Below are 57671 nucleotides of genomic sequence, written 5' to 3'. Positions count from 1 at the left end.
GACGCCGCGGGTCGGTTCATCGAGAATGATAAGCTTGGGATTCGTCTGAAGCAGGCGCGCCAGCAGGACTTTCTGCTGATTCCCGCCGGATAGAGCACCGACGTTGATCTCTGGCCCTGACAGCGCGATCTTCATGTCTTTGATCGCAGCCGCGGTTCGGACTTTCGCCTTGGCCTTGTTGAGAACCCCGTACCCCCTGCTGTCCCCCGAGATCGCGGCAATATTCACGTTTGCCGCGACACTCATATCCAGGAACAGACCGTCGTGCTTGCGATCCTCAGTAAGATAGACGATGCCGTTCTCGATCGCGTCGAGCGGACTGGAAATTCCGGTGTCTCGTCCTTCGAGCGAGACAGTGCCGCCGGTCATTTTGGCCGCGCCGTAGATGAGGCGGGCGAACTCGGTCCGGCCCGCCCCGACAATGCCGGCTAGACCTAATACTTCGCCCCGCCGCAGATCGAAGGTCACCCCGCGGACCTTGCCGTTGTCCCGGACGTCCTGAACGCTGAGCAGGACTGAACCACAGCTGTATTCAGCGTTTCGGTCCTTCTGATAGAAACTGGACAGATCGCGGCCGACCATCATCTGGACCAGCCGCTCTTCAGAAAGCTCGTCACGAACTATCGACCCGACGTAGCGTCCGTCCCGTAGGACTGTGACCCGATCAGCGAGCGCGTATACCTCATCCATGCGGTGGCTGATGTAGATGATCGCCAGGCCTTGCGCCCGCAGCTTGTTCACGATGGCGAACAGCCGCTCGCATTCTTTCGACGAAAGCGAGGTCGTAGGCTCGTCCATTACCAAGATGCGGCAATCGGCCAAGAGGGCCCGGGCAATTTCGACCTGCTGACGTTGAGCGAGCGACAGGATCGCAACCTTGTCAGTCGGAGAGAAGTCCGCACCGAGGTCGACCAAGACTTTCTCGCAGGCGCGCACCATTTGCTTTCGATCGAGAAAGCCAAATTTCGCGACTTCCCGACCAAGGAGCATGTTCTCGGCCACCGTTAGGTTAGGCGCGAGAGCAAGCTCCTGGTAAATAATCGAAACACCGAGCCTTTTCGCATCGCCAGGACCATTGATGGTGACGGAGCGCCCCTCGACTTCGATCTGCCCCGAGGTGCACGTGTGGGCACCGGACAGAACCTTCATGAGTGTCGACTTCCCTGCCCCGTTCTCACCCATCAGGGCATGCACTTCACCGGGATAGATATCGAGATCGACACCGTTCAGAGCGAAAATCGATCCAAACTGCTTTTTGATTTCCCGCATCCGCAGTAGCGGGACCGGGCGTGTTCGAACGGGAGGTTCGAGCAACTCTGACATTCTTCAATCCTTATTCTACAACCGTCACCGATCGGCGGAACGCCAGACCTGCAAGTGCAGGCTTCAGTCACGTCATCACAGGAGAGCCCAGTTGTTGGAGCGAGGTCCGACCATCAGGTTGATCCTCCCGTTAGTTCACCACGTTTCTTATTTTTCGCGAAAGTTTCACAGAAGAAATCTTTAGTCAAGTTTGAAAACGCGAACGAACATTTCTCGACGGCATGACTCGATCGAAGCTTCTGACATATCAGTGCATTTTTCTTGCGCTATGAGTTATCGGATAGTGTTTCAGAAGACCGAAATTTGGCGCGAGAACCCACACTTCCCTATTGGGAAATATGAAATAAATTATTTTATTTCAATCAGATATAATGGAATTTCGTTACCCGTAGCCCCGTTTATAGAGCCGACTTTCTGAATAAATGCATCAAGCACATGCCCGCCGGCGTCCAGCGAGCTTTTGAGCTCCCAACGAACCAATATGTTGACAATCGAAGTTTCATATAGGAAACATTCGGAAAACATGCGCTGGCACATCAGGTGCAGGGAGTGCGCTTTCCAGGAGGCGGGGATGAAACTAATCCGGTACGGGAACAAAGGCTTCGAGAAGCCCGGCATCATCGATGAGAACGGCGACGTCCGAGACTTGAGTGACTTCATCGCTGACATCGATGGATCGACAATTACCGCGGACACGCTGGACCGTATCCGGGCACTCGATCCGCAAAGCCTCCCCAAAATCGAAGGCAGCTTCCGAGTCGGCCCTTGCGTGGGACAAGTAGGCAAGTTCGTCTGTGTGGGCCTGAACTATGCGGACCACGCCGCGGAAAGCAATCTGCCGATCCCAGTTGAGCCGATCGTGTTTCAGAAGGCCACGAGTTCGATCTGCGGCCCGAACGACGACGTCACCATTCCGCCTGGCTCCGAGAAGACCGATTGGGAGGTCGAGCTCGGCATCGTCATCGGCAAGAGTGGCAGCCATATCAAAGAAGCTGACGCGTTCGACCACATTGCTGGATATTGCGTCGTCCACGACGTCTCCGAGCGCTCCTATCAAAACGAGCGAGGCGGACAGTGGACCAAGGGAAAGTCGTACGACACCTTTGGGCCGATCGGGCCATGGCTTGTCACGGCCGACGAAGTGCCTGACGTCCACAATCTGAGACTCTGGCTGACCGTGGACGGTGCAGAACGACAGGCAGGCAGCACGGAGACCATGATCTTCAGCGTGCCGTTCCTGGTTGATTACATTTCGCAGTTCATGAGCCTACAGCCCGGCGACATCATTTCGACTGGGACCCCTCCGGGCGTCGGCATGGGCATGAAGCCACCGACATTCCTGCGCGCAGGGCAAACGGTGCGCCTCGGCATTCAGGGCTTGGGTGAGCAGGAACAACGAACCGTGATGGCGGGCTAACCGATAAACGCGGTCCACGACAAGGGAGATCAGAGTGAACGAGAGCTTGCGAGCTGCTGCACTAGCATTTCATGAACATCCGCGCCCAGGCAAGATTGCCCTCGCGCCCTCGAAGGCACTCACAGATGCTGGCGATTTATCGCTCGCGTACTCTCCAGGCGTCGCAGCGCCTTGCGAGGAGATCGCGCGTGACCCCGCCCTCGCCTATCGATACACGTCAAAGGGCAACCTCGTAGCCGTCGTTTCAAACGGTACGGCAGTGCTCGGCCTGGGGAATATCGGCGCACTCGCAAGCAAGCCGGTCATGGAAGGGAAGTCCGTACTCTTCAAGCATTTTGGTGGCGTTGACAGCATCGATCTTGAGGTCAACGAGACAGACCCGATGAAGTTCGTCGATATTGTTGCCGCGCTTGAACCGACATTTGGCGGGATTAACCTGGAGGACATCAAAGCTCCCGACTGCTTCGTAATCGAAGCGGAACTCAAGGCCAGGATGCAGATTCCGGTATTCCATGACGATCAGCACGGAACGGCGATAATCGTCGCCGCGGCAGCGCTGAACGGTCTCGAATTGGCTGGCAAGGATATCGCCCAAGCAAAAATCTGCTGCTCGGGTGCGGGCGCGGCCGCCATCGCCTGCATGAACATGCTCATTTCCGTCGGCGCGCGCCGGGAAAACATCTTTATCGCCGATCGACAAGGGATCGTGACCAAAGCGCGCCAGCAGTCCGTCGACCCATGGCGCGGAGCTTTTGCTCAAGAGACAGAGCTACAGTCCCTTGACGACGTCATGATCAATGCGGACGTTTACGTGGGCCTTTCATCTGCCGGCGCGCTGAAGCCGCACGCCCTGGTTCAGATGGCCGCGTCGCCATTGATCCTGGCTCTTTCGAATCCCGTGCCGGAAATCATGCCAGAGCTCGCCCTTGCCGTCCGTCCAGATGCTCTGATTTGCACAGGGCGGTCGGACTTCCCAAATCAGGTCAACAATGTCCTGTGCTTCCCGTTCCTGTTTAGGGGGGCGTTGGATTGCGCCGCTACGGAAATCAACGAGGAAATGAAGCTTGCCGCTGTGCGTGCGATCTGCGCGCTGACCAAGGAGACAGGCATCTCGAAGGATTACCTCATCCCGTCGCCGTTCGATCCCCGCCTCGTCGGCGAGATCGCGCCGGCTGTTGCGGAAGCCGCAACACGGTCGGGAGCAGCCCGTCTTCCGATCGAGGACAGCGCCGTCTACAAGGCGAGACTCACAGACCAAGTCGTCCGGCTGGTGGGTTAGGCGGCGATTGCCGGTTAATGTTGGAGGGAGCGCGGGAAATCGTGCGATCTAAACCCATGAGCACAGGGCACGAAGAACGTTCGGGCCTTGGCGTTTTTCCATTTTCGTTTATGAAACGATTACGCCATGATGTGACAATCGTGGAATTCGGCGTTCCTATCGACCGCCGTCCAATCGACATGCTTGAACGGAAGATGGTGAAATGGACAATAGCTCACGAAAAGCGCCTGCTTTGATCGGCGAGGTGCTCCGAGAGCGGCGCGGGCATCACGGATGGACTCTGGCCGACGTCGCCGAGAAAACCGGGATTTCCAAATCGACGCTCTCGAAGATCGAGAACGACCTGATTTCCCCGTCGTACCAAACGATCATCCAGCTTTGCTCGGGCCTCGACATCGAAATTGGCGACTTGCTAGCACCTTCCCCTTCGGGCCAGGAGCCGAAGCAGTTGATGGGCCGAAGAAGTGTCAGCCGCCAGCACGAAGGCCTGGTGATGGAGGACGACAACTACAAATATGTCTACCTTTGCACCGACATCGCCCACAAGCGCATCGTCCCGATGGTAATTGACGTCAAGGCAGACTCACTGAACCGCGTTGACGGTCTTTGGACGCACGTGGGCGAAGAGTACCTCTATGTGCTCAAGGGCTCCGTCACCCTCCACACCTCGTTGTACGAAGAAACCGTTCTTAACACCGGTGACAGCGTTTACTTCGATAGCACCATGGGACACGCCTACATTGCCGCAGGCGGCGAGCCAGCTCAGTTGCTCGTGATGTGCTCGAGTGCGACGCCAAACCTGGCGCAGACCCTACGTGAACTTCTCAAGCAGAGATTGACTGCAAAGTCCAAATGAGCTCACCGCTGGGGCCAGAAATCCGGAAACCCAGCCCATCCCATCTTCGCTGGAGGTTGGCTTGGAAGTAGATCACTACTTCGAGACAGTCGGCATAATGGCCGACCGAAGCCGGTTGTTGAATATTGCTCCACACGAACTTGTGGAAAAACCGGGTGACCACACCTCTATCGTCCAGGCCCTTGTCTCCTTTCGTGAATCCATGTTGACGAGCGAGGATGAAGACTGGCTCACTGGATATCTATCGATCGGGTTATTCTCCGATCGCGGTTACCGCGAGCGACTAGCGTCGTTTGCCCTGGCTTTCGAGATCGACCGCGAGCTCAAGCGACGGGAAATCAGGCGACTTTGCAGGCCCTACACCAAGGACCAGCGTCTTTTCGATCGCGTGCCACCCCTTTTCGACAGTATCAGGGAAAGAGCTAGCGGCCAGTCGGATCGAGAACTGATTGATCTTGAAGCCGTCGTATCAGTCGGCGGTAGTGAGGTGTATCGAGCGGGCAGCGGGTTCACGACACTCTGTCCCTACTTGAGCCCGAAGATCGTCAACTGGGTAATCAGAGAGTGGCCCGGCGCTTCGACGTTTATACGGCTCGACGCGGACCAGTACTTCGAAGAAAGACCACCGCAAGCGCTTATGGAGTCGGCAATCGTACCTGCAAGTCCGCGTTGGTTGAAAGACTTCAGCCTCCGGAAAGGGATGAAGGATTTCGGCTCGTATCAACTGCTGGGAAGGCCACTGTCTGACGGGCATGCGGAGTTTTGGGATTACCATGTAAAAATGGTGCGACGCCTGGAGGTTCACGTCGAGCGCCGGAAGGATGATTATCTCTCGGTCATGATCGAAGAGCTGCCACGCCCAGATGATCCTGACGGCCTTATGATAGGCAGGTGTATCCATCTTGATACCCGCGATCCGGCTGGCACGTCGATTGGCGACGTAAAGATGCAGCATCTGGATTTAGCGATCAATGTCTACGAGGGCGACGATCGTAGAAAGCGGTACGATGAAAGCCTTCAACAAGGCAAGGTCATCGATGCGACCTTCCGCACGCATTTGCTTCGAATTGAAGACGTCCCTTTCACATCACTGTTCACGTTCGCCGGCACGTTCTTGCAGTCAAAAGTATTGCTAAGTGAATGGGTCAGTGACCTGATAGCGTAGTCGTGGCGGCATTCAGACGACGATAGCGAACGATACACAGGGGGGAGATCGAGTTGGCGGCGACGACTAGCAAGGCAAAGAAGACGGGCAAAAAGGCCAAACCGGCGGCCAAAGTCGAGACACAGAAGGCATGGTCTGGCCGACATAACTACAGTCTAAACTCCGACACGGTATTGCGCGACGTCTATCGGCTCCTGAACGTCGTCATGGCCGATGAGGCGATTGCCCGCTTGGCAACCGCTCGTGGTGACGTTCTTGTGGACCTCCGCGATCAATTTGTTGAGGACGAGCTGGTCCATCTCCTTATTTCCACCGCGATCATGAACAGGTCCCACGACGACCACATGGATGGCCCGAGAAATGATGCGGCGGAATTGAGCTTCGCCCCGGTGGCACTTGCCTGTGGGAGGCTCGTCACAGACGTCGGGGGGACAAAAGAGGATGATATCGAGCTGACGTTCCGCGAAGCGTGCAACAAAATCATTCACGCGGAGCATATTACGGTCGAAACGCAAAAGGCGAAGAACGCTGCGTTTCAGTTTCTCCCAACCACAGTCCAACTGCGCGGCACGTTACGAAAGAAGCCGTGGGTGGCGTTCGTCGATGTTCCCAACTATGTGCGAGCCACCCTAATGAATTTTCGGGACCTTCGATGAGCGAGCGCTTCTCCCCTTTCGTAATCAAGGCGCTCGTTGACGTGATTACCGGAGGGATTAATCAAGGATCGGATAGCGCGCCGCCAATAGGAATTTATCGATCCGGCCCGAAGATCGAACAGTTCTTTCTCGATTGTGGCATCGATATGCGCATAGGCATGAGCTCGCGCGTTCCCGCCACGACAAACTGCCTACGTGAGGCAGCTGCACACTGGGATGGCGATGAGAAGATCAAGCGGATCATCCTCAAAGTCAGCGATCCCCGTGAATATCTCGCAGAACCGGATAGAGCGGGGGCGGTAAGAGACCATCTAAACCTGGCGCTGAAAGCCGATGGCTTGGCGATAACGGTCGTTTCGGGCAAAGCTCACCTAGTCGAGCGGCAGTCGACCGGAATGATCGTCGAACCATTCATCAGCAAGCTTAAAACGTTGGATTTTGATACCGTCCAGATTGAAATTGCCCGCGCCCTTCCAAACGTTTCCGACGATCCGGAGGATGCTGTTACCGCAGCCTGCTCGCTTGTCGAGGCTGTATGCCGCTCAATACTCCTTGAACTAGCGCTTCCACTTCCCGCTAAACGCGACGTTGACGGACTCATCAAGGCTGTTCAGGAGCCACTGAACTTGTCCCCCGGACGTACCGACCTCCCGCCAGAGATAGAACAGGACGTCCGACAAATATTGAGCGGACTGACGTCAGTTGTGAAGGGGATCGGCGCTCTCCGAACCCATGGCGGTGACGCACATGGCAGAAGCAAAGGAGCCGCGCGGCTCGATCCTCGTGTTGCTCGCCTCGCCATCAATGCAGCGGGCTCGCTAAGCCTTTTTCTAATTGAGACGTGGGAAAAACAACAGCATCGTGCCCTGCCTCAACACGCACTTCCTGACCGGGAACCACTGGAAGAGTGACAGTCGGTTCTATCGATGTCCGACAATAGACGACCACCCAGAAGCGGGTGAGTCCCGTCGCATCAGTGCTCAGGGAAAAGTCCGGGCAGGAACCGAGTAGCCAATCCCACAGGAAAGGCCATCTGGAGCGGCGAACGGGATGTTTGGGACTGGACCACCCCGGTATCAATCAGGGCGGCGGTCAGGCGGCGGGCGGACCTATCACTTGCTGCCATCAAGGTCGGAACCTCAACTCGGTCCAACTCTCCGCGATAGAGCATGACTGTAAGAACCGTCTCGGACTTTGGCGGAAGTCTCCCTGCGCGAATTTCCTCCTGTGCCCATGTCAGCACTCGGGCACGCAGGTTGTGCGGCTGCATTCGATCGCTCATGAAATCTACCTGATCAATACAGGTCTCCAGAAAGAACTCCGCGAAGCTGGCGAGCGAGCCTTCAGCAAGTGCTCGTCTACCGCCGCAAGCCTCGTCGCATGACTGGAGATGCTTCTTGTATTCCTGCTCTCGTCGAGCAAGGCCGCGAGCTGCCGACCAGAGACCACTCGTCCTGAGGGCCGACCTCAGAGTGGCATGCGACACAAACCTGGCGATACGGCCGTTACCATCCGGAAATGGGTGGACCCAAAGAAGACGATGATGGCCGCAGGCCGCGCTGAGGATCGTGTCTATCCGACCGCCCGACCCGTAGCCCTCTTCGAGCCGGGCAAGAAATCGCGGCACTGCGCCGGGGCTGATTGCCACGTGTCGGCCGACCCGGACGTCTATCGACCTTAAAGCTCCGGGCACCATCGTTATTTTTTCGCCATCGCTACCGGTGTCCATGAGCAGGCGTTGCGAGGGCTCGAGTCCATAGAACCGCCGGTGAATGTCGCGGATCGCTTGGGTGGAAAAAGGTCCCTTATCGATCCCGCCGTCGTCAATCCATTTCTGAACGGAGATGTGCGCACGCGCTTCCAGCTGAAGAGCGCGTTTCTCCGGATCGTCGCTGTAGTCTTCAAGGATCGCCCGCGCAACGTCGCGAGGATGAGCATCGTGACCTTCGATCAGATTGCTGTAATGGCAATTCACAATCCTGATGAGATCGGCAAGGGAAATGGCGATCGCCGGAGGCAGTGACGACGAGAAAGCCGCTGATTTCTCAGCCAACACCAGTGCCAAGTCGTTTAGCTTGGACCTCCGCCCAGCTTCTTCGGGAACGAGGAGAGGTTCGATGAGACCGATGTTTTCGCCGTCATCATGGATTGTCATTCCTGGCCACCATTTTGGCCGCTACAACGGCTACATCACAACTCGAGAGATATTGTTTTATAACAGAATGTAAGAGAACTTTTTAGAGATTTTACCTCTTCTCTTTTGGCCGCTTGATTGGCCGATTGGTTTCCGGTTCAGGCGACAGTTTATTGCTCAAACCTCCGATGCCTTAAACGTCCGCTCCTTTCCATCGGCTATGTCCGACATCGCTTCGCCGATCTCCACCTCGCCCAACACCTTGAGTGCCACGCTGGCATTGCGAATATCCCGGACCTCCTTGTTCTGGCTAAGTTTTGACTTGCCTTGCAATTTGGTGATCTCGATCTCGACGCCAACGATCGCCTTGAGTATGGTGTCGATGAATTCCTTTGGGCTGTCGGTCATTTTCCAGGGCGTTGACTGCGTCGCTTCATGCGTTCGGGTCAGCCGAGCGACCATTCCACGGACGTAGCGCTCGTCGTCATGGATGACTACGCGTCCATACGCGTGCGCAACGACGTAGTTCCACGTCGGCACCTGCTTGTGAAGCTCGTGTTTGCTGGGATACCAACTGGGAGAGATGTAGGCGTGTGCCTTCCGGAAAACCACGAGCACTTCATCGCCTGTTTTGATGTCCTCCCAGACGGGGTTATTCCGGGCGACATGAGCATGAAGGTGGCCAAACTGTCCCTGTGAGGGATTGAGCTCGAACGGAATGTGGTTGGCATCGAGCCCGCTCGACCCGTTGGTGATGAGGATACCCAGCGGACTGCCCGTCATCAACTCATGGAGAGTTTGAGCATCGTTTTGTTCGAAGTGCTTGGGAACGTACATGTTTTAAGCCTGGCTAGATGAGTTGGGGGAAGTCAAATCTCGACCATCTGGAATTCGCACTTCGTTGCCCCGCAGTCTGGGCATATCCAATCTTCGGGAACGTCTGCCCATCGCGTTCCGGGGGCTATCCCGTCAGATGGCCAGCCCAGTTCCTCGTCGAAAATTACGCCGCAGAGCACGCAGCGCCACCGTCTGTATTGTTCGTTCATCTGACCTCCGGTCTGGATTCCACGATGCTGGTTCTAAACTCGGGATAACCCATTAACTGGACCTTTTTACAGGGCCAGATCGGTGATATTTGTGTGGTCCAGTTCATGGTGACTTTTATCCACCAGAGCATCCGCCAGGAGAGCCCATGACCAACCAAATCGGAAACAATTCTCGCCGTGAAAAAGGCCCAGGTGCTCGGAAAATCTACCAGCAACTAAAACGGCAGATCATTGACGGCGTGTATGGGAACGGCGGCAAGCTTCCGTCGTCTCGCGCGCTCGCCGTCGAATTCGGCGTTTCTCGGAATACCGTGACCGTGGCATACGACCAATTGCTCGCCGAGGGATTCATCACTGTTAGCCAAGGCTCGCGACCACTGGCCGTGCCGGCCATCCAACCAAAACCGTTTGAGAGCAGAACGACAGAAATTGCAGCCGACCAGCGCCTGTCTGAGTATGCGAAGAGAGTACTCGAGGTTCGACTTCCTTCTCGATCATCGTTCTCAAACACAGTGATCGACTTCCGGTATGGCGACATTTCTGCTGACGACTTTCCAACGATTCAATGGCGCAAGGCCCTGAACCAAGCCACCGGCCGCCAAACGTCACGACTTTCATACGGCGATCCGAAAGGTTCTCCACGGTTGAGAGCCGCACTGCAGGCGTATCTTTGGCGGGCAAGATCGATTGAATGCTCCAGCGACCAGATCGTCATCGTCAACGGCTCACAGCAAGGCCTAGAGCTGTGCGCGAGAATCCTTCTCGACCCGGGAGACACCTACGCGATAGAAGAACCGTGCTACCCCATGGCCCGCCACGTCTTCACATCGGTCGGCACGAGAGCAATCGGGATTACAGTCGACGCTGATGGCGTGGATGCAGGTCAACTCGCAGGATTGGACGCCCGATTGGCATATGTGACGCCTTCACATCAGTTCCCGCTCGGTAGCGTTCTTTCGATCAATAGAAGACAGCAGTTACTGCAGTGGGCCGAGGTCTGTGGCAGCTACATTGTTGAGGACGATTACGATGGCGAGTATCGCTACGACATCAAGCCGATCCCACCATTGCGAGCGCTGTCGGCAAACTCGAACGTCGTCTATGTCGGGACAGTGTCCAAGACTTTGTCGCCCACGCTCAGGATCGGATACATGGTCCTGCCATCATCCTTAGTTGACGTTTTCACGCGCGTGAAACTGCTTTCGGACCGTCATGCGCCGGCGCTGGAGCAAGAGGCTCTTGCCGCCTTTATCGAGAGCGGCGCATACGAGGGGCATATCAGGCGCATTCGGAGATTGAACGGCAAGCGACGGGCGAGTCTGCTCGACGCCCTCTCCTCGGAGTTCGGCGAGGACGTATCGATAGTCGGGGCCGATGCGGGTTTGCACTTGGTCGTCTGGTTCCATCGACTAACGTTCAGCGACGAAGATGACTTTGCGACCGAAGCCCTATCTTGCGGGGTTGCCATTTACTCGATGCGGCCTCATTTCAGAGAACTAGACAACTCCAAGAAGCTCGCCGTTGTGATGGGGTATGCGGCACTAACCGACGCCCAGATTTCCAAGGGCGTGACGCAACTGCGCAAAGCTTATGATCGGCTCCTCTCGAGATAAGTGAAGCCGGTGCCTCCTCCACTCAGGCGCTTTTCTCTCGAAGAGCATCCGCGACCACTGAAAACGCGGGGAGATTCTGACGGCGGCTCGGATAGTAGAGATAGTACCCCGCGAATTTCGGTGTCCAGTCGTCAAGGACAAGCTTGAGCCGGCCTTCCGCGACATGGCGTGCGACATAGCTCTCCGGGACGAAAGCGAGGCCGTAACCAAGAAGTGCCGCCTCCACCATTTCTCGATCGGTATTGAAGGTAAGCTGGCCCTCCACGCGAACTCGCACCTCTTCGTCATTCTTCTCGAATTCCCAACCATAGAGCCCGCCCACCCGGTCAAGCCGTCGGTTGATGCAATTGTGCCGAACCAACTCCTGCGGGGTCAACGGTGCCAGATGGGTTTCGAAATAGTCCGGCGTGCCGACCACAACCAACCGCCAGTCCGGCCCGATCCTGACAGCGACCATGTCCTTTTCGAGGCTCTCCCCGAGGCGTACGCCGGCATCAAAGCCGTCCTTTACGATGTCGCGGAAGGCATTGTCGACGCTCAGCTCCAGCTTGATATCCGGGTAGTCACCGAGGATCGGCGCGAGCTTGGGCCAGACCACGCTCTCCATCGCGTGGTTCGACAGCGTGATCTTCACGGTGCCGGCTGGCTTGTCCCGGTAGGCCATCAAGGCCTCGATGTCAGCCTCGATCTCGGAAATGCGCGGAGCCAGCGATAGCCTCAGCCGCTCCCCGGCTTCGGTTGTAGCAACGCTACGCGTCGTCCGCGTCAGGAGTCGCAAACCCATTCGGGCCTCGAGCTCCTTAACGGCGTAGCTCAGCGTCGACTGCGCGACACCCAGCTTGGCGGCAGCCTTCGTGAAACTGCGCTCCTCGGCCACCGCGAGAAAAAGCAGAAGTTCGTTGAAGTTCGCTCGGGCCACGTCGCATATCTCCAGTTCATCGGCGCTCGCGATTTATAGCCAAAATCGATAAGTCCATGCAAATTGCGACGGCTAATCCTCACTATCGATCGGTGCTAACTACCGCGCAAGACGGCGACGCGTCCCCTATTCCAGAGACCTGACCACGTGGAGCTTCCAACTCTACCATGAAGACAGTGGCTCTCCGACAAGCTGGACCGCCCGACCGACAACACGCCGCCGTCGCCGGACTTTATGAACAGCCCCTTCTGAAGCGAGCCACTAATATGGACACGACGTACAACTTCAACATCGAAACCCGGGCGACGCCTTGGAACGCCGTCATCTGCATGATGCTGACCTCCTTCACCCTCGTCGCTATGGAGTTCATGCCGGTCAGCCTTCTCACCCCGATCGCCACCGAACTCGCGATCACCCCGGGCCAAGCTGGCCAGGCGATCTCGATCTCGGGTTTCTTCGCAGTCTTCACCGCTCTGTTTAGCAACCTCGTTCTCGCCAACTTCGACCGCCGTCTTGTCGTCCTCGGCTACACAATCGTCTTGGTCGCCTCCGGGTTGGCGGTGACCTTCGCCCCCAACTATCTCGTCTTCATGTTTGGCCGCGCGCTGATCGGCATCTCGATCGGAGGCTATTGGTCACTGTCGACAGCGATCATCGCCCGCATAGCCTCCCGGCCAGACGTGCCGAAGGCCCTCGCCATGCTTCAGGGTGGCAGCGCCCTGGCTGCCGTCATCGCGGCCCCGCTCGGCAGTTTCCTCGGGGGCCTCATTGGCTGGCGAGGCGCATTCTTTATTGTGGTTCCGATCGGTGCCGCGGCCTTCATCTGGCAGTTGATCGTTCTGCCCCGCATGCCCGGCTCTCCTCATGGCTCTCTCGGCCGGACATTCAGCCTCATGGCCAACCCCACCTTCGCGCTCGGCATGACCGCGATGGTGCTGTTCTTCATGGGACAGTTCGCACTGTCGACCTACCTGCGGCCGTTCCTAGAAGACATCACCCACCTCGGCATCAATCCACTCTCGCTAGTCCTCCTCGGGATCGGCTTGACAGGCCTCGGCGGCACGTGGCTGATCCCCGGTATCCTGCGTTCCCACATGGCGCATGTCCTGATCGGCTTCCCGGCGCTCTTGGTCGTCATCGCGTTGGTGCTCGTGGGCCTCGGCTCCCACGCCTATGTGACCGCAGGCCTGCTGCTTCTCTGGGGCCTGTTCACCACCCCTGTTCCGGCGGCTTGGATGACGTGGATGACCCGCACGATCCCTGAGCACCTGGAGGAAGGCGGAGCCTGGTTCGTCGCCCTCATTCAGTTTGCGATCACGTCGGGCGCATTCGGGGGTGGTGTTCTCTTCGACCATGTCGGCTGGTGGAGTCCGTTCGTCCTCAGCGCCATCGTGTTCCTCGCTTCGTCGATTCTCGCGGTGCCATTGATGCTGCAGCGGACGACCAATGCGTGAGGTGTAGTCCCGGTGAAGTCAGTGTCGAGCGACAAGGCCTGAAGCCGAATCACCTGTCCACTTGGAGAACGATGGCGCGGCAGGCAAAGCTGGCTTTGCCTGCGCCCGACGACGCGAGAGAGTTCACATCGACGATGGTCGAGCCACCCAGGCCAATAGTTTAAGCGGTGTTTTCCTCGCACATTGACCACCAAGGGCGGCATGCCGTTCCACAAGCCTACGTTGCGACAGATGGCAAGAATGCGCCAACGGCGGTCATTGTGCCTTGTCGGAAATCTCCTTCGTAAAGCGGATAATCAGGAATCTGGGCGTGCTGGATGTTGTTGAAGGTGGCCTACGGTTGGTCGAACTTGCAGATGGGGTCTCCAAAGAAGAGCTTCATGCCGCGACCGACGCCACCATCATCGGTAGATAGTCACGAGGTCGGGTGGACCGGTTACGGTCTGCCCGTCCCCGGTCCGTCGAGTATTTCTGTCAAAACTTTCGGATAGCTACTTTTGAGAGTAGTAAAGCGAGACGTTAGCTGTGTATTTTCGCTGGGAAGTGGTAACTCAAGACTCCGTCATTTGGATTCGCTCCTATCCAGCTGCAGCATGAACCACGATTCGAAGTTCAAAATAGCCATCCCGCTAGACAAGAGCCGCTCCGACTTCCGGGAAGTCAAAGGCCGTCTTCTTGAATCGCTTGTCGGGCGTTTCCTCACCTATCAGAGCTACGTTGTCAAAGAGCGTGTTCGTGATGCGGGTAGCGAAATAGACCTCAAATGCCTCAATCGGCTTTCTGGCGACAGCGCGATTGTCGAATGCAAGGCGCGCACGGAAACTGTCCAAACCGACGCGGTTAACAAGCTCCACAGTGATGTCAGTCTTGAAGAGGCCGACCATGGCTGGATTTTTTCGATATCCGAGATCGGGAAGGAAGCTCAGGCGAGACTGGACAGATTCAACGCAAAAGCTGGGAAGAGCGTTTTCAAATTCTTCCCGCCGCATGAATTGGTGACACTTCTAGTCGACGCCAAGGGTTTCGAACTTCCGGCGTTGCCGGGCAGCAACGGGGCTACCGAGGTTTTCCTTTGCTTGTTGGAGGGACGAGAGATTTGGGCCGTCCCGATGTGGACACCTAACAGGGAACTCAAGGGTCTTCTGGCTTGGGGCGCTAGTGACGGGTCTCCGATGAAACCAAGAGACTTGCCGGAACTGGCCAACACGGATTTTCCGTATCCCGAGGCGAGCTGGCTAGACCACAAGCACGTGGAAGGTCCTCCAAGCAAAGATGTACAGCCCGTCGTCGAAGTTATCCCCGGCGAAGAATGGAGCGATTATCGCCCATCGCGACCTGTAGACTTCGTGGGGCGTGAGGGACTGATTTACGAGATACGGGATTTCTTTGATCGCATCCGGGAAGGTAAGACCTTGTCGAGGCTTTTCGGCATCAAGGGGCAGTCTGGTTGGGGAAAGAGCAGCCTCGCGCTGAAGCTTGCCGACGAACTACGGAAGGATAAGATTTTTATTCTCCCGGTCGATTGCCGAGCTGCGAAGACTTCGTACTACGCCGATCTGGCAATGTTGCGGGCATTGCAGGCCGCCGAGCAGTATATATCGCCCGGGCCGCTGTTCCGCAGCACTCCGAAGATCGAGACGAACCCGTTCAACGATCCGGCAGTGCATGAACTTCTGGCGCAGGCCCAGTCGCAGAACGCGGTAGTCTGCCTGATTTTCGATCAGTTCGAGGAAATCATCCATCGCTCCGAGCTCAGCGCGGCATTCAGCCGTATGCGAGACTTGGCACTGGCGGCGGATGAAGCGCGAGCGCCTTTCGCTATCGGCTTTTCCTGGAAAACGGATGGTACCGTCGGCTCCGATTATCCCGGATATCACCTGTGGCACTCGCTTTCGGATCGTCGAAAGGATTTCGTGGTCGACAGGTTCGCACGCGAGGATGCGGATGACTTTATCGTACTTGCACAACGCGAGTCGAAGCAGGCCCTGAAATACAACATTTCGAAGTTCATCGTCGAAAACTACGCGGGCTACCCGTGGCTCCTAAAAAAGTTGGTGCGCCATTATATCGAAGATGCCAAGGCCGGCCGTGATCCGGGACCGTTGGGATCGCTCCCGAGCCTTGAGACGCTCTTCAACAACGATCTCCAGGAACTGTCGCAGGCCCAGACCCGGGCTATCCGGTTCATTGCCCAGAACTCTCCTGTCGAATACGGAGCTACGGCGGACAAGTACGGTGCTGACAACGTCGCGTCGCTTGTGAACCAGCGGCTCGTCATCAATACAGGTGGCAAGCTAAACCTCTACTGGGACATTTTCCGGGACTACATCCTCTATAACGAGGTGCCTCAGCTTCCGAATACATACATCCCGACGATCTCGGTCCGTCGAATTAGGGGCATCCTCAAAACTGTGCTCGGAGCGGATCGGCTCGACTACGAGCACTTCGCTGCGAGCTTGAATCTCAGTCTCACGACGACCGACAACGCCGTCCGCGACCTGGTCAACATGGGTATCGTCAGGTCGAACCGTCTGGAGCAATATTTCGAAAGAGCTTTCGAGAACTCGGCGGCGGCGACGGCCAAGATCATCGAATTCCTGCAGAGCAATTGCATCTTCATCAAGGCCCGAGAGCTCATTGCCGCGCAGGGCGGGGCGACCTTCGCGGAAATCTGCACGGCGTCCGCACCGGAGTACGCCTTCCTTTCCATCGATGAGCAGACGTTGCAGCAGTACAATCGCCGTATCCTGGCGTATTGCTGGCACTTCGGTCTCCTGTCGAAAAACGGGATGCATTTCGTCCTCGGCGACCCCGTTTTCGACATCATGGAATCCGCCGAGCGAGTGGCGAACATCAGCGAAGTCGATATTTTCCGGGCGGCCGCACCGCCGGAGCGCGTGATCGAACTCGTTGATCAGGTCAGGGGCGGTGTCTGCAAAACCAAGAAGGAAGCGGAGAGCCAAGGTCTTCGCAACGCGGTCTTCGCTGCAAGCACCCTTGGACTGATCGTTCAGCAGAATGGCGAGATAAGCATCGCAGATCATGTGAAGGACGACATGCCGACGTCAATGCTTGTGCGGCAGGCCCTCGTGCAAATCGAGCCCTTTAAGAGCAGTCTGGCCGAAATAGAATATCCCGGCCTTCCAGCCAGCGAGCTCGGTGCCATCATTGCCGATCTCTACGGCCTGAACTGGTCTACGGGGTCGTGCGAGCGTCACGGCTCGGCAATCAAGCGCTGGACGTCCTGGATGGCTCAGTAAGGGATTAGTCGCAATCTAGTAGTACACGTGCGGAGCGCGTGACGCCCTACCGCCCGCACGGGTACTCTCCCAGCCCCGGCTTACGCCCCGGCCAGTTTCTCGAACTCCGGCAGCACGTCGAAGAGATCGGCCACGAGGCCGTAGTCGGCGACCTGGAAGATCGGTGCCTCCTCGTCCTTGTTGATGGTTCTCGTGGCCGCAATGGGCCGACAGCAGACTTTAAGTGGCTGTTCGCCCCGAGTAATTCACGGCATTAGCTCGCCAATCTGGCTCTGCTTGTGGCCGTTCACGATGGAAGCGTGCCATTTCCTGCTTCGGTTAGACAGACAGCCGCTTCCGCTCGATCATCGCTTCTACGCGACTTGTCATTTCTGCCGTGGAAATCATCGGGCCGTTTAGCCGATGCTGGAGCAATTCAGAAAACGCTTGCGTTTCAGAAAGCGCTTTCGTTGTGATTTCAGCGTCCGTCGTTTGATGCTGGAATTCCAGGGCCTGCTGAAGGACCGCACTTGTGCTGGAATATTGTCCACTTTCGACGAGGAAGCGCACAAACGCGAACTGCTGGTCTGTCAGCGAAAGCAACAATCGGACACTCATCGGCTGATCTCCATTGAACCGAGGTTACCGCTCAGTCTCTTAGCTATCATAAGAAGGTGCTCTACCACGAGAGTTCAAAGTCATGCCGTTCGCTTCACGCCGGCGAAAGCAACGGCGCAAATCGAAGGGTTGTGCTCTTTGGCTGCAACTTGTGTTCAAGAGCCTTGATGTTCAGTTTGAGAGGCATTTGGCCTGCCATACCGCTGAATATGCAAGTTCCCGTCGGAAGGGTTGGGATCGACTCCTCGGTCAGTTTGTCGATGTAGGAAACGGCGCTGGCGATTGACTGCAGGTCTTTCTGATTGATCAGCCTATGGATGAAATAGTTGTGTGCCTGGGATGTGATCGTTGGCGAAATGTCGTTCGGTCGCTGACTGGCGATCGTCACGAAGACCCCGAATTTTCGGCCCTCCTTGATGATCTCCTCGAACGTCTCGAGACGATAGTCCTTCCAGCTCTCCGTCTCCCGAGATGACTCGGTAGATAAAATATTGTGGGCCTCATCGACGACGATGTTCAGGGTTTTGCCCTGGAACAATGTCTTATGCTCCTGATAAATACGGCGGCACAGCAGTAGCGGTATTGTCTTCTTCATCTCCAGATTGACGTCGTTCAGATTGATGATCACCACGTTGCTGGCGAAAATGTCGCCTTGGACTGCCGGATTGAACACCTTTCGGATGTCATTCTGCTTGCTCCTGAGCTTGTTTATGACCGGCGCGATATGTTCGTTCTGAGCCCGGTTTGCGAGGACGTCGTAGATCAGTTGGACATAAGAGAAGGTCACGAAGTCCGCGATGATGTCGTCCTCGAACTGGAGATTTACGACATGTCCGTATACGACTGTGTTTTGAATCGCCTGGGGATTGTTGCGCAGGAAATCCTGGCCGCGTTTGTACTGGGCAGTCACGTTGTGCCACTCAAGGTCGGAAGCGATCTCCACCGGCTGACCGTTGTGATCCTGCTCCGGAAGAACCTGCCGAAGGTAGTCAAACAGCAAGTCTGCCCGCACCTTATCCGACATGCCAAGAATCTGTGTGATCTGCTGCCGAACGATGTTCCTAAGATGTCCAATTGGGTCATTTCCGCCCATAACGGCGTCATACCTAGAGAGGACGCGGCGTAGGAATGGCTTCTGCGTTTTCTCGGTGGCATCCGAGATAATCGAAAGCATCTCTAGGTCCAGCAGGCCCGCGTTTCCGAGCGGTACCTTGTCGCCGTCGACGACGCGGGTCGAAAGGTTATAGACGGTCTTGTCATTGGCGATGCAGTCGGCGTGTGCGTACTCGCCATTGAAGTCAAAAAGTATGATCCGACAGTTATCGTTGAACCTCTGGTGATTTATGGCACGTAGCTCGCTGACAAAATGCTGATAGAGCGTCGCGAGCGTGTTCGACTTGCCACTCCCGGTGTTGCCGAAAATGGCAATATGGCTGTTCATCAGCCCGTCCACGGGAAGGGCAATGTCATAGCCCTCGTACTCCGAAGTCGCGATATGTAGGGCTATTCCGTCCTCCGCGATCAGATTGTGAACCTGGAGCACGCGCTCGCGCGTAAGCAGGAATGCCTCGTTACCCACCAACGGGAGTTCCTTGGTCCCTCCATAGAAACGGCCTCGCCGATCAATGAAACCGACGAGCGCCACGGAAAGCACGCGGCGGCCTCGAACGATCGGATCGCCATCGTCAAATCGTGTGTCAGGGTTGGCATTCTCGCCCTCGACCTTACCGATAAGGCTCACGAATCCCTTCCGGATGTCTATGTAGCTGCCAACCGCGATGTTCCTGAGAAGATCACCGTCGTAGAATAGCTCCGACAGGTTCTTATCCTTGTCGACCGTGACGAGAATTCGCCGCCCGGTAACGCCCGAGACTTCGCCGACCCGGAGTACAGCCTCCTTTTGGAGACGAGCGTCGCTCATTTCGGTGCACCGCTATCGGGGATGATGGCGCGCAAAATGGCATTGAAGGATTTGAAGTCAATCGAGGGCCCCTCGCCCGGCCCGACAATCGTCACATTTCGATTCTCAGCGAACTTGGTTGAGAAGCCCGGTACGTTCGCGTCGGAATACGCAAAGATCAGCAACTGGGACGTCGGATTGCGGAGGGCACGTTGAATGATGTCGAGAATATGCTCGTCGGCAAACGAAAAGCCGAACGCGACGAGGAGTGAGTTGTCTTTATCCATGCAGTTGGACAAGAGGCGGAGCAAGTCGAAGTAAACACGCTCCATCAACGCGGATTCAAATTTCCTGAGGTTCGGAAGGATTAAAGCTCGCGTTGCCAACGCGGCGCTCACGGCGGCAGGATCGATCTTGCTCACAGCACCGGAGAGCATCACGCCATCAGACGCGAAACGAATGTTCCTATCGGCTTCTCGAACCCAGCTCAGCGATCCATGTACCTTGATCAGGTTCAATACCGGTAGTTCGGCTATCCGATCAGTCACGTTGCCGGATCGAAAGGTCCTGTCGAAGTACCTTGCCGGAGAGAACAGATACCTATTGCCTACTGCCGATGTTCGATCGAACCCGTCGTTCAAGGTGACGTTGGGAAGCTTCGAAGCCGCCTTCTCGATGAAGAGATCGTAGTTTGTGGTGAAAATGTTTGCCTGTCTGGGAAGGAGGATATTCTTCCGTTCAAACAGGATGGCATCGATGATCGAAAGGAAGTTGACGTAGTTGGAAAGCGTCTCGACGAGAGCCTCCTCGTCGATATCGGCTAGCAGGTCAACATTCGCTTCTGCAAGTTCCTCTATGAAATCGAGCGCCACCAGATTGGCCTGTTCGGTATCGCCGCCGATCAGAAAGCCATTGATCTGCGCCTCGATATCGCCCGCGACCTGGATCGCGGGCATTGACGCCCCCGATCCGATGAGGAAATTCAGGTTTCCGGACTGAATATAGGATTCAACCAGCTTCCTTACATCGTCAGCTTGGTCCGAGAGAATCAGTGTGCGCGCCATAGCAGAAATAAAGCTCATTCCCGTTTAGCGAGCAACAGCGCCCACGGGAGTCGGGAGTTCAGTTCAATTCTAGCAAACGGAGCTCAATGTAGCGCAAAACCTACGATCGCCCCTCTAGCGTGGCGATCAGTTCGGCTTCCACCGACGGATCAAATCCAATCGCACGCAACCTTTCGACGGTCTTGTCTTTTGGATATTCATACGACCGGAGTTCGAACCCCGTCTCATCCCAGACTGCGTATCGAGCTGCCGTTCCTCCGCCCCGTGGCTGACCAATGCTTCCAGGGTTGAGGAGGATTTTTCTACCGATCCGTCGGATGAACTGCTGATGAGTGTGCCCAACGAGTAAGACGTCTGCGTCCAGGTCGCCAACCTCTTCGATCCATTCGTCAGCATCCTGCGAAAGCCGACCATAGAGCGGGTTAGACGGCCGCGCATGGACCAGCTGGAAACGCAGGCCATCGCGTTCCGCGGCAACGGTCAGAGGCAGCCCCTGCAAGTAGCTTTTTTGATCGGCCGTGATTGAAGCATTGGTGAACCGTCGGGTCGCTTGGGCCGTCGACCGATAACGCTCGCTCCATTTAGAGTCGTCCTCGTACCCAACCGCATGATCATGGTTCCCACGAACGATCAACGTCGCCTTTGGCCGAAGGGCGTCGATGACTTCTGCGGGGTTCGGACCGTAGTTCACCAGGTCACCGAGGACCCACAGTTCGTCCCACTCCTTCTCAGGAAAACTATTCCAAGCTTCCAAATTGCCGTGCAGGTCAGAAATTATTACGATTTTCATCCTGTGCCCAAAATCCCTGCCAGCTTCCCCGAATCTGCGAGTGCCTGAAGGTCGTCTGCTCCACCAATGTGGCTACCGGCGATGAAGATTTGGGGCGTGGTGCGCCGCCCCCCGCTCACTACCACCATCTGGTCGTCCGCACCCTCTGTTTCCACGATGTCGATCTCCTGGTAGTCGATCTTTAGCGCGTTCAGGAGCTCCTTCGCGGCTTTGCAGTACTGACAGCTTGACCTGCTGTAGATAACGGCCGGTCGCGACGCCAAATCCGGGCGCGTTTCCAGTCCTCGAGACCTCAGCCGCAACCACGATAAAACAGTGGCAGCAGCGGTCGTCGGTGGAAACACTGGGTAGAACACATCCTCGATAACCCCGTCCCGCGCGATAAGGGTTAGCCTCTTGAGCAATCTCATGCCGGCGACATCCATCGTCGGCAAATGCAAGGCAGTGGCAAATTTCAAATCGCTGTCGCTAAGGACCGGGAAAGACAAATCCAGTCGCTCCGCCATCTCCATCTGATAGTCGGTGTCCTGCGAACTAAGTCCGAAAAGTTGAGCACCCAGGCTATCGATTTCCGAATAGACGTCGTTGAACATCAGCGACTGCGGGGTGCATCCACGAGCACCAGGGATTTTGTCCCACCCGTCAGGCAGCGGCGTTTCCGGATTACCGGTCATCGGATAGATGTAAATGACGGCTAGGCCCCCAATCTTGCCGAGATTGACACTTCCACCGGCGGTGGAACGCAACTCTATTTCGGGGACACGCATTCCCGGGAGGTGCCGTGCCGCACCATCATCTTCAGGGCGCGGAAGATCATCCGGGAGCTTCCTCAGGTCGACGGGATTGGACATCTCAAAGCCTTTTATAGCGGATTGGAAGGACCGATACCGCGCTAGGCGGTCGCCTCGAACAACTGGATGACAATCACGACGTCATCCATCTTGTGAAGCAACATGCCATCAAAGTGGCATGGAGAAAACGTCCAGTTCTCAGAAATTAATGTGGTCCAGTTTGCGCCACCACTCGAAGCGCCTTTGCGATCCAGTGGATCGTGAGGCAAAGCGCTCTCGTATCGTAATTTGTATTGCAGCAACGCGTTTGAGGGGCGTCTGCATCTGTCGACAGACGCCCCAGATACGCTACTGCATGCTTTTGGCATGAGCCCGGTCGAGTCCGGCCATCAAGTGCAGGAGTTCGGTTTCGGTCGTCTCCGAAGCACGGACCTCAGCGCCGATCTTGCCGTGACGCAAGACATAGATACGGTCAGCAGTGCTCAGGATGTCACTGAGACGATGGCTGACCAGCATCACCGCAACGCCCTGGCTTGGCAGACGCCGGATCAACTCCAGCAATGGCTCGCCAGTAGTTACGGAAAGTGCCGCTGTCGGCTCGTCCATGATGACAAGCTGCGGCTGGAAGGCCACGGACCTCGCAATCGCAACCATTTGCCTCTGGCCGCCCGAAAGCGCGGTCACGGGTTCAAGCAGGCTAGGTAGCTTGACCTCGAGCATACCCATCAATTTGTGAGCCCGCGACAGCATTTCATCGTGATCAAGGCAGTTAACGCCAAGGAGGTTTCTTCTCCTGAGTTCTCGACCGAGAAAGATGTTTGAGCAAATGTCTATGTTGTCGCAGAGTGCGAGGTCCTGATAGACCATTTCAACACCATGATCGCGCGCCCAGGAGGCGGAAGCGTTCTCCACTACCTGCCCGTTGATTGCGATCTCCCCGCTAGATGGCGCTACGTCACCGGCGACCATTTTCATGAGCGTGGACTTTCCGGCACCATTATCACCCACAAAGCCGACGATCTCGCCCTTGTTGATGTTGAAGTCGACGCCTCTTGTCGCCTCGACGGCTCCATAGTTTTTGCGAAGGTCCCTGACACGGACCGCGGGCGTGCCTTCCGTCGCTGTTGCATTTGCAGTCGCAATCATCTCGATTTCCTCCGGGTCGTCATATCAATCCCGACAGCCACCAGAAGCAGCATTCCGGTGATAATCATCTGGTAGAACGTGTTAACCCCTGCCAGACCCAAACCATTGGTAATACTTGCCATCATCAGAGCGCCAATCAGCGCACCAGGCACCGTTCCCGAGCCACCGAACAGGCTCGTACCGCCGATGATGGAAGCGCTGATTGCATCCATGACGATAAACAAGCCGAGATTAGGTGGAGCGGAATCCAGACGCGAACTCTGAATGATCGCAGAAACCGCCGTGAGTGTGCCCATCAGGACGAACAGGATCAAAACGACAGCATTGACGTTGATACCTGCGCGCCGGGCCGATTCAGGATTACCGCCGACCGCGTAGACATAGCGGCCAAAAGAAAGGTTCTTGGCTGCATAGTTCATGGAAAAGGCGACGAGCGCGACCACGAGAAGCGGATATGGTAGCCCGCCGGAGCCGAAAACCCATGTCGCGAGAACAGCCGCACCCAATCCGAGTACAAGCAGTACGTAATTCAGCAATCTCGGGACACGGTTTCGCGGGCCAAGGAACGCTGTGTAGCGGCGCAGCCAATTGAAAACGCCGATGACTGTAACTGCTGCTATGATTGCCAGGCTGATGGGAGCCGGCAATGTACCGTTGCCGATCTCATAGAAGGTATCCCCAGCGCCCGCGACTGTCTCGGAGCCAGAGAGCACATATCCTACGCCGCGCAACCACGAGAAACCAGCCAGGGTCACGATGAACGACGGAATGCCGAGATAAACACGAAGGGCTCCTTGAAAGAGGCCGACGAGCATGCCTGCGATGACGACAACGGCAATCGACTCCCACACACCCCAGTTATAGGTCACCATGAGCTGGAAAGTGGTAACGGCGGCTGCCGCCTGAAGAGAGCCGACAGACAAGTCGATCTCGCGTGCGACGAGCAGCCATGTGAGGCCACTCGTCAGGAGCGCGGTAATGCTCATTTGTACCGCGAGATTGCTCAGGTTCCGGGGTGAGATAAACACCCCGGTCCAGAATTGAAATGCTATCCATATAGCTGCGGTTACGAGTACCAGTATAAGAATTCTCCAACCGCTGGCCTCGACGGCACGCGAGAAGAGAACCGGTGCATCGACGTTGGTTCTCTTCAATTCTTCAGAATTCATCGAAACCTCGGTCACTTGAGAAGCTCCGCCGCGCCCTGGGGCAGCTTGTCTTGTGGCACGTCTTTGAAAACAGCCTTCGCATCTACATAGAAGGGGCTATATCCCTTCAGGTAGGGAACCATGTTGTCCTTGACGACATTGATTGAATCGATCGGATACCAGGGCAAAACGATCCCGTCGCCGGCATCATAGGTTTTCGTAATGCCGAGCGATTCACCCTTGGCGAGTTTGACACACATTTCACCGCCGATACGCCCCATCTCGTCGGCCTTCGTGAAGGCGGAAAGGGTCATCTCACCCTTTTCAATGGCGCGGCAAGCTTCAGTGGTCGCGTCCAGACCATTCAGGAACACCTTGCCGGCGACGCCTGCCTTTTGAAGCGCAACGAGGCAGCCGATTGCCATCTGATCGTTGTTGCACAACACACCTTGGATGTCGTTGTTCGTCGCGGTCAAAGCGTTCTCGACTTGCGACCGTGCGCCCTCTGCACTCCAACCCGTATGGTATTGGTGGCTCACGAGCTTGACGCTACCATTCTTGATCAGCGGATCGAGCCCGTCCAAGTAGGCTTTGGTCTGTTCCTCTGCGATGGACGTGCCGGGCTCGCCAGAAACAATAACCCAGTTGCCCTTCAGCACGCCGGCCGACGCAGCAGCTTCCATGGCCATCTGGCCAACCCGGTAGGTGTCTCGCGAGAGGAAGGCGGCGACATCAGCGGAGGGGATCGCAGTGTTGTAGGCAATCACCGGAACACCCGCTTTCTTGCACGCGCGAACCATGGCGACGCCAGCCTTTCCGACCACCGCGGCGATTGCAATCGCCTTGCATCCGCTTGTGATCAAGTCTTGGACCTGTGCAAGCTGCTTGGCCGCATCTGAGTCGGGCTGAACGGCGATGAGCTCCATGCCCGCGCCCTCAACCGCCTTCTTGAAGTTCGCGTAGTCAAGATACTTCCAGCGAGGAATCTGGAAGGTTTCCAATGCGAAACCGATCTTCGGTACATCAGCCCGGGATGAGCTCGCCGAGCTGAATAGTGCTGCCGCGGTTGCCCCTGCTCCCAGTTCAAGAAACGTACGGCGTCGAATTTCGAACGAATGCTTTTTGTCGACCATTGTAGTCCCCTTTTGTTGTTTCCAGACAACAGGTTATCGCTCTGGAAAACCAGTCAAAGCTAACTTCGATGTCTTGATGCGTATGCCGACTTGCCGAAAGGCCTCCCAGCAATTCGGTTCCACCAGCTTGGTACTTGCGCGTTGTTTGCCAAGTCCAAGTTTGAGTAATGTTTCACTAAGGAAACATCTTGTCAACACAAGAAAACTCGGGCGACGTTTGATATATCAATGGCGTTCAAAGCGGCACTCGGAAGGGCAGATCGCGAACACAGACCCGGCAATATACCGTTATATTTCAGACACTTATGAACTAAATTTACTAATCGCCTAAAACGATTAAGTAGCTAAATTTTAAATAGCCGACGAATGAATTCGAGGAATCTCGTTCGCCATTTATGCATCAAAAGCAGATAAATTTTTCACTTGTGAAAGTCGGAAAACCTTTCCGATCAGAATCGACGCCATTCGAGCTTTTGCCCGACGTTAAGCGGTTCGGTTCCCGGTCGTATCACGGCAAGGCCATCTGCCTTTGCAAGGGGGACGAGGCTACCCGGCCCAAGGTGAGAAACTCGTCGGAGGACCGGGCGATCCTGATCATCGTACGAGTCTATGACGACGGGAACGAACTCCATCCGCATCGGGTGGCGCGAGCTGTCGAATCCTGAGATCGCCCTAGTTGCCAGGGGCAGCTTATTGATGCGTCCTTGGAGCCGCTGGGAAATAGGCTCGCCGAACAGCTTGTATCCAACGAATGCCGCCATTGGATTGCCAGGCAAGCCTAGAAATCTCGTTTTCCCGAAATGCCCAAAGAGCAGAGGCTTCCCAGGCTTCATCGCCACCTGCCACGCATCGATGGTGCCACCGATGCCGTTCAGCACAGAACGGACGAGATCGAACTCCCCGACTGACGCCCCCGCGCTCGTGACAAGGACGTCCAAGCCATGCGCGGCGGCGAAGAGACCGCGAAGGCTCTCTTCGTCGTCTCGAAACACACCGAAGTCTTGAATTTCTGATGAAGGGGAATGCGCCAGAGCCTTCAAGAGCGGTCTGTTGCTGTCGAAGATCGATCCGTGCGCGAGCTCTCCCTGGCTCGTGCTAAGTTCGTCACCAATTGATGCGATCCCAACCCTGATCTTTCGACGCACCAGTACGCGATCGAAACCGATCGACGCCAACAATCCGATGTGATGTGGCTTGAGTTCCGTTTCCGCGAAGAGAAGGACCTCGCCCTGATCCGCATACTCTCCAATCGCTCGAACGTTCAGACCGACCCGTGGGCGCTCGTTGACCCGAACGCTGTCCCCAACGCGAACACAGTCTTCCTGCCTTAGAACGGTATCAAACCCAGCAGGCACAGCAGCTCCGGTCAAGATTCGGATCGCTCCGCCGGCCGGATAGGCTCGAGCCGTAGTCGGCCCCGCCTTTACGGTCGCGATAACCGGGAGGGTCCACGGCCCCTCACCTGTCAGATCGCCTTTTCGAACGGCGTAGCCGTCCATTGCCGAATTGGCGAAGCTAGGGATAGGTGCCGGCGCGGTACACCCCCGCGCCAACACCCGACCACAACAATCATCTAGTGCGACTTCTTCCACGTCCGAGACGGGCACCAGGTCCCTCGTGGCGAGAAGCGCAGCTTCATCAACCGATAAAAACGGGGAGCTGAAACAACTCTCGTGGCGATGCTCCATCTGAGACCTCTGATTGAGCAGCGCGAGCCGCCTTATGGTAGTCCTGGCGCGGCTCGCGCTGTACATCAGGTAACAGCGCCGATCTGCCACGGGACAAATTCGTTGTCACCGTAGTTGTAGTCCTCGCTCAGCGTGTGCTCGCCAGAGGCGACGGCGATGATCCGCTCGAAAATGCGCTCGCCGGCCTCCTTGATCGAATCCGTACCGTCGATAATCCCGCCGCAGTTGATGTCCATGTCTTCGCTCATGCGGGTGTACATCTCGCTGTTCGTTGCGACCTTGATGCACGGTGCGGGCTTGAATCCGGAAACCGATCCGCGGCCGGTCGTGAACACGATAAGATTGCAGCCGCCGGCGACCTGTCCCGTTACGGCAACAGGATCGTAGCCGGGCGTATCCATAAAGACGAAACCCGGTTCGGTGATGATTTCGCCGTATTCGTAAACTTCCTGCAGCGGCATCGAGCCGCCCTTGGCTACCGCGCCGAGCGACTTCTCGAGGATGGTCGTCAATCCGCCTTCCTTGTTTCCATGGGACGGATTGTTGTTGAGCTCGGCTCCGTTCTTGTCCGTGTAGTTACGCCACCAGTCGATGCGAGCCATGAGCTTCTCGGCGATGGCAGGCGTTGCGGCCCTGCGCGTCAAGAGGTGCTCGGCCCCGTAGATTTCCGGGGTCTCGCTGAGGACCGCGGTGCCACCGTTGCGTACCAAGAGGTCCGCAGCATAGCCCAACGCCGGATTTGCTGTGATGCCGGAATAGCCGTCCGAACCGCCACACTGGAGCGCAAGCTTGATCCCGGACAGCGAAACCGTTGTCCGCTGGATGTCGTTCACCTCTGGCGAAATCTCATCGATGATGCGGACGGCTTCCTCGATCGTCTTTCGAGTGCCGCCGAGCTGCTGGATCGTCATCGTATGAAGACGCGTGCCCTCGTCGAGTTCGAACGCCTTAACTAGATGACTGATCTGATTGGTTTCGCATCCGAGGCCAATCATCAGGATCGCACCGAAGTTCGGGTTGCGGGCGTAACCGTTCATCACCCGCCGAAGATAAATGTATCCCTCAGTATCCATAGGGATCGCGCACCCGGTTCCGTGGGTCAGCGCCACAACGCCGTCGATGTTTTTGTACTGGCCGAAACCCTTCACCTTGTAGTGTTCCGCGACGGCCTTCGAAACCGTTGCTGAACAGTTCACCGAGGTGATGATGCCGATGTAGTTGCGCGTCCCGACCAAACCGTTCGGCCGCACGTAACCTTGGAAAGTCCGACGTTCCGCTTCAGGAAGAAGCGGCGTGGGTCCGCCGTCCTTTGCGAACTCGTGCGAGACGTGGCTTTCCAGCATGGCGAGGTTTTGGAGATGGACATGCTGGCCCGGATGAATGTCATTCTTGGCCGTGCCGATCACCTGCCCATACTTGATTACCGGCTCCCCGCTCGCGATCTCCCGGACTGCGATCTTGTGACCGCTTGGGACGGCCTCGGTCACCTCGACTTCGGAGAGGTCTTCCCCAACGTCGATTGCGCGAGTGGCAACGATCACGTTGTCGGCGTCGTTCAGTCGGATTGTTGAGAGATGCGAGTTGTGATGACGCCCCAGGTTCGTTTCATCGCTTTGCACGGCCATTGTCTAGCTCCAGAATTTCGCTTGCAGAACTCCGCTGATCAAGGTGGTCAGCGTCCAAACGGGGCCCGCGGCTAAACCCGGGCCCCGTAAACTCGAAAGTGCGTACCGCTCAGGCGACCGCATGGATGTCCGTCGTCGGTCCGGGTGCCGGCGCAGCACCCGTCATGATCGCCACGGCATCCGACATGGTGTAGTCGCTAGGCTTGATGACGCATGCGCGCTGTCCGAGCCGATGAATGTGAATGCGATCGGCGACCTCGAACACGTGGGGCATGTTGTGCGAGATCAAGACGACCGGAAGGCCCCTACTCCGGACCTCGAGGATCAGCTCGAGGACCTTTCTGGACTCCTTGACGCCGAGTGCCGCCGTCGGCTCGTCCATGATGACGACGCTCTTTGCGAACGCCGCCGCACGAGCGACCGCGATTGCCTGCCGCTGTCCGCCAGACAGGGTCTCGACCGCCTGACCGATATTCTGGATGGTGGCCAAACCGAGTGATGACAGAGCTTCGCGTGCCTCGGCCTTCATGGAGCGCTCGTCAAGTTTCCGGAAAAACTTGCCAAGGAAGCCTTGGCTTCGGCGTTCGCGGCCCAAGAACAGATTGTCTGCGATGCTCAGGGCCGGCGACAGAGCCAGTGACTGGTATACTGTCTCGATCCCGGCCTTGCGCGCGTCGATCGGAGACTTGAATTTCACCGGGCTGCCGTTGATCAGGATTTCGCCCTGGTCAGGAATGACAGCGCCGTTCAGCGCCTTGATGAGCGACGACTTCCCAGCTCCGTTGTCACCGATAACAGCGAGGATTTCGCCAGGCATCAGATCAAAATCGGCGTGGTTGAGAGCGGTGACCGTACCGTAACGCTTCACTAGACCGCGTGCTTGAATGACGGGAGTTTGCATCACTTTGCCACCTTTCTAATCCACTGGTCGATTGCGACGGCAATGAGGATCAGGAAACCGACTGACAGTTCCTGCCAGACAACGTCCACCCCCCCCAGGGCCAAGCCGTTTCTGAAAACGCCTACAATGAGCGCGCCGAGCAAGGTGCCGATGATTGAGCCACGGCCACCGAAGAGACTGGTGCCGCCGATGACAACCGCAGTCACGGAATCCATGTTGAGTGTTCCGCCGGCCAGCGGGCTGGCTGCTCCGATGCGTCCGATCAGGACGAGACCACCGACGGCGGCGACGAAACCGCCAAGGGTATAGACTGCAAGAAGCGTCCCCCTCGTGTTGATCCCCGCGAAACGCGCCGCTTCCTCGTTGTCACCGGTCGAGTACACATGCCGACCGAAGGCCGTCTTCGCGAGCACGTACCAGATGGCCGCGGCAACGAGCAGGACCAACAGAAACCCGTAGCTGAACCGGGCTCCGGCAATTCCGAAGCTGGTGCCGAGAAACTGCAGGAAGGGTGCGGTCTGTGCGATCTGGCTGGCACCGATCGTTTCACCCTGGGAGTACCAGATGTTCAACGAACCGAAAATCGACCAAGTCCCAAGGGTCGCAATGAAGGGTGGAAGCCGGAACACGGTGACCAGACAGCCATTGAAGAAACCGCAGGCCGTACCAACCAGCAGTCCAACACCGATGGCGAGATAGGGAGGCACACCGTAGGTCATCGCGACGCGGGCCATGACGATGTGACTGATCACCAGGATAGCCCCGATCGAGATGTCGATACCTGCGGTGAGAATGATCAAGGTCTGCGCAATGCCCACGATCGCGATGATCGACACCTGCTGCATGATCAAAGAGAAATTGAACATAGACATGAACCGCGTGCCGTTCAGTACGCTGAAGGCAATCAGGCTCAAAATCAGGATGATGAACGGAACCACCGTGGGGTTATGGTGGATAAACACCTGCACCCTGCGGAGGAACGGCTTTCGCTCTTCCTCAAACCTGGCGGTCTCGGTTTTGGCACCAGCGAGGACGCGTTCGTACTCGGCCATCCCCTGGCGTTGATTGTTGGTTGGTGTCTCAACAGTGCTCATGAATGCCTCTCAGCGGACAACGATGTTGCCGCTCTTCGTTTGATCGAATTTTCAGATGCAAACGCCCCTATCGGCGTTTCTTCATGCGGGACATTGTCCCGATAGCTACTGCGTAAAAGCTGCAGAGGTTCGCATTGCTATAATCCAGTTCCCTGTTTTTACTCTTGGCGCTTTTTAACGCTTCGGTATTTATGCGGCTCGCAAACGCTTGTTGTCAAGAGTTTCATAAAGGAAATTTTCGATAGCGAACCGGAAACAAGCGGCGGATATCAGCAAAAAAGGCCACGCCGGACCGACAGACGGAGGATGTCTGATCGACCCGGCGCGGGAGGAGGCAATCAGGTTGGGCCGATTGCCTGGACTAAGCGAGCGTGTAGGCTGTTTTGACTGTGGTGAAGAATTCCGCGGCATACTTGCCTTGCTCGCGTGAACCGAACGACGACCCTTTTCGACCGCCGAACGGCACGTGGAAGTCGACACCGGCAGTGGGGAGATTGACCATTACCATTCCGGCTTCCGAGTTCCTTTTAAAATGAGTTGCATGCTTGAGGCTCGTCGTGGCGATACCCGCGGATAGGCCAAACGGCGTGTCGTTGGCGACCGTGAGTGCCTCTTCGTAGTCCTTGACCCGAATGACCGACGCGACCGGACCGAAAATTTCCTCCCGCGCGATGCGCATTGAGTTCGTCGCATTCACGAAAAGGGTCGGCTGCAGATAGAAGCCGGGCGTGTCGCGCTTCAACACCTCGCCACCGAAGGCCAGCGTGGCCCCTTCCTGCTTGCCGATCTCGATGTAGTCGGTGTCTGTCTTGAGCTGCTTGTCGTCGACGACAGGGCCAATATGGGTGCCCTGCTTCAAGGCGTCGTCGACATTGAGCGTCTTGAGCTTCTCGGTTAGAGCGGAAACGAACCGGTCGTGGATGCCCTCGGTCACGATAAGACGCGACGACGCCGTGCAACGCTGACCGGTCGAGAAGAATCCCGAATTGGCGGCCGCCTCGACGGCAACGTTCAGGTCGGCGTCATCGAGGATAACCATCGGGTTTTTCCCGCCCATCTCGAGCTGGTACTTCCGATTATGCTCAATCGACGCAAGGGCAACACGCTTCCCGGTCCCGGTCGAACCCGTGAAGGTGATGCCGGCGAGATCGGAGCTCTCAAGCATCGCTTGGCCAACAACGGACCCACGGCCCATGACAAGGTTCAGCACACCCTTTGGAAGGCCCGCGCGGTGAAGAATGTCGACGATAGCCCAGGCGCAACCCGGCACCAGATCGGCCGGCTTGAGCACGACCGTGTTGCCATAGGCGAGTGCCGGCGCGATTTTCCATGCTGGAATAGCGATCGGGAAGTTCCAAGGGGTGATGATCCCAATTGGACCAATCGCTTCTCGGGTGATCTCAACGCCAATGTTCGGGCGGACCGACGGAAGCGTCTCACCCGCCAAGCGGAGGCATTCCCCGGCGAAGAAGTCGAAAATCTGCGCGGCGCGGATCGTTTCCCCGATCGCCTCGGGCAGCGTCTTTCCTTCTTCACGGGCCAGAAGCTTGCCCAATTCGTCCTTGCGGGCCAGAATTTCGTCGCTCGTTTTCTTCAGGACTGCATGACGTTCCAGAATGCCGGACCGCGACCACGTCGGGAACGCAGCCTTTGCGGCGGCGATTGCATCCTTGGTGTCCTGGGCCGACGCACGGGCGTATTCCCCGACGACATCGTTAGTGTCGGACGGGTTGATGTTCTTCCCGGCTTCACCCGAGACCCACTCGCCGTCGATCAGATTTTTGAACACGGTTCTTCCCTTCACTGCTTACATTCTCAGCTTTTTCGGAGGGCCTCAAAGGCCCATGAAGTCTGCCATCAACTGAAGCTGGCAGAGCAGCATGTGCTTCCCGAGGTGCACGCGGCAGCCGACTTCTCTTGCCGCAGCCAGAAGCGGTGTGATCTCGGGCTCCATGATCACCTCTGCTACCGTCATGTTGGCGGTCAAAGTCTTGACGTCGAGCGGCAATGGATCGCTCGGCTTCATCCCCAACGTCGTGCCGTTTATGATGATGTCGTGGCCGTGCGCGTTCGAGGTGCCCACAACCACCTCGACATCCGGGTAGAGACTGTTGAGGCGCTCTCGTAGGTCGACGATCTTGTCGGCGCTGCGGTTCACCAGCGTAATCCTGGAAGCTTCGGCTTCTGCCATGGCGAACGCGACAGCGCTCGCGGCTCCACCTGCGCCGACCAGATAGACCGACTTGCCCTTGATCACGACGCCTTGGCTTCGAAGCCCTTCGACAAATCCGACGCCGTCAAGCTGACCACCGATGATGCGACCATCAGCTTCCCTGCGGATAATGTTGGCCGCCCCGACCGATCTCGCGTGTGGGGTCAGTTCATCGCAGTACGATAGGATAGCCTGCTTGTGGGGAACCGTCACGATCGCCCCATCAAAGCTCTTCAGGGTTCGCAGAGCGGCAATGAAGCTTGGAAAGTCCTCTGGCGTAACGTTGAGAGGTACCATCACCGCGTCGCGGTTCCGCTCCTTTGCAATCCGGTTGATGCCCGGAGGAGCCTTTACGTGTTCGGTGGGATGGGCAAGGATGCCGAGGACCCTGGTCCGTCCGGTGATTTCCTGATCCCTCAAATCCGACGGCTCCTGGGGAAGTGCGACAACGTTTGACGACATCAATATCTCCTATCGGCCCCAGCTAAGAGCTACCGGCGCAGCGGCGCGAGCCAGCTCGAGCAAGCCTTGGCGCGTTGCCGGGTGAAGTTGCTCGAGAGGATGCCGAACGTGGTCAGACTTGATGACGCCGCCCTCCATCATGACAGTCTTCGCGGCGCGGAGGCCGCACTGACGGTTTTCGTAGTTGATAAGCGGAAGGATGCGCTCGTAACCCTTGATGGCTTCCGCGCGGTTGCCCTTCTTGTGGTTCTCGATCACCGGCTTGATCAGGTCGGGGATCATCGCGCTCGCCATGACACCGGTCGCGCCCGCGTCCAGGTCGGCCATGAGAGTGATCGCTTCCTCGCCGTCGAACGGACCCTCGATGACGTCGCCACCAACCTCGATGAGCTTACGAAGCTTTGCTGCGGTCTGGGGAGTTTCGATCTTGAAGTACCGGACGAGCGGGAGACCCTTCGCAATGCGAACCAGCAGGTCAACCGACAGGTTTACCCCACTGAGCGGAGCGTCCTGGATCATGACTGGAATCTTTGCCGCCTCGGCCACCTGGGCGAAATGCTCGTAGATCGAGCCTTCGTCCAGTTTGATGCCCGCACCGTGATAGGGCGGCATCAGCATGAGGAGCTTAGCGCCGTGCTGCGAGGCATGCGCGGCGCGGGCGGCTGCGATACGGGTGCTGAAATGGCTGCAGGTGACCATGACCGGAACACGGCCCGCCACATGTTCGAGGCTCACTTCGGTCAACAGCTTGCGCTCCTCGTCGGAGAGCAGGAATTGCTCCGAGTAGTTCGCAAGGATGCAGATACCGTCGACGCCTTGGTCGATCATGCAATCTAGGACGCGACGCTGGCCTTCAACGTCGATGTCGCCATTATCCTTGAACGGCGTTGGCGCGACCGGAAACAGGCCGGAATAGCGTTGAGCAGCAGTCATGTGAAAACTCCCGAGACTATCTTCTTCGCGATCCGCAATGCGATCGCGTTTTTATGGATAAGGTGGCCCACGCGTTTCGCGTGGGCCATTGTATGTTGAGTTAATTGCCCCAGCAGACCTTGAGGCCCTCTTCGGACGAGATGGACGGAACGCCGTCAATCGGCTTGTCCGTGACGAGTGAGACGCCCGTGTCGGTAAACTGGAGGCCTTCGGTGACCTTGGGCTTCTCACCAGTCTTGACGAACTTGTCGATCGCTTCGACGGCCATCGATGCCATCTTCAGCGGATACTGCTGCGAGGTAGCGCTGATCACACCGGCCTTGACGTTCGTTACGCCGGGGCAACCGCCATCGATCGACACCATCAGAACGCTGCCATCGTCTTTGCCAACTCCCTTGAGAGCCTGCGCCGCGCCGGCGGCCGTCACCTCGTCGAAGGTGTAGACCACGTTGATGCCGGGCTCCTTCTGCAGCAGGGTTTCCAAGGCTACCTGGGCCTTGTCTTCCGCGCCGCCGGCGATCTGGTGTCCGACGATGCGCTTGTCATCTTCGTCGCCGATCTTCTTGGGGTCCTTGATGTCGATGCCAAAGCCCTTCATGAAGCCCTGATCGCGCAGGTAGTCCACGGCGGTCTGGTTGACCGAGAGATCGATGAACGCGATCTTTGCGTCCTTGGCCTTGTCACCGAGTGTCTTGTTCGCCCACTGGCCGATCAGTTCGCCTGCCTTGAAGTTGTCGGTCGCGAACGTCGCGTCCGGCGCATCGATCGGGTCGGTCGGCGCATCGAGAACGATGACGAGGAGGCCGGCGTCACGTGCCTTCTTGATCGCGGGCACGATTGCCACGGAGTCGTTCGGCGTGATCGCGAAACCCTTTGCGCCAGACGAAATCAGGTTTTCAATCGCCTGAACCTGGGAGTCGTTGTCGCCGTTGTATTTTCCAGCGAACGTCTGGAGCGTGAGACCGAGTTCCTTGGCCTTCGCCTCGGCACCTTCCCGCATCTTGACGAAGAACGGGTTTGCGTTGGTCTTCGTGATCAGACCGACAGTGTCGGCTGCCGATGCGCCGCCAGCGATGGCGAGAGCAGAGGCAAACACGGAACCCAGAACGAGCTTCTTTGCATGATGGTAGATCATTTCATTCACCCTCTTTTTGTATTGCGTTCTCGCCAATGGGGCGACCCAATTCCCCTTGCCTCTTCGCGGGCAAAGGGATTCCGTTCGTCGGGGCCGCGGCCCCGACGCTTAAAACTCCCAATTTTTGCAGTCTTACTGTCGGGCTTTAGCCGACCAGTGCGATCGCACGACCCATGCCGCCGGTCGCGCCCTTGAACTTGTGCGGCAGGAAGATGAAGACCGCGCCGCGCGTCGGGAGCTTGCCAAGGTTGGTCAGATTTTCGGTAGCGTACATGCCGCGGCCGAGAGCGGCCCAGTGCGGCGTGTTGTCGTCCTGCATCGCGCCGATGCCGCGACCGTCGATACCGATGTGGCGAACACCACGCTCATAGAGGAGCTCGATGGCGTCTGCGTGCGGTGCCGGATGCGAACGGTCGTAAGCGAAGCCCTCAGGCAGCGGCTTGTAGTACTTGTCGGACCAGTCCGAGCGGAACAGGACGATTTCGCCAGCCTGGAACTCACCGTTTTCCTTTTCCCAACGCTCGAGGAAGGCACGCGTGATCCACGGGCTCTCGGCGAGATGGGTGCTCGTGCCCTTCGGGGCGGCTTCGACCAGCGGACGAACGTCGACGACTGTGGCAGGGCCGATCAGCTGCTTGAGGTCGAGCTGCTCGATCGTAACAGTGCCGAATTCCGTGGCGTGCGGGAGACCGCTTTCCAGCGACGGCGTGAAGTGCGACGGGGCGTCGATATGCGTCCCGGTATGGTCGTCGTGAATCTGGACGTATTCGAGGAAGACGCCACGCGGGTCGGTGTAGGTATTAAAAAGGTACTGGTTCATTCGCTGGCCTTCCGGCGGCGAACACGGCATGTCCGGGCCCGTCAGAACGGAAAGATCAACAATTGTCGCGGCCTGCAGCAGCTGCCAAAGCTGGCTGGGTGAATTCGTGCTCATGGTAACTCCTCGGGAACGCATTGTGCGTCTTACACGCGGAGAATGATTTCCAGGGCAAAAGTTGTCAAGAGTTTCTTAAAGGAAATTTCGAAAAACATTCACACGTCAGTCGATCTTCGCGGTCAAGCGTTGCTTGAGCATTTCCCGAAGGGTCTGAGCCAGGTTGGGAGTGGCGCTGGAGCACATGACGAGAAGCTGTGCCGGCGCATCGCCTGCGGCAATATAGGCGTGCCCCATGGTGCTATCGAAATAGACGCTATCCCCCGTCTCCAGCACGGTGTCTTCATAGAGCGAGGTATACAGCGTGATCGAGCCCTTCAGCACATAGAGATACTCTTCGCCAACGTGGGTCCAGAGACCCTCGACACGATTGAGCGAGTCCGCCGTCACGTCAATGACCATAGGAACAATGCGTTTATGCGCAATATCAGTGCATAGGTATACATAACGGTAGTTATCGTCCTCCATGACCAGCCCTTCGTGCTGGCGGCTGACGCTCCGTCTGCCCATCAATTGCTTGGCTTCATCGCCGACTGGGTTGGGAGAAAGGAGGTCACCGATCTCGATATCGAGCCCAGCGCAAAGCTGGATGATGGTTTGATAGGAGGGAGAGATAAGGTCGTTCTCAATCTTCGATAGGGTGGACTTCGAAATTCCCGTTTTCTCGGCGACGTCCGCAAGGGTCCAACCGTGGTGTCCGCGCCTTTCGCGAAGGACCTGACCGATCATCGGTGGCGGCCTTCGGGTCGTAGTACTCATGTCCAACATGTATGTCCCCTAGCGTGTTTCTCTTTTGCGGATGCCGGATACGGAACCGTCAACTTCATAACACATCTTGACACAAAGTTTCATAAATGAAATTAGAAAAACAGCGAAACGTTCGGGTCACTGTGGACTAGCGGGTAAGTCGAGACGGAGGAGCCGTTGCCTCGAACCTACCGGAACGCAGCTTGTGGAATTAGGATAGCTCTGTCGTTAGCGCGGCCCCTCGCCGCGCGGATGGCTCGTGTCTGAAAACTACGAACCCGCGCAGATCAATCGGAGATGACGATGACTGAACAGGTTGCTGGCTGGTGTGCTCTTTGCAAATCGCGTTGTGGGGCAACGTTCACGGTGAGCGATGGCAAGCTTATCGGAGCAGGCCCTCTACCCGAGCACCCAACTGGCAAGTCGCTCTGCATCAAAGGAAAGGCCGGCCCCGAAATCCTCTACAGCCCCGATCGACTCCTCTATCCGCAACGCCGCACTAAGCCAAAGAATGGCGGAGAACCGGGCTGGGAGCGCATCACATGGGAAGAGGCATATCGCGAGATTGGCGAGCGGCTCCGCGGCATCCGAGACCAATATGGGCCAGAGGCCCTTTCTTTCTCGACGACCACCCCTAGCGGCACCGGTATCAGCGATGGCGACGATTGGATCGACCGCCTCATTCGCCTAACGACGCCGAACTGGGTCAGCACCCAGGAAATTTGCAACTGGCACCGGGACAGCACCCATCAGCTGACCGTTGGTACGTCGGTCCCCTATCCTGACTGGGCGCGCACCGACCTTGTCGTGCTATGGGGCTTCAACCCGAGTTCCGTATGGCTTGATCAGGCCACCCAGGTTGCAGCTGCAAGGGCACGCGGTGCCAAGGTCATGGTTGTCGACCCACGGCGTTTTGGTTTTGCCATCGGCGCTGACCACTGGCTTCGTGTCCGTCCCGGGTCGGATGGCATTCTTATGCTCGGGATGATCCGGCACATCCTGGAGACAGGCCAGTACGACCAATCCTTCATCCAACGCTGGAGCAACGGCGCGTTCCTTGTACGGGAAGACAACGGCAGGTTCCTACGCGGCCGCGACATCGACTTGGACGCCCCCGAGGAAAGCTACGTGGTGAAGACCGATGCGGGCATCGAGTTTGTCACGAAGAACGACGAGGCGGACGGCGAAAAAATCCGGCGCGCTCATCTCAACGGCTCTTTCGTCGTGGAAGGCCACGATGGCCCGATCGAATGTCGGACGGCATTCGAACACTTCCGGGCAGCTGCCAACGCCCGGACGATCGAGGAGGTTTCTGCGGCCACCTGGGTGCCAGTCGAAGATATCATCTCCGCTGCGGATGCCTTGGGCCAGTCGAAGAGCGCCGCCTACTACACCTGGACAGGGCTCTGTCAGCACGCGACCGCCACACAGATCGACCGGGCGTTCGCAAGTTTGATGACCATGAAGGGCTGCTATGACACGCCAGGCGGCAATGTTCTGCTTCCCAGCCAGCCGATCAACAACATTCACGGCGAACATCTGCTCGCCCCCGAGCTGCAACGGATAACGGTTGGTATCGAGGAGCGTCCTCTAGGCCCGCCGAGCGTCGGTCGTGTCGTCGCCCACGACTTCTATAACGCCGTCCTGGACAGCAAGCCCTACAAGGTGCGCGCGCTGGTCGGCTTCGGATCGAACCTCGCTGTTTCCCACGGCGACTCCTCGCGCGGCCGTGACGCCTTGGCGGCCCTCGACTTCTATGTCCACTGTGATGTGTTCGAAAACCCAAGCTCGTGGTTCGCCGACATTCTATTGCCAGTGAATACCTTCTACGAACGCGACGCGATGCGCGTGGGGTTCACTTCAGGTCTGGCGGCCGAAGAGCACATTCAGTATCGCCCCAAGCTCGTGGAGCCCGCCGGCGAAACCCGTTCCGATGCGGAGATCGCCTTTGCGATCGCAGACGAACTCGGTCTACGCGACCAGTTCTTTGGCGGAAGCATTGATGCGGGTCGTCAGCACATTCTTGAGCCGCTGGGGATTGATCTCGAGGAATTGAAAGGGACGCCAGGCGGCATCCGCCGGCCGTTGGAGCAGCGATACAAGAAATACGCCGAGGCAGCCGACGGAATGGTCGCCGGTTTCAAAACGGAAACGGGGCTCGTCGAGCTTTACAGCGAGGTACTACTTCGCGAAGGCGAGCCAGCCGTTCCGACCTTCTCAGAGGACGACCTCCCAGGGAACGAGGAGTTCCCGTTCGTGCTGACGACGGCGAAAACCGGCTATTACTGCCACTCCCAACACCGGAACATCCCGTCGCTTCGCAAGCGCGAGCCCGATCCGTCAGTATTCCTCGCGCCGGACACAGCAGACGAGCTGATGCTGGACGAAGGCGACTGGGCAAACGTCGTCACGGCCAAGGGCTGGATCAAGATGCGCGTCAAGCATGACAAAAGCCTCGACCCTCGGGTCGTGCGTGCGTCTTATGGCTGGTGGCAGCCGAACCGGCAGATGGCTCTTCCCGGCTATGATCCGTTCACCAACGGCGGCGCGAACTACAACATGCTGCTCGATGGGAAACGGCTGGATCGCGTCTCCGGAAGTTCCCCTCACCGCTCCCTCTCCTGCAACGTCGTGCCCGTGAACCCTCGGCCCAAGCGCCTCCGCGGCTGGCGTGGTTTCAAGGACATGAAGGTCATCCGCACGCAACGCGTTGCCGACGAAGTCACCGCGGTGTGGCTGCAGGCTTTGGACGGTGGAAACCTGCCCGACTATCTGCCAGGGCAGCATATCACCGTGCAAACGAATGATCCGGTTTCAGGCGAACAGCTGATCCGTTGCTATTCACTCGTCGGCTCCGCCATCGAGGAAGGGCGAAAGACCTACCAGATCGCCGTCCGTTTCGTCCCACGGCCCCACGATCGGCCCGACCTGCCCGACGGCCGCATGTCGACGGTGATGAACCGACACCTTGCCGTGGACCACAAGATTCAGGTTCAGGCTCCGAGTGGACATTTCGTCATTCCGGCCGAGTCCACGCGGCCCATCGTACTCGTCGCGGGCGGCATTGGCATCACCCCGATGATCTCGCACCTCGAAACAATCGCAACCCTTCCGCAGCAGCCGCGCGTTCATTTGGTCTACGCCAACAGATCGCAGGAGACGGAAGCGTTTGCCGATCGGCTCACCCGGCTTCAGGCGAGAATGCCTTCCCTGACGATCACCCGCCTATGGGGAGCCGGCGAAGGTGAATTGCCCTACGGCGTCCGAGTTGGTTTCGCCAGCGTCGCGGACGTACTCCTGGATGACTTCAAGGAGCACCCGGAAGTCTACTTCTGCGGTCCCCCACCGATGACAGCCGCACTACGGAAGGCCCTTATCGAAGTAGGACACTCTAGCGAACTCGTCTTCGAAGAGGCGTTTACCGCAGCTCAGGTGGATGTGACGAAGCTGCCCGAGGGCCCTTTCAAGGTGACGTTCGCCAAGTCGGACAAGACCGTGATCTGGAAGCGGGAAAACGGCTCGCTGCTCGAGCTCGCCGAAGCGCAAGGAATCAAGATCACAAATGGCTGCCGCGCCGGCCAGTGTGAATCGTGCGAGGTGCGCATCCTGGGTGGTGAGTGCACGCATCGCATTGAGGTCAACCATGACGGCGGTGAAACATGCCTGGCTTGCCAGGCTGTGCCGACGGCAGACCTGTTGATTGACGCTTAAACTGTCCGCCAAACGGCCAGCCTTACCCCTGCAGTTTCAGGGGTAAGTTTACTTGCGCAATAGCAGCTGACCGAGCCCAGACCTGCAGGGGGAAACCTAAAGTTTCTACCGACCTTCGTTTTCTCGAGATCGTCGATAACATCGAGCAGCAACGGACTCAGTCTTTCGATCATTTGTCGGGCGGCGCTAGCGAGCCATCGACGTACCTCAGTGCGGAGACAGTGTCGGCTAGCTCCCTCAACGACGATCAAATCACCGTTTGGGGGATTGTCTCGAGGGTTATTGGCGTCGGGTATTTCATTTTCTTGGTGAGTATTTTTAAACCGCTGGTTTCTTCACGGCTCAACCAAATCTCGTGGTAGGCCCTCACAGTTTTAAATTTGCTTTTACCGAGGGGCCTTAGAGTTGCAGAAAAGCAATATCTGGAAATCTCGATGTACAATTTGCTGATGAGCGGTCTTGACGCTGCCTTCGACCAGTCTCCGTGGGAACTCGAGAAAGGCCGTTTCGGTGAATATACGGACGACGATCTTCGAGAACGTTTTCTGTCGTTAGATGGAAAGGCCATCCAAGAGCTTCTATCCCTTCCCGCGCTCTTCTGGCACGAAACCGGCTGCAAAAAAGCCGGACGTATTGGCTGGCTTGACGAGATCAAACACGCGGGCCGGAATCTGCAGGCTAAATTCGCTTTCGACCCGTTCATCCCGGAAATCCCGTTCGACATGATGCTGGAATTGGCCCCCTCGCTCGACATCAGAATGGGCAAACGCGAACTCGAGGGACATCGCACCCACTGGGCAGTGAAGAATGTCGATCTCATTGCGTTCCTCGACGAGCGTCGGATAATAGACCGCAGGCGTCTGAGCCCGCACGCTCCCTATTTGATACCGAAGACGGCGGCGCGGGAACCGATGCAGGTTTCCCCGAAGGTTTTTGAAACTCCTGTCCAACCAGTTGACCGCAGACTCGTCGCAGTGATGATGCCGTTTACCGCCGGGTTCGACCGCGTGTACTCCGCAATTTCGCAAGCGGCCGAGTCAGCTGGTCTCCACGCCCAGAAGGCGAACGATATCTGGGAGCACTCTGTGCTAATACAGGAGATATTTTCGCTGATTTATAGGTCTCATGTCGTGGTGTGCGATTTCAGCGGGAAGAATCCCAATGTCTTTTACGAAGCAGGTATCGCCCATATGCTCGGCCGCCACGTCGTTCCCATCACGCAACACCATGACGACGTGCCTTTCGACCTCCGTCACCATAGATACATCCAGTATCTGAACAACGGCGAAGGCCTTGCCACGCTGGCCTCGCAACTCTCGCCACGGCTCGTGACACTGGCGGCGTCCTAAAGCGAAAAGCCGAACTTAACTGGAAGACTCGACATGTACGTAGAACCGTCGACGCGCCGGGCCCTACTTGTGCTCAAAACCCCGATCACTAAACTCTTCAATGAAAACAATTGGCTCGAGCTCGGAACGCTCACCGACTGTTATGATCTCGTGAAGCACCATCCGCGGCTGCTGCGTAGTCTTTCTTTCGAAGACACTGACTACGATGGCAATGCATTGACCATCTTGAATTCCATGGTCGAGCGGGACCCATCCAATTTCGAGATCATAGCCGACTACGTCGGCAAACTCCAAGGTGGCGGGGTCTCCCTGTCCAGCGAGCAAACTCAAGAACCTCGTTTCTACATCCAGCCTACCGTATTCAAATTACAGGACGTCAGACAGCAGCCCGATCTTGTGTCGGTCATGATGCCATTTTCTGCGAGCTTCACCCCGGTGTACGAAGCTATCAAACGGGCCGCCGCAAACACCCTTTTTACCTGTATTCGCGCTGACGACATCTGGCAAAACTCGGTTCTCATTCAAGATATTTTCGATCTCATTGCGCGGTCCCATATCGTTGTCTGTGACTTCACCGACAAGAATCCAAACGTTTTCTACGAGGCGGGTATCGCACACACCTTGGGAAAGCATGTTGTCCCAATTACTCAGAGTGATGCCGACGTTCCAGCAGACCTCCGGCACCATCGTTTCCTCAAGTATCTAAACAACGGCGAGGGTCTTGAAGCCTTGGAAAAACAGCTCGCAGCTCGCTTTCGATCAATTCCGCCGGCCACAAGATGAGCGTTTGGGGACTGTAGATGCCACCGACCATTACGCAAGCCTTCCCTCCAATGCCGCTGGCCGAGATTGTCGCCCTCGTCGACAATTTTTCTAAGATGTCGATTGCCGAAAAGAAAGTCGCCATCGAATGCGCTGTCGCGGTCCATCCGACAAACAATATGCAATGGGGTTCCGGATCGACTTATCGGAGATGCCGCCCACTCCTTCCCGATGAGATACCGGAAAACGTGGATGGACTTATTTGGCGGACCGATGTTCCGGCGAGACTTGGCCGGGCCAACCCGGTGGGCTTCCAAGTGATTTACCTTGCCGATCGCCCAGAAACCTCCCTGCGTGAGTGCCGGGTCGCCGACAGTCGGGTGGTCATAACAGACTTTGTTATTCGGGAAGCCTGCTCCATTCGAGTAGCACCTATCGGAGAAATGCTGCAAATACAGCGAACCGGTCGCGGATATCTGTCCGGTGACCTTTCAGATACTGTGTCCGGAATGTTAAATGCCTGCGATCGCAACGACGTCCGCTCGCTGCTCATTACCGACGCGTTCCTCCATCATTGTTTCGTCGGCCAGGACGACCATGAGATTTCTTCGCACGTCGCCAGCGCAATCTTTCGCAAGAATCCGGCGATCAACGCGATCGCCTACCCGAGCACTCAGCAGTTGGGCGCGATCAACTTTGCAGTTCGAGTAGAGGGCTTTTGGGAGGCTTGGGGCATTAGCGGAGTGACCTATGGCCATGCTCGTCACCTTGCGCTGGGTTTCTATGAGATCGATGGACAGCTGGGTGTCGACGGCATTCATCATGACGGAACCCTTGATTGGGTCGACTTGGATCGACCGGATCGCCGATTGGTTCATGCGCCACCGTTTGCCAGACTTCCCGGAGAGTAGGTGTCGGGCACTGCGGGCGAGACGGACTGCACCCAATGACAAGCTCCGATTGCGGTTTTCCGACCACCACCAGCTGAAGCAACGCTGACCAACTTTTTGACTTTGGCTTCAGTTCGAGATGTGGGCCCAAAACGGCACCTTTCCGGTCTGCCTTCAGTAGTGAAACGCCCGAATCACGTGTATATCCTGAATAGAATACATCTTTTACTGTACATTTCAGGCGACTCCCGGGGGGCATTCTTGAGTTTTTTTAATGACGCCGAGTTCGACAGCATCTCGATCAAGAAGATGATTGTGCATGTGGTCGGCGGAAAACAAGACTTCGCACCTCAGCCTGCGCTTCCGGTAGACGAAGACCCGCATATAGCTTTCTTCCTCGCGCGCATCGTAGACGCTGCGGTTAGCCCGGTTCACAAATTCGACGAGAGATCAGCGACCCGCGCTCTTTTGAAGGAAATGGCGACCGGTGGCAAAACGTTCGAAGAGGGCGGCCAAGAACTTGCTCGCCGGTTCAAGTTGGACCATGTTGGCTCGAGTAGTGGCGGTGCGTTTTTCGTCTTCGAACTCGGCACCTACGACCCTAAGACCTCATTCTACAGCCTCATCAAGTACGACTACCGCGAGGCCGTCGAGTTATATGCGAAAGACGGCAAGAACGCCTTCCGGCAGATTGTGCAAGCTTTCGTCAAAGAAAAGCGCGCCATCCAGAAATCATGCCTCATTCGCGTAAAGGATGGCGTCGTCGAGGGTGAGGTGTCGGCGTTCGACAGGATGGGCGAAGCGCCGGACCTGACGGACTACTTCCAGAAATTCCTGGAAGTCCGTCGCGACCGCGACACCAAGGAGCTGAGCGACAGGCTGAGCATGGTTCTCCGTGACACGCTGCGGGACTGCAAGAAGCACCTACCAGGGAAAGATGCAAAGCTGGCGCTGAACGTCACCAAGGAATCTCTCAGCGGCCGCGATACCGTGGACGACGAGGCGATCAGGGAAGCGATCTTCGTCGCCGCCGGTCGTCCCGCTGAAGATATCCGTGCGGAGATCGACAAGTCGCTTGATCGTCACCTCAAGAGCCAGAAGTTGACAGGGGTGTCGTTTAAACCTGACCCTAGAACACTCAAACGAGCCCCTCGCATGAAGGTCAGGACAGCGGAAGACGTATTAATTGAATATCCGGGCGACCAGGAAAACCGGGCTGTCACGCTAACTGAGGACGACAAAGGCGGATGGGTTATCGTAATCAAAACATCGCAAGCCTTGGTGGAAGATGATTTCGCTGGAAAGAGAGCTCGCCGAGGCGCTTGATGCCTGGGCACTCGCGGGTCGAGCGCTGATCACCGAACACACCTGTGACATTGTCGTAGGTAAGCTGTCCGCTGCCGACGCGGGCGAACTCGTCCGCAAATTGGAGGTTCTCGGATGGGACCATTCCATCGAAGACGGATCGCCAGCTGTCGTCACACGGGATCAGCTTGAAGCCGAATACGAACCTTTCCGAATTAAGGCCAAGAAGCCCACCGTCGTTGAGGGACGTGATCACATCCTCACAAATGCTGGCCTCAAAGATTGGCTGGGACGTTCTCCCGCTCACCCGGTCGTCGAGGTCAGCCTTCTCGCAGTAGGCTTTGAAACGCTTTCCGTTAAATTCACTACCCGGAATGGTCCGGGTGATGACTTCGAGCCGGAAATGCTCTCCTCCGATCCACGCGCGGTCGTCAAGGAGAGTGGCCAGGTTCGTGTTGTGCCAGGCGACGTTTCTCCTTGGATATTGAGGTCAAATTCACAGGTCGATCTTTCCGATACGACGACACGGGTGTGGGCAGATGCCGCGGCGTTGAACCTTTCCATCAGTCTTGCCAACGAGATCGAAGGATCGAAAACGGTCTTGTTGAAGGGAACACCCGTGACCCGCTATGACGTCTTGGATGAGATGGCAGCGAGTATGGGTGCAGACGGTTTCGAGGCGCTCCAGGCATGTGCCCGTTGGACATTCTCCGTGCCCAAAGAAACGGAGACCCGTCACATCTTGCTGACGGCCGAACTCTCGCGTGTGGCACCCGGCTCTAACAGCTTACCCGCACTGTACGTCAATTCGGGCAAAGCCGTACTTGAAGGTGCGAAGATCGCCTACGAGATGGGACTGCACAAAATCAGTGCTGACACATTGAAAGCCTTGGCCGACCTCCGCAAAGCTGTGTCCGATGAGGCCGCCAAACTCGGCGACACCACGCGCCAGCTCGCTGGTGCGGTCAGTGGCGCGATGTTCGGTGGAATCGCGTTGATCGTCGCCAGGTTGACCATGGCCCCAAGCAATCTGACTGTGGCCGCCGCGGTACTCCTGATCGGTTTTGTGCTCGCCATTTACGTCGGCGGCACGATCTGGACGGGCAACCAGTTTGTCAACATACAGCGCGATCTACGAGATCAGTGGAGAAATCGCCTGTACCGGTTCCTCCCGGAGGACGAATATCAGAGAATGGTACTAGGGCCAGCCCAGAGGGCAGAGAGCGCTTTCTCCACGGCATCCTGGATCAGCGGAATACTGGCGATTGGCCTTTTGGCTGCCGTCACGGTGATATCCGGACCGGAGATTTGGCGGGGCATCAAGGATTGGCGGGCCTCGCATGCGGTAGCAACTACGCCAACAGCTGAAACGCCGTTACCGTCGCCTGAAACACTATTGGCACCAACGGTCGACAAGGCGACCGCTCCTGATGCGGAGAAGCCACCTTCTGCCCAACAACCTGCAGCGACCCAACCCTCGCCCAATATTCCGGAACCAAACCAAACGCCTCCTCCCCAGGGGCGCTAGGACAGCGATCGCGGCGCAGCCTCAACGAATTCGACACGGCCAGCGATGGCAACCTCGATGAAGACGAGCCGCTGTCGGATGCCCGTCATCGAAATTTGCGACCAAGGTAAGGCGTAGCTGGCTCAATGTCGTCCGATTGCCTTGTCCATCAGCTCTGTAAAGTTTGGAGGATCGACGGAATCGTTCTGCTGACCCGGCGTCGGGCGGAAGAGCGCATTAAGAATGAGAGCGCGATCCTCCTTCACGGCAGATTGCTTCTCGATGAGGTGGAAGTACGTGTTCATCATGGTATGCCGCTGTCTCGCATCGTCCATGAGTACCTGCGATCGAAGGTTGAAGCGGACCAACATTCGGACCATCCAGAAATACAGTGCCAGTGGGACGGTGACGATAACGATCCGGTTGATCGCCAGTCCGAGCATCACCCCGCCCTCGGCCTTCGACTGATCGATGCCAATCAGTGTTGTTTCGCTGATGTGGCGGAGGACGGCGATGACACTATCCAACTTGCAAAAACCCATTACCGGGATGAACACGAGAGTCAGGAAAAGCAGGATGGCGGACGTCCAAAATCCTCGCGACGCTGCGGTCGCCCGTTGATCCCATAACTGCTTGGCAGCCTCAATTTTGGCCTCCTCCCTGAGAGCCTCCTTGAAAGCTTCGATATTGTCCTTTCGGGTTGAAACCTCAGCAGCCAAGGCTTCGAAGCCCTCGGTCGTCGTTTTGAGAGCGTGGTTCGAGGCGTTGAGCGACGACTTGAAAAATGACTGAGCGCGATCGAGCTCGAGCTTCGCCTCGGCCACCTCCTTGAGTGCCGTGGCATTCTCCGTTCTCAGCTCTCCAATAGCTTGCTGACCGGTCTTTAAGATTTCGAGGGCATTGTCGAAGGACTGTTTGGTTTGAACCGCAAACTCATCGAGTGCATCAGTATGTTGCTTCCGGGTTCCGCGGGTGATGTCGTCGCTTACAAGCCACGCGTTGTAGCTCCCCATTTCGGAGATGATCGCCGCGCCGTATCGAGTGCTGGAGAGATTGAACTCGCCCTGGTTTGCCTTACTCGTCTCCACAAGGAACGCCGCTGTCGCAGCAAGGATCGTCTCAAGATGTTCTACTGAGGCCGCCCCCTCTAACATCGAACTCCACCGAGCAGCAAACTCGTTGACGTAGCTAACCGTAAGCGGCGACATCAACATAGGACCGATGTTGGTCGACGCCTGGCCGACAGTCGTCAAATAGTTCGAGAGCAGCGAGGAAAGGTTGTCCCCGGGTATGGCTTCTTTGATCCTTGCCTGCAGAAAATCGAAATACCCGCGATATCCAGTCAGGGGCACTTCCGCAGGCCCAGACCGCCGTTTGGCGAGGTCGGGGAACTCTTTACGGGTTTCGATAAACGGATAGCTCACAAGCGAGAAGGTATCGAAATTCATCCTGGTCGGTCTCAACTGCGGGTAAACAAACACCTTTCTAGCGTGGGTAGCGATGGCTGCCACAACAATTCAATGTTTCCCACATCTGCGTGCGGAATGTCGATGACGGTTGGGGAAGCTCAACCTTGATGTGGCTAACTCACATTGTTTCATGGCCTGGCTATGGAACGATCGTCCCGTTCTACCCAGAATTGGTCGAGACGAGCTCGCAGGTCCTGCGCGTGGTCAACTTCCGGGGCAGCCGATGACCATCGCGTCCTGCATGGGCGGCGTCCGCCGTAGAGAAACCGGATTTTCGAAGGATTCATCACTGGCCGACCGGCTCGAAATGCCCAACGCTTTCGACGTTGGGTCAGGATCGGTATCTGGTACGCGGTCGAGAATAGCGATCGCCGCGCCCACGAGTTGGTGCTTGGAACCGTGGACTTCAGAAATCCACAGTGAATGCTGGATCGAACCCGGTATGCTCGCCTGGATATCCTCTAGGGTTTGAAACCACCCTGCAAACGTCCAGCATGTAGTCGTTGCGATGGTGAACGTGTCCATGAACCCACAGCGCCGGCCCGGTTTCGAAGATCAGTTCCTCCATATCGGATGCATACGAGGCTGAGATTGGATCAGTTCGATAACCACTCGCAATCGAACGGGATGACGGCGCGTGGTGGGTGACAACGACAACCTTTTCACCCCGCATCCTTCGGAGCTCTGACGCGATGAACTCTCTGGTCTCGACATGCATCCTGTAGGAATGGGCCGGCTTGAACTTCGCGTACGGCTTTTTGGAGAGCTTGATCTTCTTGTAATCATTCATGTCATGGGCTGCGTACGACATCGCGACTTCCGGATTGAACCCGAACAGATGGAAATCGGACCACAAGGTGCCGCCCACGAAATGGACGCCCTCTATCTCAACGGTCCTGTTTTCAAGGAAATGGACCGCGGAGCCGAACGGCTCGGCGGCATCCAGGCTCTCGTAGACCGAGGCACCGTAGAATTCATGGTTCCCGGCGGTGAAAACCACTGGTTTGGTCCGCCCGATGTTCTGGCGAAGCCATTCGATACTTGGCTTGATCCCTTTTGTTAAAACGTCGCCCGCACAAACGACAACATCCACGTCTTCCGGGGGCTTGTGTTTGAACGGCACCCCAAATTCGAGATGCAGATCGGAGATCGGCCAGATTTTCATCAAGGGTCTCGCTATTCAGCTAGGTAAGAGAGTTGAGGCAGATATTTAGCGGCGAAGACGGAACGCATCTTCGATGCGACAGGATCAGGTTGTATCGCGAGTCCTCGGTTTGCTTCGTCAGCGGAGAGCCAGCCGTCGCTCAGTCGCCAGCGTCTGACAAAGATGGCATCGAGGTCGGTTTGCGCCCAAGTCTGAAGAGCTTCGAGAGCATCTTTCCTCGTCTTCGGTTCACGGGCGTATCGTTCCGGTATCGCAAGCCAACCAATGATGTCCTGCTCCTTGATGGTCGCCACGCGGTCGATTTCGGTCGCGATATCTGATGGAATGGTGGCCAAGGCCACGTCGCATGCTCGTCGAAATCGCTCGTCACTGGTAAAATCAACTGCCCATTTCTGAGGATTCGCTCGCCATAAGATTGTTTCTGCAACTTCGGTCCAGGTCCCGTCCTGGATCAATCCCAGGCTAAGAAATACCGCGAAGGTGTCCGGGTCCAGATAAGCTGGCCCGCTTCCGTCGGCGGCCTGGATGTTAGGACTGAGAAGTCCAGCTGGGCTGGCGGAAGTCCCGACGAAGTCACGGAAACGCAGAATGCTCATTTGTGCTGCCAATGAGATGACAACCGTGGCCACATCGTCCCATCGAAGGGACAGGTCCGGGGACAAAGCGACGGCAACCGGCCTGGCTCCGTGACCTGCGTGTTTCGCCCGGCCGAGACGAACGAGGAGTTCACATCCCAATTCTAACGCACTGACGCAATAGTGCTCCCAAGTGCCATTCGGGTCCCGAGGTAAGACGCTGGAAACAAACTCTATGACGGGTTCGATCCATAGCGGCGGCGGGGTCCCCCTACCGGAGCGGCCGACTATGATCCGCCGCCCGAGCGGCTGGTATCCGACCTCATCAAGGGCCTCGCCCAGCGAGCCAGGCTGGGCGGCTTTCACGACCACGGTTTTGCTCGGCTTCGATCGTTTGGCCATCACATCCCTGCCCTTCGCGGTGGTTTCGCGAGACTGACGGTGAAACGGCGATGGTGGCCGATGATCTCACGCACCTCCTCGCCAGCCAGTTCCCCCGCTTCGAGCAGTCGGTCGGCAACCGCGTCCAACGCTGGCCGCTGTGCGCGGATTATTGCCCTCGCGCGCGCAAGCTGGGTTTCGAGTATGTCATGGACCTCGCGCCTCAGTTCGGGCAGGTAAAGGCGCAAATTGGTGGCCTCGCTCTGTTCGAACCGTCCAGCGACCAGCGTATGCCCCATGCCAAGCGATCCCTCGAGAGCGGTGGCAAGATCAGTGGCGCGATTGAGGTCGGCCCCATCGGCTCCGCCGGCTCCGTCGGTGAATGACCCGTACACCTCCAGTTCGGCGGCAATCCCGCCCAAGAAGGTTGCGATCGCGTTCTCAAAGAACTGTCTCGTCCGTCGCTGGGGAGCAGGAGGCTGGTACTCGACGTAGCCAAGTTCTCGAATTTCGTCGTCGACTTTGTGGCGCGATATTTTGATGCAAGAGATCGGCGCATGACCCACTTCAGAGCTGACGACAGCATGGCCAGCCTCATGGATAGCCAGGGAGCGCAAATAGGCCTCGGGGAGTTTGGTAAGCGGTCGAAGGTTCCTAAGGATATGCTCGCTGTTAAGGTTCTGCGATTGCCGCCGCGCAACGCGCCTGGCATCGCGAACAAGACGCTCGATATCCGCGCCGCTCTGACCTTCGGTAGCCAGATCGAACAACTCGTAGTCGGCGGCGCACATGATCACGCCGCTATGAAACTCGAGAATGGACCTGCGCGATGCTGCATCCGGCAATGGCACGGCGATATGACGATCAAGTCGTCCGGCTCTTTTGATCGCCGAATCCAGGAGGTCGGGATGGTTGCACGCTCCAAGGACGACCACCCCCTCGCGACGTTCGAACCCGTCGAGCAACTGGAGTAGCGCCGTGATAACTGCACGTATGTAGGCGCTATTCCTGTCGGTCTCAATGCGGTTGCCGTAGACGTCAATTTCGTCGATGAACAAGATCGACGGTGCATTCTCCTTGGCCTCGGCAAAGGACGCCCTCATGGCCTTGAGATGCTCGTCGAGCGCTCCGGCTTCTTGCCATCGCGATGCCGACCCATAGATCAGGGGGATCGCACAACTGTTGGCCAAGGCACTGGCGAACATGGTTTTTCCCACGCCCGGCGGTCCGGAAATCAAGACACCGTTTTCGACGTCGCGCCATGGAATGATCCCTGCCCTGAAATCTGCGATATCCTTCGCGAGATCGTAACCCCATTCAACAAGGCTGCCGAACCCGTGCATGTCAGAGAGTGTTGGCCCGATCGTTGGCGGTGGCCGTTCGTCCTCCCGGTCGGCTGGTAGCGCGGGTGCGGGTTTTGGAAGACTTCGCAACCGCTGTAGCGCCTGAAGCGAACCGCGTCGATCTTGGAAAGCCCTGCTCAGGCGCGACCACGGCTCACCTAGAAGAAGGTCAACACTCTCGTCAGTAATAGGAAGACCCGCCCGCCGTAGCGCGGCCTCGGCGTGTCTGGCTGTACGAGGCGCGAGGGGCACCACGGCGTCCGAGAGCAGCCGATCGTCTTCTTGGATTTGGTATGACGGCGAGGCGAATAGTATGGCGCTCTCGTCACGCAGTGCTTCCGCCTCATGACGAAAATTCTTGTCGCTCCATTGTAAGACGTTGCCGTGGAACCTCTGGGATTGCCAGATTTGCGACGCAAAGAACCGAGCGGCCTCGGCGAAAACAGGATAGTAAAAGTCATCGGTCGTGACCAGCGTCACGATGCTCTTCGTGCCGAGCCTGTTCCATGGCCGAAGTGCGCCGGCCACAGCGCAGTACGCCATAAACACAGGCAAGGTAACAGGCAGGTCGTTTTCGTCCAGCTTCAAGCGCCAAGGCACGCGAAGCCTTTTGCCGGACTGCTTAATCGGCATTGAAGTCTCCTAACCGACTGCGTAGAGGTCCTATCGGCGGTCGACCGACATAACGTCATATCCGGTCTCAGGCGGCTCATATGAACCGAGCCTGTACCAGCGCGAGAGAGTCCGAGCTAAACGGCGGTCTGGATCAACGTAGTAGACCTCGCTTGTGATGGCGCGCCGTCCGTCGCCAATGCTGGGATGGCCGAACGCGTGCCCTACAAGGCATGGGGCCGGCCGAGTTCCGAACGACCATGACGTCATCAAAGTGGCGGAAGTTTCTTCGGTCCGCCCTTCAGCCACGGCCTCGAGATCGTTAGCTAGACGCCTCAGACGTTCAATCGTGCCGACCGACGTCGACCATTTCCATCGAGATTCAAGCAAGTCAAAAATGCGCAAGTGAGCCTCCAGATACTCTAATCGACGCCTGATTCGTCATGACTAACAGTCGAAACATTTTCTTGATACCGAATCGAGTATCACTTGGTCCTTTATAGCGGCTTTATGAGTTATTAAAAGACCTCAAGGGTAACTTATTGACAATCTTCTTGTCTGCCCCCTTCTCGGAGTTATGAGAATACCCGCTCCCGCAGCAGCTCTTCGAGCAGCCCGTGCGCTCACCAATCTCTCGCAGCGGGCCGTTGCGGAGGAAGCGGGTATTTCCCAGAAGTCGCTATCGATCGTCGAAAATTCGAGTGATCTCCTCGCAGAGACGAACTTGGCGCTTGTTGACTTCTATGTAGCTCGCGGGATCGAGTTTATCGGCCAGGCCACTGTTGGCTCAAAAGTAGCTGGTTATGGCGCAAAATGGTCCGCACCAACTACGCCCGTTTCGGGCAAGATGTTGATCGACCTGCACTCCTCGCCAGTTAGCAGATCATTCAGAGCAGCACGCGCGCTGCTGGGACAAGAGCAGGCTAGCGTTGCTTCTGAAGCGAACCTGACCGTCGCGGCGGTCAAAGGCTTGGAGGCTGGAAAAACCTGGAACTTGTCATCAGAAAAACTTGTGAACTATTACGAGCAATCAGGCCTTGAATTCACTGGGTGGGGCGATCCGGCATCTGGTAAGTTTTATGGTGTTGGTGTGCGATTTCGCACTTGAAGTAATCACTTTTTGAGCGATTGCCCCCCGCCACACTGGACGAGGGTCCGCACAGATGTCGCTGTGTTCCTTGACACCCGGTGCTTCATTTATGGATTGAAAACCGAGAACCGCTCTGCTCCCTCAGCTATGGCGTCCATAAGCCGGCGTGCTTTCAAACGGTTCGAACTGATGCCGGTTAACGGCAGGTCCGGACCAATGGTTCTCAACGTCAGTCAGGTCGCGCCTGCAAAACGCCTGATCGCATGATTTTCGCTCCCTCTTCCTAATACCTACAGCTTGGTTCGGCTCAGGGCGCAAATTTGGGTTTGCCCTTTTTTCCGATCGTTCGAACTTCGCGGATGAGTACACCCATGAGTACAATTTCTTTAACGCATTGTTTTAGTTTCTCTTTTTATCAACCCCACAACATAAGGGTGGCGCAACGAGCGGCTGCAGCTGATAGCCGGTATTCGGACGACGACACGACGTGAGAAACCGAACCAATAACTGGCCAAAAAGCCGAAAAACGACCAATTTCCGGCCTCAGAGGAAGCTAAAACTGGCCAACTAGGTTCGGAGCTCAAAAAGCCAACAAATCCAGGCGTTTCGACGCCTGGAAATGCTTACAAGAACAAAAAGGGATCAGGCAACCCAGCGCCGCATGCGACCGATCGGGTTCAACCCCTCACTTTAGGCCCCCTCAAGACCTGACGCTCCGCGCACTGGTGATTTTCAACGGTTGACGAATGGCGACTATCAGAACGATCGAGATCGAGAATTTTCGCGGCATCAAGAAGCTGCAGTGGCATCCGAAACCAGGCGTCAATTGCCTGATCGGTCCGGGCGATAGCGGCAAGTCTACGATACTAGACGCTATCGATCTCTGCCTCGGCGCGACACGCTCTTCGTCGACGATCCGATCAGCGTCACGATCACGCTTGGAAACCTCGCACCTGAGCTGAAGTCCATGGAAGGTTACGGCGTCTATCTGCGGGGGTACGATTCCGCGAAGCAGGAACTCGAGGACGAACCCGGTGCCGGCCTCGAGACAGTTCTCTCGCTGAACATGCGCGTCGAAAGTGATCTCGAGCCCGTATGGACATTGGTTTCGGACCGAGCTCAGGCGGCTGGTCTGACGCGGAACCTTTCCTGGTCGGACCGTACCAACCTCGCCCCTGTCCGGATCGGCGCGTTGTCCGATAACAATCTCGCCTGGCGCCGAGGATCGATTCTCAATCGTCTCTCGGACGAGAGCGCGGATGCATCGACCGCCCTTCTGGAAGCGGCGCGCGCGGCACGGAAATCCTTCGGCGTAGATGCGGACAAGAAGCTTGGCAAGGCGCTCGACATCGTCACGCAGGTGGCAGGCGAACTGGGGATAGACGTCGGTGCGAAGGCCAGGGCCGAGCTTGAGGCCCACTCGGTTTCCGTGGCGGCGGGAACCATCTCGCTTCACAGCGAGACGGGCGTTCCGCTACGTCGGCTGGGCCTGGGATCGACAAGACTGATGATTTCCGGCCTTCAGCAGAAGAGCGCCTCGGAGTCGGCGGTGCTGCTCGTCGACGAACTCGAGCACGGCCTGGAGCCCCATCGGATTATCCAGTTCCTGCACAATCTCGGTGCCAAGAACGCGGACACACCTCTGCAGGTTTTTCTGACCAGTCATTCCCCTATAGCAGTCAGGGAATTGACAGTGGAGCAGCTCTGGATCGTGCGACGTTCCGGCGGCAAGCATGAAATCCGGTGGGTCGGCGACTACCCGGATCTGCAAGGAACTCTGCGAGCCCACCCAGACGCCTTCCTTGCGCGATCAATCCTTGTTTGTGAAGGCGCAAGCGAAGTGGGGCTGGTCCGTGGCATCGATCAGAACAGGCACGCAGCAGGCAAGGCGTCAATGTACGCGACGGGGACCGTGCTCGTCGACGCGGGTGGGTGTGACAAGATTCTCGGACGGGCGCTCGCCTTCCAGACCATGGGTTATCGAGTGGCCACGTTCCGGGACGACGACGTAAAGCCTAACCCAGGCAAGGAAGCGGCGTTCGAGGTCGACGGCGGCGAGGTATTCAAATGGCGGGATGGCAACAAGCTCGAAGTCGAGCTCTTCGGGAGCCTTCCGGAGAACGCAGTCAACATCTTGCTTGAAAAAGTGCTGGAAGATCGCTCGGAGACCGAAATTAACGACCAGCTCAGCAGCCGTTCCGGCAATGCGGTCACGCTCGCAATTGTCCGCGACGAGCTAGGGAAAGGCGTGCTCAGCGGGGAAGCCAGAAAGGCACTGGGAGAAGCGGCCGGCGGAAACAGCGAGGGCAAGAAGGCATGGTTCAAGTCCGTCGGTGCGATGGAAGAAATCGGTCGAGAGGTCGTAATCCCTCACCTGCTAAAAAGTGACGTAGCCTTCAAGGACGTAATCGTCGCAATGAGAAAGTGGTGCGTCGGTGCCTGAAGATGCAATCGACTTGCTGGGAATCCGTTGTGGTTCGATCACAGCACCGGCCGGTTGCGGGAAGACGCAACTGATCGCGGATTCCTTGAAGCGGCATTCGGATCGAAAGCCCATTCTCGTTCTAACCCACACCAACGCCGGAGTGGCCGCGTTGCGGTCACGGCTGGAGCGTGCGGGCGTCCCTTCTTCCTCGTACCGCCTAGCGACGCTTGACGGGTGGGCGCTCAGGACGCTGAAGACATTTCCACGACGTTCGGGTATCGATCCAAGACGTCTCGAACTTGTCAATCCCCGCACCGACTATCCGGCAATAAAGCATGCCGCGGCCGCGCTGCTCGGTGGGAAACATATCAATGACGTCCTGGAGGCAAGCTACGGCCGCGTCATCGTCGACGAGTACCAAGACTGCGGTCTCGAGCAGCACGGGATGGTTTGCCACCTCGCCTCTGTTCTCCCGACAGTGGTCCTTGGCGACCCCATGCAAGAGATCTTCAGCTTCAACGGCGCGCACCCCGACTGGGAGGGCGACGTCTGCTCGGCGTTCCCGCCCGCCGGTGAACTTTCGACGCCCTGGCGATGGATCCGGGCCGACGCCCGAGGATTCGGCGAATGGCTCCTCGAGGCTCGGCGCACCCTGATGGCTGGAAACCAGATAGACCTTCGTGACGCTCCGCCGGAGGTGGAATGGGTGCAACTCGATGGGATCGAAGACGACACCAAGCACCGTAAAGCCTGCACCGTCAGGTCTCCGCAGGCGGGTGGAGATGTCTTGATCATGGCTGCGGGCAATCAGAAGGACGTGCAGCGCAGGATCGCACGAGAGACGCCGGGCGCGGTGACTGTCGAGAACGTAGATCTGACGGACGTTATCGCCTTCGCCGAGCAGATCGAACTCGACCGGCCCGGCGATCTGGCAACCGTGCTTGCTTTCGCTTCGGAGGTGACGACCGGCGTGAATCGCGCCGAACTGATGAACCGAGTTGCAGTGCTCGAGCGACAGGCGGAGCGGAAAGTAGCCACGGGGGCAGAATTGGCAGCGATCGCCTACAAGACGACCGGATCGGCAGAGGATCTCGTCAAGCTCTTCCTTGCTCTGGAATCCAATCCCGGCGCACGCACCTTTCGGCCAGAAATCCTTCGTACCTGTATCCAAGCCCTCCGATCGTGCTTGCAAGGAGCCCCGGCACGTTCCTCGACGCCGCCCTTCGGATCCGCGAGCTGACGAGATCGATAGGACGCCGAGTTCCTGCAAGGGCTGTCGGAAGCCCGCTTCTGCTCAAAGGACTCGAAGCCGACGTAGCGGTTATCCTGGATGCCGCAGATTTCGATAGGATGCCGGTCCGCAACATGAAGAACCTTTACGTCGCCATCACAAGAGGATCGCGCAAGCTCATTGTCTGTTCTCAGAGCCCTTTGATCGGGTAGATCAATCACTGCCGACCCAGCGCATGCGGAATGTTTTGCGGTCTTCAACGCTCTACCAAAACTTAACCTGATCGCCCTAATCAGGCTCAACGATTTTGGGGCACCGGCATGGCATTGATACCTTCCAAGGCAGAAGTCGAGGCACTCTCGGCAGAGACCGACGCATCGTATTTGCAGCGGAAAATCATCGGCGGCGGATCCGGACGCAACGGAGTAGTGTTC

47 protein-coding genes and 2 pseudogenes (2 of these 49 cut by a window edge) are annotated in these 57671 nt (G+C 57.2%); 20 read left to right on the top strand and 29 right to left on the bottom strand.

Features of this window, described 5'->3' with window-relative positions; genetic code table 11:
* Nucleotides 1-1323 carry the 5' portion of a sugar ABC transporter ATP-binding protein gene (locus FHT71_RS04365; protein WP_210294069.1) on the bottom strand. 255 nt of this gene lie to the left of the window's left edge, so the window shows 1323 of its 1578 coding nt (coding positions 1-1323); it begins with the start codon at nt 1321-1323; its stop codon lies beyond the left edge, outside the window.
* 571 nt (nt 1324-1894) lie between these two features.
* On the opposite strand from FHT71_RS04365, the gene FHT71_RS04360 reads away from it, so the two are divergent.
* The 6 genes and pseudogenes from FHT71_RS04360 to FHT71_RS04335 all read left to right on the top strand — a co-directional run bounded on the left by FHT71_RS04360 (nt 1895) and on the right by FHT71_RS04335 (nt 7607).
* The gene (locus FHT71_RS04360) at nt 1895-2740 is read left to right on the top strand and encodes a fumarylacetoacetate hydrolase family protein (RefSeq protein WP_183719050.1); all 846 of its coding nucleotides are present in this window, start codon (nt 1895-1897) and stop codon (nt 2738-2740) included.
* A 28-nt stretch (nt 2741-2768) separates the two neighbouring features.
* Nucleotides 2769-3965, top strand: a pseudogene (locus FHT71_RS04355) (malic enzyme-like NAD(P)-binding protein); the annotation flags it as partial.
* A 286-nt stretch (nt 3966-4251) separates the two neighbouring features.
* Nucleotides 4252-4875: an XRE family transcriptional regulator gene (locus FHT71_RS04350; protein WP_183719046.1), complete on the top strand. Its 624-nt coding sequence runs from the start codon at nt 4252-4254 to the stop codon at nt 4873-4875.
* Nucleotides 4876-4936: 61 nt separating this feature from the next.
* The gene (locus FHT71_RS04345) at nt 4937-6040 is read left to right on the top strand and encodes a hypothetical protein (RefSeq protein ID WP_183719044.1); all 1104 of its coding nucleotides are present in this window, start codon (nt 4937-4939) and stop codon (nt 6038-6040) included.
* Nucleotides 6041-6093: 53 nt separating this feature from the next.
* Nucleotides 6094-6696 carry a hypothetical protein gene (locus tag FHT71_RS04340; protein ID WP_183719042.1) on the top strand — a complete coding sequence of 201 codons (603 nt, stop codon included), beginning with the start codon at nt 6094-6096 and terminating at the stop codon, nt 6694-6696.
* Nucleotides 6693-7607 carry an abortive infection family protein gene (locus FHT71_RS04335; protein ID WP_183719040.1) on the top strand — a complete coding sequence of 305 codons (915 nt, stop codon included), beginning with the start codon at nt 6693-6695 and terminating at the stop codon, nt 7605-7607. The genes FHT71_RS04340 and FHT71_RS04335 overlap by 4 nt, the downstream gene beginning before the upstream one ends.
* Nucleotides 7608-7669: 62 nt before the next feature.
* Here FHT71_RS04335 and FHT71_RS04330 read toward each other — a convergent pair whose 3' ends face one another.
* The 3 genes from FHT71_RS04330 to FHT71_RS04320 form a co-directional block, all read right to left on the bottom strand.
* Nucleotides 7670-8851 carry a Fic family protein gene (locus FHT71_RS04330; protein ID WP_183719038.1) on the bottom strand — a complete coding sequence of 394 codons (1182 nt, stop codon included), beginning with the start codon at nt 8849-8851 and terminating at the stop codon, nt 7670-7672.
* Between the two features lie 156 nt (nt 8852-9007).
* Nucleotides 9008-9667: an FMN-binding negative transcriptional regulator gene (locus FHT71_RS04325; protein ID WP_183719036.1), complete on the bottom strand. Its 660-nt coding sequence runs from the start codon at nt 9665-9667 to the stop codon at nt 9008-9010.
* Between the two features lie 32 nt (nt 9668-9699).
* Nucleotides 9700-9876 carry a rubredoxin gene (locus FHT71_RS04320; protein ID WP_183719034.1) on the bottom strand — a complete coding sequence of 59 codons (177 nt, stop codon included), beginning with the start codon at nt 9874-9876 and terminating at the stop codon, nt 9700-9702.
* A 146-nt stretch (nt 9877-10022) separates the two neighbouring features.
* Here FHT71_RS04320 and FHT71_RS04315 point away from each other — a divergent pair, with 146 nt between their 5' ends.
* Nucleotides 10023-11489: a PLP-dependent aminotransferase family protein gene (locus FHT71_RS04315; RefSeq protein WP_183719032.1), complete on the top strand. Its 1467-nt coding sequence runs from the start codon at nt 10023-10025 to the stop codon at nt 11487-11489.
* Between the two features lie 22 nt (nt 11490-11511).
* On the opposite strand, the gene FHT71_RS04310 is transcribed toward FHT71_RS04315, so the two are convergent.
* Nucleotides 11512-12408 (bottom strand): LysR family transcriptional regulator, encoded by an 897-nt coding sequence (locus tag FHT71_RS04310; RefSeq protein ID WP_183719030.1) that lies wholly within the window; start codon nt 12406-12408, stop codon nt 11512-11514.
* Between the two features lie 266 nt (nt 12409-12674).
* On the opposite strand from FHT71_RS04310, the gene FHT71_RS04305 reads away from it, so the two are divergent.
* Nucleotides 12675-13862: an MFS transporter gene (locus FHT71_RS04305; RefSeq protein ID WP_183719028.1), complete on the top strand. Its 1188-nt coding sequence runs from the start codon at nt 12675-12677 to the stop codon at nt 13860-13862.
* 629 nt (nt 13863-14491) lie between these two features.
* Here the strand turns inward: FHT71_RS04305 and FHT71_RS31345 are convergent.
* Nucleotides 14492-14746, bottom strand: a complete 255-nt coding sequence (locus FHT71_RS31345; protein WP_246717950.1) for a hypothetical protein — start codon at nt 14744-14746, stop codon at nt 14492-14494.
* Nucleotides 14747-15034: 288 nt separating this feature from the next.
* Between FHT71_RS31345 and FHT71_RS04300 the strand changes: the two genes are divergently transcribed.
* Complete coding sequence (locus tag FHT71_RS04300) at nt 15035-17122, top strand: ATP-binding protein (protein WP_246717949.1); 2088 nt, start codon at nt 15035-15037, stop codon at nt 17120-17122.
* A gap of 80 nt (nt 17123-17202) precedes the next feature.
* Here the strand turns inward: FHT71_RS04300 and FHT71_RS04295 are convergent.
* From FHT71_RS04295 to FHT71_RS04205, 19 genes and pseudogenes are all read right to left on the bottom strand, one after another.
* A pseudogene (locus FHT71_RS04295) lies at nt 17203-17307 on the bottom strand (electron transfer flavoprotein subunit alpha/FixB family protein); the annotation flags it as partial.
* Between the two features lie 133 nt (nt 17308-17440).
* Entirely contained in the window at nt 17441-17719 is a 279-nt protein-coding gene (locus FHT71_RS04290) for a type II toxin-antitoxin system ParD family antitoxin (protein ID WP_183719024.1), read from the bottom strand.
* Between the two features lie 94 nt (nt 17720-17813).
* Nucleotides 17814-19640: an ATP-binding protein gene (locus tag FHT71_RS04285; protein WP_183719023.1), complete on the bottom strand. Its 1827-nt coding sequence runs from the start codon at nt 19638-19640 to the stop codon at nt 17814-17816.
* The gene (locus FHT71_RS04280; RefSeq protein WP_183719021.1) at nt 19637-20575 is read right to left on the bottom strand and encodes an SIR2 family protein; all 939 of its coding nucleotides are present in this window, start codon (nt 20573-20575) and stop codon (nt 19637-19639) included. The genes FHT71_RS04285 and FHT71_RS04280 overlap by 4 nt, the downstream gene beginning before the upstream one ends.
* 208 nt (nt 20576-20783) lie before the next feature.
* Nucleotides 20784-21473: a YfcE family phosphodiesterase gene (locus FHT71_RS04275; protein WP_183719019.1), complete on the bottom strand. Its 690-nt coding sequence runs from the start codon at nt 21471-21473 to the stop codon at nt 20784-20786.
* Nucleotides 21470-22324: a glutaredoxin domain-containing protein gene (locus FHT71_RS32250; protein ID WP_183719017.1), complete on the bottom strand. Its 855-nt coding sequence runs from the start codon at nt 22322-22324 to the stop codon at nt 21470-21472. Before FHT71_RS32250 ends, FHT71_RS04275 begins: the two co-directional genes overlap by 4 nt.
* Before the next feature lie 288 nt (nt 22325-22612).
* Complete coding sequence (locus tag FHT71_RS04265) at nt 22613-23410, bottom strand: ATP-binding cassette domain-containing protein (protein WP_183719015.1); 798 nt, start codon at nt 23408-23410, stop codon at nt 22613-22615.
* A complete protein-coding gene (locus FHT71_RS04260; protein WP_281412119.1) occupies nt 23407-24579 on the bottom strand; it encodes a hypothetical protein in 1173 nt (390 codons plus the stop codon). The genes FHT71_RS04265 and FHT71_RS04260 overlap by 4 nt, the downstream gene beginning before the upstream one ends.
* A gap of 11 nt (nt 24580-24590) precedes the next feature.
* Nucleotides 24591-25691 (bottom strand): substrate-binding domain-containing protein, encoded by a 1101-nt coding sequence (locus FHT71_RS04255; protein ID WP_183719011.1) that lies wholly within the window; start codon nt 25689-25691, stop codon nt 24591-24593.
* Between the two features lie 449 nt (nt 25692-26140).
* The gene (gene glp, locus FHT71_RS04250; RefSeq protein WP_246717948.1) at nt 26141-27379 is read right to left on the bottom strand and encodes a gephyrin-like molybdotransferase Glp; all 1239 of its coding nucleotides are present in this window, start codon (nt 27377-27379) and stop codon (nt 26141-26143) included.
* A gap of 65 nt (nt 27380-27444) precedes the next feature.
* Nucleotides 27445-29004 carry an altronate dehydratase family protein gene (locus FHT71_RS04245; RefSeq protein ID WP_183719007.1) on the bottom strand — a complete coding sequence of 520 codons (1560 nt, stop codon included), beginning with the start codon at nt 29002-29004 and terminating at the stop codon, nt 27445-27447.
* 109 nt (nt 29005-29113) lie between these two features.
* Nucleotides 29114-29908, bottom strand: coding sequence for an ATP-binding cassette domain-containing protein (locus FHT71_RS04240; RefSeq protein WP_183719005.1), 795 nt, complete (start codon nt 29906-29908; stop codon nt 29114-29116).
* Complete coding sequence (locus FHT71_RS04235; protein WP_183719003.1) at nt 29905-30999, bottom strand: ABC transporter permease; 1095 nt, start codon at nt 30997-30999, stop codon at nt 29905-29907. Before FHT71_RS04235 ends, FHT71_RS04240 begins: the two co-directional genes overlap by 4 nt.
* 361 nt (nt 31000-31360) lie before the next feature.
* The gene (locus FHT71_RS04230; RefSeq protein ID WP_183719001.1) at nt 31361-32803 is read right to left on the bottom strand and encodes an aldehyde dehydrogenase family protein; all 1443 of its coding nucleotides are present in this window, start codon (nt 32801-32803) and stop codon (nt 31361-31363) included.
* A 30-nt stretch (nt 32804-32833) separates the two neighbouring features.
* On the bottom strand, nt 32834-33673 hold the full coding sequence (locus FHT71_RS04225; RefSeq protein WP_183719000.1) for a shikimate dehydrogenase: 840 nt from the start codon (nt 33671-33673) through the stop codon (nt 32834-32836).
* Nucleotides 33674-33682: 9 nt separating this feature from the next.
* Nucleotides 33683-34606, bottom strand: a complete 924-nt coding sequence (locus tag FHT71_RS04220; protein WP_183718998.1) for a dihydrodipicolinate synthase family protein — start codon at nt 34604-34606, stop codon at nt 33683-33685.
* Nucleotides 34607-34706: 100 nt separating this feature from the next.
* Entirely contained in the window at nt 34707-35741 is a 1035-nt protein-coding gene (locus tag FHT71_RS04215) for a substrate-binding domain-containing protein (RefSeq protein ID WP_183718996.1), read from the bottom strand.
* Between the two features lie 145 nt (nt 35742-35886).
* A complete protein-coding gene (locus FHT71_RS04210) occupies nt 35887-36675 on the bottom strand; it encodes a cyclase family protein (protein WP_183718994.1) in 789 nt (262 codons plus the stop codon).
* Between the two features lie 105 nt (nt 36676-36780).
* On the bottom strand, nt 36781-37434 hold the full coding sequence (locus FHT71_RS04205; protein WP_183718992.1) for an XRE family transcriptional regulator: 654 nt from the start codon (nt 37432-37434) through the stop codon (nt 36781-36783).
* A 291-nt stretch (nt 37435-37725) separates the two neighbouring features.
* On the opposite strand from FHT71_RS04205, the gene FHT71_RS04200 reads away from it, so the two are divergent.
* The 6 genes from FHT71_RS04200 (at nt 37726) to FHT71_RS04175 (ending at nt 46967) form a co-directional block, all read left to right on the top strand.
* The gene (locus FHT71_RS04200; protein ID WP_183718990.1) at nt 37726-41133 is read left to right on the top strand and encodes a molybdopterin-dependent oxidoreductase; all 3408 of its coding nucleotides are present in this window, start codon (nt 37726-37728) and stop codon (nt 41131-41133) included.
* 443 nt (nt 41134-41576) lie between these two features.
* Nucleotides 41577-42482 carry a hypothetical protein gene (locus tag FHT71_RS31330; protein WP_246717947.1) on the top strand — a complete coding sequence of 302 codons (906 nt, stop codon included), beginning with the start codon at nt 41577-41579 and terminating at the stop codon, nt 42480-42482.
* A gap of 33 nt (nt 42483-42515) precedes the next feature.
* The gene (locus tag FHT71_RS04190) at nt 42516-43265 is read left to right on the top strand and encodes a hypothetical protein (protein WP_183718988.1); all 750 of its coding nucleotides are present in this window, start codon (nt 42516-42518) and stop codon (nt 43263-43265) included.
* Nucleotides 43266-43282: 17 nt separating this feature from the next.
* The gene (locus tag FHT71_RS04185) at nt 43283-44155 is read left to right on the top strand and encodes an RES domain-containing protein (protein ID WP_183718986.1); all 873 of its coding nucleotides are present in this window, start codon (nt 43283-43285) and stop codon (nt 44153-44155) included.
* 177 nt (nt 44156-44332) lie between these two features.
* Nucleotides 44333-45460 carry a nucleoid-associated protein gene (locus tag FHT71_RS04180; RefSeq protein WP_183718984.1) on the top strand — a complete coding sequence of 376 codons (1128 nt, stop codon included), beginning with the start codon at nt 44333-44335 and terminating at the stop codon, nt 45458-45460.
* Entirely contained in the window at nt 45423-46967 is a 1545-nt protein-coding gene (locus FHT71_RS04175) for a hypothetical protein (RefSeq protein WP_183718982.1), read from the top strand. The genes FHT71_RS04180 and FHT71_RS04175 overlap by 38 nt, the downstream gene beginning before the upstream one ends.
* Nucleotides 46968-47089: 122 nt before the next feature.
* Here the strand turns inward: FHT71_RS04175 and FHT71_RS04170 are convergent, their stop codons facing one another.
* From FHT71_RS04170 to FHT71_RS04155, 4 genes are all read right to left on the bottom strand, one after another.
* Entirely contained in the window at nt 47090-48394 is a 1305-nt protein-coding gene (locus FHT71_RS04170; protein WP_183718980.1) for a DUF6161 domain-containing protein, read from the bottom strand.
* A gap of 427 nt (nt 48395-48821) precedes the next feature.
* Entirely contained in the window at nt 48822-49580 is a 759-nt protein-coding gene (locus tag FHT71_RS04165; RefSeq protein WP_183718978.1) for a metallophosphoesterase, read from the bottom strand.
* An 11-nt stretch (nt 49581-49591) separates the two neighbouring features.
* Nucleotides 49592-50176, bottom strand: coding sequence for a hypothetical protein (locus FHT71_RS04160; protein WP_183718976.1), 585 nt, complete (start codon nt 50174-50176; stop codon nt 49592-49594).
* Nucleotides 50177-50556: 380 nt separating this feature from the next.
* Nucleotides 50557-52512, bottom strand: coding sequence for an AAA family ATPase (locus FHT71_RS04155; protein ID WP_183718974.1), 1956 nt, complete (start codon nt 52510-52512; stop codon nt 50557-50559).
* 703 nt (nt 52513-53215) lie between these two features.
* On the opposite strand from FHT71_RS04155, the gene FHT71_RS04150 reads away from it, so the two are divergent.
* From FHT71_RS04150 to FHT71_RS04135, 5 genes are all read left to right on the top strand, one after another.
* Nucleotides 53216-53599: a hypothetical protein gene (locus FHT71_RS04150; protein WP_246717946.1), complete on the top strand. Its 384-nt coding sequence runs from the start codon at nt 53216-53218 to the stop codon at nt 53597-53599.
* A 728-nt stretch (nt 53600-54327) separates the two neighbouring features.
* On the top strand, nt 54328-54543 hold the full coding sequence (locus FHT71_RS31200) for an AAA family ATPase (protein ID WP_207911693.1): 216 nt from the start codon (nt 54328-54330) through the stop codon (nt 54541-54543).
* Nucleotides 54544-54548: 5 nt separating this feature from the next.
* Nucleotides 54549-56024, top strand: coding sequence for an AAA family ATPase (locus FHT71_RS04145; RefSeq protein WP_210294067.1), 1476 nt, complete (start codon nt 54549-54551; stop codon nt 56022-56024).
* Nucleotides 56017-57246 (top strand): UvrD-helicase domain-containing protein, encoded by a 1230-nt coding sequence (locus FHT71_RS04140; RefSeq protein WP_207911695.1) that lies wholly within the window; start codon nt 56017-56019, stop codon nt 57244-57246. The genes FHT71_RS04145 and FHT71_RS04140 overlap by 8 nt, the downstream gene beginning before the upstream one ends.
* A 311-nt stretch (nt 57247-57557) precedes the next feature.
* Nucleotides 57558-57671 carry the start of a hypothetical protein gene (locus FHT71_RS04135; RefSeq protein ID WP_132594567.1) on the top strand. The gene runs 813 nt beyond the window's last position, so the window shows 114 of its 927 coding nt (coding positions 1-114); it begins with the start codon at nt 57558-57560; its stop codon lies off the right edge, out of view.

It is taken from the genome of Rhizobium sp. BK060 (assembly GCF_014193145.1).
GTDB lineage: Bacteria > Pseudomonadota > Alphaproteobacteria > Rhizobiales > Rhizobiaceae > Rhizobium.
The sequence above is the reverse complement of the archived record's forward strand: the minus strand, read 5'-3'. Positions and strand labels throughout refer to the sequence as shown.

Coding starts and splice junctions, on each gene's coding strand:
- FHT71_RS04360 (WP_183719050.1), top strand. CDS start 1,895: ATGAAACTAATCCGGTACGGGAACAAAGGCTTCGAGAAGCCCGGCATC.
- FHT71_RS04335 (WP_183719040.1), top strand. CDS start 6,693: ATGAGCGAGCGCTTCTCCCCTTTCGTAATCAAGGCGCTCGTTGACGTG.
- FHT71_RS04330 (WP_183719038.1), bottom strand. CDS start 8,851: ATGACAATCCATGATGACGGCGAAAACATCGGTCTCATCGAACCTCTC.
- FHT71_RS04325 (WP_183719036.1), bottom strand. CDS start 9,667: ATGTACGTTCCCAAGCACTTCGAACAAAACGATGCTCAAACTCTCCAT.
- FHT71_RS04320 (WP_183719034.1), bottom strand. CDS start 9,876: ATGAACGAACAATACAGACGGTGGCGCTGCGTGCTCTGCGGCGTAATT.
- FHT71_RS04315 (WP_183719032.1), top strand. CDS start 10,023: ATGACCAACCAAATCGGAAACAATTCTCGCCGTGAAAAAGGCCCAGGT.
- FHT71_RS04305 (WP_183719028.1), top strand. CDS start 12,675: ATGGACACGACGTACAACTTCAACATCGAAACCCGGGCGACGCCTTGG.
- FHT71_RS31345 (WP_246717950.1), bottom strand. CDS start 14,746: ATGGTCGGCCTCTTCAAGACTGACATCACTGTGGAGCTTGTTAACCGC.
- FHT71_RS04300 (WP_246717949.1), top strand. CDS start 15,035: ATGAAACCAAGAGACTTGCCGGAACTGGCCAACACGGATTTTCCGTAT.
- FHT71_RS04290 (WP_183719024.1), bottom strand. CDS start 17,719: ATGAGTGTCCGATTGTTGCTTTCGCTGACAGACCAGCAGTTCGCGTTT.
- FHT71_RS04285 (WP_183719023.1), bottom strand. CDS start 19,640: ATGAGCGACGCTCGTCTCCAAAAGGAGGCTGTACTCCGGGTCGGCGAA.
- FHT71_RS04280 (WP_183719021.1), bottom strand. CDS start 20,575: ATGCCCGCGATCCAGGTCGCGGGCGATATCGAGGCGCAGATCAATGGC.
- FHT71_RS04275 (WP_183719019.1), bottom strand. CDS start 21,473: ATGAAAATCGTAATAATTTCTGACCTGCACGGCAATTTGGAAGCTTGG.
- FHT71_RS32250 (WP_183719017.1), bottom strand. CDS start 22,324: ATGTCCAATCCCGTCGACCTGAGGAAGCTCCCGGATGATCTTCCGCGC.
- FHT71_RS04265 (WP_183719015.1), bottom strand. CDS start 23,410: ATGATTGCGACTGCAAATGCAACAGCGACGGAAGGCACGCCCGCGGTC.
- FHT71_RS04260 (WP_281412119.1), bottom strand. CDS start 24,579: ATGAATTCTGAAGAATTGAAGAGAACCAACGTCGATGCACCGGTTCTC.
- FHT71_RS04255 (WP_183719011.1), bottom strand. CDS start 25,691: ATGGTCGACAAAAAGCATTCGTTCGAAATTCGACGCCGTACGTTTCTT.
- glp (WP_246717948.1), bottom strand. CDS start 27,379: ATGGAGCATCGCCACGAGAGTTGTTTCAGCTCCCCGTTTTTATCGGTT.
- FHT71_RS04245 (WP_183719007.1), bottom strand. CDS start 29,004: ATGGCCGTGCAAAGCGATGAAACGAACCTGGGGCGTCATCACAACTCG.
- FHT71_RS04235 (WP_183719003.1), bottom strand. CDS start 30,999: ATGAGCACTGTTGAGACACCAACCAACAATCAACGCCAGGGGATGGCC.
- FHT71_RS04225 (WP_183719000.1), bottom strand. CDS start 33,673: ATGTCGTCAAACGTTGTCGCACTTCCCCAGGAGCCGTCGGATTTGAGG.
- FHT71_RS04220 (WP_183718998.1), bottom strand. CDS start 34,606: ATGACTGCTGCTCAACGCTATTCCGGCCTGTTTCCGGTCGCGCCAACG.
- FHT71_RS04215 (WP_183718996.1), bottom strand. CDS start 35,741: ATGATCTACCATCATGCAAAGAAGCTCGTTCTGGGTTCCGTGTTTGCC.
- FHT71_RS04210 (WP_183718994.1), bottom strand. CDS start 36,675: ATGAGCACGAATTCACCCAGCCAGCTTTGGCAGCTGCTGCAGGCCGCG.
- FHT71_RS04205 (WP_183718992.1), bottom strand. CDS start 37,434: ATGAGTACTACGACCCGAAGGCCGCCACCGATGATCGGTCAGGTCCTT.
- FHT71_RS04200 (WP_183718990.1), top strand. CDS start 37,726: ATGACTGAACAGGTTGCTGGCTGGTGTGCTCTTTGCAAATCGCGTTGT.
- FHT71_RS04190 (WP_183718988.1), top strand. CDS start 42,516: ATGTACGTAGAACCGTCGACGCGCCGGGCCCTACTTGTGCTCAAAACC.
- FHT71_RS04185 (WP_183718986.1), top strand. CDS start 43,283: ATGCCACCGACCATTACGCAAGCCTTCCCTCCAATGCCGCTGGCCGAG.
- FHT71_RS04175 (WP_183718982.1), top strand. CDS start 45,423: ATGATTTCGCTGGAAAGAGAGCTCGCCGAGGCGCTTGATGCCTGGGCA.
- FHT71_RS04170 (WP_183718980.1), bottom strand. CDS start 48,394: ATGAATTTCGATACCTTCTCGCTTGTGAGCTATCCGTTTATCGAAACC.
- FHT71_RS04165 (WP_183718978.1), bottom strand. CDS start 49,580: ATGAAAATCTGGCCGATCTCCGATCTGCATCTCGAATTTGGGGTGCCG.
- FHT71_RS04160 (WP_183718976.1), bottom strand. CDS start 50,176: ATGAGCATTCTGCGTTTCCGTGACTTCGTCGGGACTTCCGCCAGCCCA.
- FHT71_RS04155 (WP_183718974.1), bottom strand. CDS start 52,512: ATGCCGATTAAGCAGTCCGGCAAAAGGCTTCGCGTGCCTTGGCGCTTG.
- FHT71_RS31200 (WP_207911693.1), top strand. CDS start 54,328: ATGGCGACTATCAGAACGATCGAGATCGAGAATTTTCGCGGCATCAAG.
- FHT71_RS04145 (WP_210294067.1), top strand. CDS start 54,549: ATGGAAGGTTACGGCGTCTATCTGCGGGGGTACGATTCCGCGAAGCAG.